The following is a 54,620-nucleotide window of genomic DNA, read 5'->3' as shown; positions in this document are numbered from 1 at the left end:
GGGGGTGCGGGTGGTGTCCTTGCTGTCACGGACGGGGATGAGGGGGAGGTTGTCGGCGACCTCGACGCAGTCGCCGCCGTCTTGATTGCTGTACGAACTCTTGCGCCAGTCGGCGGTGCGGAGGAGATCGTCGGACACCTCGACGCAGGCGCCGCCGTCCTGGTTGCTGTAGCTGCTCTTGCGCCACGTCACGTTGCTCAGGTCGATGGCTCGCATGGCGCTTCCTCCAGCATCCGCTTGATGAACTCCCGCGATTCGTCCGGAGTTAGGGCCAAATCGCGTACTCGATCGTATCGGAGCTGGAGCTGCTGCACGGCCGTACTTTCCTGGACCAGTTCGCCGGAGTAACCCGTCTCCACCCAGGCGACGACACCCCCGTGGGCACCCTGAAGAAACATGACGTCGGTGTTCGTCAGCCCGTGCAGCCCTTTGGTCCACGGCAGCACCTGGATCGTGACGTCCGGACGCTCGCCCATCTCCAGAAGATGGCGCACTTGGGCCCCCCACTCCCCGGGGTCGCGGAGCGGGCTACGCAGCACCGTCTCGGAAAGGATCGTGCGGAACTGAGGTCCTCCGTCCGCCAACAGCAGTTCGCCACGGCCCATTCGGGCAGACACCTGCTTCTCCAGCTCTGCTCCGGTCAATCCGCCCAGCGCGAGCAGTTCCCTGGCGTATCCCGGCGTCTGCAACAAGCCGTGGACGATGCCCGGCGAGTACATCCACATACTCACCGCCTCAGCCTCCAGCAACATGTACCGCTGGTACCGCTCCTTGAACGGCGTCAGATCCGCGACCGCCAACTCCCACAGCGTGATCAGCATCCGGCCCGTGCCGTAGTACTGGTCCAGCGCCTCGATCACCTCCGGGCCACCCAGCGTCTGGCCCTTCTCCAGCTTGCCGAACAGGGACGCGTCCCAGCCCACCGCGTCGGCCAGTGCCCGCAGGCTCACTCCTCCGGCCGTCCGCAGGAACCGCAGCTCCTCGGCGAACCGAGCCCTCGGCTCCTGGCTGCGACCCGTGATCGCCCTCCGCTGCGGCACCGGGCCCTCCCCGGCTGTGGATTTGTGGAATTTGGAGCGGCCGTTGTGGAACTAGCGGCCGTTCCGCTCGAATCCGCCCCCGTCGTGGGCCATGCTCTGCATCAGCCCATGTGCACGCAGAGTAGTGCAACTGTCGCATTCCGTATAGATGTTGAGGAAGGGAGCAAACCCTATGGGAACGGATCCGGCCACCCCGCTGTACGACCCGGCCCGCCTCCGCGCCGACGTCCGCGCCGCCAACGAGCGCGCGCGGGCACTGCCGCCCGACCCGGAGGACCTGAGCCGGCCGCCCCGGCCGGTGCCGGGCTCCGCGGTGTGCATGACGCTGGCGGAGGGGCGGGACGCGGCGCGGACGGCGTACGACCGGAGCGCGGAGACGGACGCCAACGTGCTGCTGCGCCAGCACCAGCGACAGGAGCACCGGGCATGAGCGGACTGCCGTACGAGGAGTGCGAGCGGTGGCGGCGGGAGGGGCGGACGCCCGGGGACTCCCACCCCGTCGCGCCCGCTTACGCGCTGCCGCCCTTCCACCCCGACCCCCCGCCCCGGCACCGGCGCGGGAGCCGGCACGGGCGGCGGCGGTCGGTCGACGGGGCGCTCGTCAGCAGCGCGCTCACCGCCCTCTGCGCGGCCACGCTGATCGTCACCGCCGTCATCGCGGCTACGCTTCCCGTATGACCAAGAAGCTCGTGATCAAGGTGACGGCGGGGGCGGACGCCCCGGAGCGCTGCTCGCAGGCCTTCACCGTGGCGGCGGTGGCCGTGGCCAGCGGCGTCGAGGTCTCGCTGTGGCTGACCGGTGAGTCGTCCTGGTTCGCGCTGCCGGGGCGGGCGGCGGAGTTCGAGCTGCCGCACGCCGCGCCGCTGCCGGATCTGATCGATTCCGTCCTGGCCGCCGGGCGCATCACGCTGTGCACGCAGTGCGCCGCCCGCCGGGAGATCACCGAGAAGGACGTCATCGAGGGCGTACGGATCGCGGGCGCCCAGGTCTTCGTCCAGGAGGCCCTGGCGGACGACACCCAGGCCCTCGTCTACTAGCCGCCCCTCCTGGTGACTCGTACCGGTAACTCTCCGTACCCCTCCCCCGGCCTCAGTTCATGAGGACCTTGGTGAGCCTGGCGCCGACGGGGGTGTTGGTCGCCCGGACGCAGGGAGCAGGTCCGACAGCACCCCCAGGGGCGCGGGGAACCGCACCACCAGCCAAGCGGACCGCGCGGCGGACCCCGCGACCGGCCGACGGCATGTCGCGGCACTTCCAGCGGAGCGCTGGGCGCTCAGCGGGGCGGGCGCCTCTTGCCGTCCAGTTCGTCCCACCACTCGTCGGACTCGGGATCGCCGGACGGGTCGTCCCACCAACGGTCCTCCGGGCCACGGCGGTTGGCGATCACCGCGGCGGCCGGCGGGATCACCATGGCCACCACGCACATGCCGACGGCCGCCGGCACGGACCAGATACGCACGACTCCCCACGCCAGGACGAAGAGCCCGATACAGGCGCCCATCATGGCGAAGTAGACGTGCCGCCGTCGCGCGTACATGCCTCCAGGGTAGGCCGGGGCGGATACCGGGGCGCCTGTCACAAGTGATCGACAAACGCCGCTCGGGCCGCGCCGCCGGGGTTACCGTGGCGTACGACGTCCGCCCGCTCACCGTCCCCCGGGGGAACACCACATGCGCGCCCTGCGAATACTCCTGATCCTCGTCGTGATCCTGGGCGGCCTGTTCGTGATCGCGGACCGGGTCGCGGTGCACTTCGCCGAGGGAGAGGCCGCCGGCAAGCTGAAGTCCACGGAGAACCTGGCCTCCACGCCGGACGTCAGCATCAAGGGCTTCCCGTTCCTCACCCAGCTCGCGGGCGGGTCGCTGGACGACGTCGAGGTCGGGATCAAGAGCTACCAGGCCGCCACCGGGACCGGCAGCCAGACCATCCGGATCGACGACCTGAAGGCCGACATGAAGGGCGTCTCCTTCTCCGGCAACTACAGCTCCGCCACCGCCGACAGCGCCACCGGCACCGCGACCGTCTCGTACGCCGAGCTGCTGAAGACCGCCAAGTCCGAGCCGACCGAGGTCGCCCCCGGACTCCAGGCCCGGGTCGTGGGGCTGTCCGACGGCGGCAACGGCAAGATCAAGGTCGCGGTCCACGTGACGGGCTCGTTCCTGTCCATCCCGGTCGACCAGACGATGTCCGTGCTCAGCTCCGTGGCCGTCGTGGGCAACAAGGTCGAGGTGCACGCCGACTCCCTGCCCACGCTGGCCGCCGTCTCCCTCGCCGAGAACCGCGTCCGCGACATCACCGACTTCCAGCAGGCCATCGACCACCTGCCCGGCGGCATCACGCTGGACAAGGTGGAGGCCGCGCCGAACGGTGTGGAGATCCACGTGAAGGGTTCCAACGTCAGGCTCGCGGGGTAGGGACACACGCGCAGCGCACCTCCGAGACGACACCCGCAGCGCACCTCTGGTACGCCCGCGGCGCATCCAGGGCCCGGCCGCCATGGACACGCGATGTCCGATGGGTGAGACGTTCGTGTCCGCATCCCCGCCGCCGCCCCTCCCGGGAGCGATCGGCGGCCGCGCGGGCGCGCCGTGAAAGGCCGCGCCATCCCGGTATGCGGACGATCGCGTCTCGGCATACGACACGCCGGTGACACGCCCGCCCGGACGTCCCTACGATCGGGGCCATGAGGCGACAGGCGGATCTCACCAAGCGGCGGGCAGTGGACCTGTGCCGCGTTGCCGCCATGCTCTGTCGCCCCTTCTGAGTGGAAGCAGCCCGCTTCCGCATCCCCCAGCCGCCCTGCTGGTAAGGGCACCCGTGCGCCGCCCGCATCGAGCGCGCGCCCTTTCACCGTTCTGCACGCCCCGCCGCGACTGCCCCGGAGGAGAAAGAGCATGAGCCGCAGCGACGTCCTCGTAGACGCCGACTGGGTCCAGGAGCACCTGGACGACCCCACCATCGCCCTGGTGGAGGTGGACGAGGACACGTCCGCCTACGAGAAGAACCACATCAAGAACGCGATCCGCATCGACTGGACCAAGGACCTCCAGGACCCGGTCCGCCGTGACTTCGTCGACCAGGAGGGCTTCGAGAAGCTCCTGTCGGACAAGGGCATCGCCAACGACCACACGGTGATCCTCTACGGCGGCAACAACAACTGGTTCGCGTCGTACGCCTACTGGTACTTCAAGCTGTACGGCCACGAGAACGTCAAGCTCCTCGACGGCGGCCGCAAGAAGTGGGAGCTGGACGCCCGCGAGCTGGTCCCCGGCGACGAGGTCCCCGAGCGCCCGAAGACCGAGTACAAGGCCAAGCCGCAGAACACCTCGATCCGCGCCTTCCGTGACGACGTCGTCGCCGCGATCGGCGCGCAGAACCTGGTCGACGTGCGCTCGCCCGACGAGTTCTCCGGCAAGCTGCTCGCCCCGGCCCACCTGCCGCAGGAGCAGTCGCAGCGCCCGGGCCACGTGCCGAGCGCCAAGAACATCCCGTGGTCGAAGAACGCCAACGACGACGGCACGTTCAAGTCGGACGAGGAGCTGAAGGCCCTCTACGCCGAGGAGAGCGTGGACCTCGCCAAGGACACGATCGCCTACTGCCGCATCGGTGAGCGCTCGGCCCTGACCTGGTTCGTGCTGCACGAGCTGCTCGGCGTCGAGAACGTCAAGAACTACGACGGCTCGTGGACCGAGTACGGCTCCCTCGTCGGCGTGCCGATCGAGCTCGGCTCCGGCAAGTAAGACACCCACTTCCCCAGGAGAGACAGCATGTGCGGAGCGAAGGCCGGCGGCCCCGACGCCTCGACGATCAAGCCCGGTGAGACCACGATCCAGGGCCAGGTGACCCGCGACGGCGAGCCGGTGACGGGCTACGTCCGTCTGCTGGACGCGTCCGGCGAGTTCACCGCCGAGGTGCCGACCTCGGCGACCGGTCAGTTCCGGTTCTACGCGGCCGAGGGCACCTGGACCGTGCGCGCGCTGGTGCCGGGCGGCACGGCCGACCGCACGGTTGTCGCCCAGCAGGGCGGGCTCGCCGAAGTGGCCATCGCGGTCTGAGCGGGCCGCACGGGCCGAGGGCTCAGTGACGGCTGAGTGACGGACTGAAGGGCCGTACCCCTGGGTTGGACGCCATGGGGGGTACGGCCCTTCGGTGTTGTGTTCGACTGTTCGCCTTGCTCGGTGACGCGCGGGGCCGGGACTCAGCCCAGCGCGCGCCCCAGGACCCACACCACCGGCGCCGCCGCCGACAGCGGCAGGGCCACGCCCGCGGTGAAGTGCACGAAGCGGGAGGGGTAGTCGTAGCTGGCGACCCGGTGGCCGATCAGGGCGCAGACGGCGGCCGCGGCGCCCACGGCGGCGCCCTTGGTGCCGAAGTGGGTCATGCCGCCCACCGCGATGCCCGCGCCGGCCGCGGCCAGCAGGGACACCACGACCGAGACCGGGGTCGGCAGCGGCAGGGCCCTGGCCACGATCGCCACCGCCACCGCAGCCGCGCCGACCGAGACCGCGTGCGTCTCGGCGCCCAGGTAGCCGGTGGCCAGCACGGACAGCGACGACGAGGCGACCGTCGCCATCAGGCCGTACATCCGCTCGTCCGGCGAGGCGTGCGAGCGCAGCTGGAGGACCAGGGACAGCACGACCCACACGCCGAGGGGGCCGAGGATCGCGGCGGGCGCGTGGCCGCGGCCCGCGGCCAGGACGGCGATGTCGGCCGTCAGACCGCCCGCGAAGGCCAGGGCGATGCCCTGCCGGGCGGGCCACATGCCGTTCAGCCGGAACCAGCCCGCCGCCGTCACCGCCTGGAGCAGCACCAGCGGCACGACCAGGGCGTACGAGGCGACCGGTGCCGTCGCGGCCAGCAGCAGGCCGAGCACGGCGGTCAGCAGCGCGGGCTGCATGCCGGGCTCGATGACCGGCGAACGGCCCTCCAGGCGCGCCCGCTGGGCGTCCGTGAGCCGGGCGTTGCCGCCGATGGTCGCGGGACCGTACTCCGGCTCGGCCTCGGGCTCGGCCGTCGGCTCCGGCGCAGTGGCCGGTGCCGGTGCCGATGGGGCGGGCTGCGGCTGTACGTACGGGCCGGCGTACGCGGGCTGCTGGTACTGCTGCGGGTACTGCTGCCCATAGTGCTGAGGCTGCTGGTACTGCTGAGGCTGCTGGTACTGCTGTTCCTCGTACGTCCCCACCGGCGGGTGCGTCTGCGTCTCCCAGGTCTGGCCCTGCCACTGCTGGGTCATCTGGGGGTCATGGCCGGGCTGCGGGCCGTACGGGTCGTACGCCTCGGGGTGGTCGTGCGTCGGCCACTGCTGGTGCTGCTGCTGGTACGGGTCGTACCCGCCCTGCTGATACGGCTGGTCGCTCATCGCGCCTCATCCTCCTGCGAACGGCGGGAGCACCTCGACCGTGCCGCCCTCGGCCAGCCGTACCGTCTCATGCGCGCGGGTCCCGACGGGGTCGCCGTCGACGAGGAAGGAGCATCGCTGGAGCACGCGCGTCAGCTCACCGGGGTGTCGCGCGCGCACGGCGGCCAGCGCGTCGGCCAGCGTGTCGGCGTCGTACGGCTCCTCGGCGACGCCGGACGCGGCCTTCGCGGCGGCCCAGTAGCGCACCGTGACCTTGGGCATCTCGTTCCTCAATCGACGGCAAGAGAAGGACTGGAAAGACTAAAGACAGGGATACAGATGGTGTCAGGCTAGCCCGCGGCACCGACAGCCCAGTCCGCGATCCGGCCGAGGAGCGCGTCGTCCGCCGCGTGCTCCGCGTGGCCCATCCCCGGCTCCACCCAGAGTTCTCCCTGGTCACCGGCCGCCTCGGCGAGCATCCGGGGATGGTCCAGGGGGAAGTAGCCGTCCCGGTCGCCGTGGACGACGAGCAGGGGCGTCGGGGCGATCCTCGCCGCCGCCTGCACCGGGGAGAGCGGGACCGGGTCCCAGTCGCGGTGGTGGATGCGGGTGCGCAGGCCGTAGCGGACGACGAGGCGGCCCTCGGGGCGGGTGACCAGCCAGTGCAGCCGGCGCATGGGGGCGGTGCCCCGGTAGTACCAGCGGGCGGGGGCGCTGACCGCGACCACCGCGTCGGCCGAGCCGGGGTGCAGGGCGGCGTGCCGCAGGACGACCGAGCCGCCCATGGAGAAGCCGATGGTCACCACGCGCGCGTGCCCGAAACCGCGCGCCCAGGCCACGGCGGCGGCGAGGTCGAGCACCTCCTTGTCGCCGACCGTCGAGCGGCCGCCGGAGCGGCCGTGGCCGCGGAAGGAGAAGGTGACGACCGCGCCGTACCGCGCGAGCACGCCCGCCACCCTTCGCACATGCGGCCGGTCCGCGTCGCCGGTGAAGCCGTGGGCGATCACGAACACCAGGTCACGGGCGGGCGAACGGCCGGTGGCCGGACCGGTTTCGTATACAAGGGTGCCCGGATCGTATACAGCGTCGACCGGAATTCCGTCGGCGGTGCGCAGGAACGTCCGGAAAGGTTCCCGTCTGCGTGTCTCGGGATTCGGACGAACGATGGAATGCGCCACTTGACCTGCCGAGCGGTTCCTCATGTGGGCTATTCTGCTGGGCAGAGGACTCGGGCAGCGTAGCCCCCGGGTCCTTTTGTGCTTTCGGAAGCGTTGTATACGAAACGGGAAACCCCAGGTGACCGTGGCTGTGTACGGGGCCTTCGGGAACGCAGAGCAGTGCCCGTCCGCACGACGTCCTCGCAGGGACCGAGGAGGAACCAGACGTATGAGTTCTCTGCTGCTCCTGACCAACGCCCTCCAGCCGTCGACCGAGGTGCTGCCCGCCCTCGGGCTGCTCCTGCACAACGTGCGGGTGGCCCCCGCGGAGGGACCCGCTCTCGTCGACACGCCGGGCGCCGACGTCATCCTCGTCGACGGCCGCCGCGACCTGCCCCAGGTGCGCAGCCTGTGCCAGCTGCTGCGCTCCACCGGCCCGGGCTGTCCGCTGCTCCTCGTCGTCACCGAGGGCGGTCTCGCCGCCGTCACCGCCGACTGGGGGATCGACGACGTGCTCCTCGACACCGCCGGCCCCGCGGAGGTGGAGGCGCGGCTGCGGCTCGCGATGGGCCGCCAGCAGATCGCGGGCGACGACTCCCCGATGGAGATCCGCAACGGCGACCTGTCGGTGGACGAGGCCACCTACTCCGCCAAGCTCAAGGGGCGGGTGCTCGACCTCACCTTCAAGGAGTTCGAGCTGCTGAAATACCTCGCCCAGCACCCGGGCCGCGTCTTCACCCGCGCCCAGCTGCTGCAGGAGGTGTGGGGCTACGACTACTTCGGCGGCACCCGCACGGTCGACGTGCACGTGCGGCGGCTGCGCGCCAAGCTCGGCCCGGAGCACGAGTCGCTGATCGGCACCGTGCGGAACGTCGGTTATCGATTCGTTACCCCGGAGAAGGCCGACCGCGCCGCCGAGAAGGCCGCAGAGGAGGCCAAGGCCCGGGCGGAGCGCGCAAAGGCGGAGGATGCGGACGAGGCGGCCGTCCGGGACGGCGCCGACATCCCCGCGGGCGCCTAGCCGGTTCCCGCACGCGCATGGTTTTCCGTCCACACGCATAACGGTGGCATAACGGAGGGGCCGCCGAGGCGTGCCGATCGCCCCGCGGGGGCATTGCTCCCGCACATCCGCGTATGGAACGCCCTGCCCAGAGCGGGTCCATCCGCGTAGACTCCGCGCGTGGCCAAGGTGACTCGTGATGATGTGGCGCGGCTGGCTGGGACTTCCACCGCCGTCGTCAGTTATGTCATCAACAACGGACCCCGGCCGGTCGCCCCGGCCACGCGCGAGCGTGTCCTCGCGGCGATCAAGGAACTGGGGTACCGGCCCGACCGGGTCGCCCAGGCCATGGCCTCCCGGCGCACCGACCTGATAGGCCTGATCATCCCGGACGCCCGCCAGCCGTTCTTCGGCGAGATGGCGCACGCGGTGGAGCAGGCCGCCTCCGAGCGCGGAAAGATGGTCCTGGTCGGCAACACCGATTACATCGGCGAACGCGAGGTCCACTACCTGCGCGCCTTCCTCGGCATGCGCGTCTCCGGCCTCATCCTCGTCTCGCACGCCCTGAACGACCTGGCCGCCGCCGAGATCGACGCCTGGGACGCGCGCGTGGTGCTGCTGCACGAGCGCCCGGAGGCCATCGACGACGTCGCCGTCGTCACCGACGACCTGGGCGGCGCCCAGCTCGCCGTGCGCCACCTGCTGGAGCACGGGTACCCGTACGTGGCCTGTATGGGCGGTACGGCCGAGACACCGGCCGTCGGCGACCCGGTCTCCGACCACGTCGAGGGCTGGAAGCGGGCCATGGCCGAGGCGGGTCTGAGCACCGAGGGCCGGCTGTTCGAGGCGCCGTACAACCGGTACGACGCCTACCGGGTCGGCCTGGAGGTGCTGTCCGGCCCGCACCGGCCGCCCGCGATCTTCTGCTCCACCGACGACCAGGCGATCGGCCTGCTGCGGGCCGCGCGCGAGCTGCGCATCGACGTGCCCGGCGAGCTGGCGGTGGCCGGGTTCGACGACATCAAGGAGGCCGCGCTGGCCGACCCGCCGCTGACCACGGTCGCCTCGGACCGCTCTGCGATGGCCCGGGCGGCGGTCGACCTGGTCCTGGACGACGGACTGCGGGTGCCGGGCTCGCGCCGGGAGCGGCTGAAGACGTTCCCCTCGCGGCTGGTGGTGCGCACGAGCTGCGGTTGTCAGTAGTTTCATGAGGCCTGTCTGAGAGGCCCCCGCGAGCTGCGAGAAGCTTCTTTATATCGGGCAAACGAGGTTCTGCTGGGCTTCTCAGCGAGCACTCAGGAAGCTCTCACGTTCGCGGGGGACTCTCTATGACATGACCGAGAGCCAGGGCAACGAGACGCAGTACCACCACTCCGCTCCTGTGAACCCCGAGTGGCCGCCCCCGCCGCCGTACCAGCCGACGACGGCCACCGCGGCCCCGGAGCCCGCGCCGCGCAAGAAGCGCAACCGCGGTCCCGTCGCCCTCCTCGCGGCGGTCGCGATCGTCGCGGCGGCCGTCGGCGGTGGCACCGCCTACGCCTTCCAGGAGCTGACCGGCAAGGACACGGTCGCCTCCAGCGGCACGGCCACCAACGTGGTGCCCGCCGGCAAGCGGGGCAACATCGCCGCGATCGCCGCCGCGGTCAGCCCGAGCGTGGTCGAGATCAACGCGACCCTGAGCAACGGCTCCTCCACCGGCTCCGGTGTGATCATCTCGTCGAACGGCGAGATAGTCACCAACAACCACGTCATCTCCGGCGCGCAGTCCATCAAGGTGCGCACCAGCGACGGCAGCAGCTACACCGCGCAGGTCGTCGGCACCGACAGCTCCAAGGACCTGGCGCTGATCAAGCTCCAGGGCGCCTCGGTCCTGAAGGCCGCCTCGCTCGGCAACTCCTCGGCTGTCCAGGTCGGCGACTCGGTCGTGGCGATCGGCTCCCCCGAGGGTCTGACCGGCACCGTCACCAGCGGCATCGTCTCGGCGCTCAACCGGGACGTCACCGTCTCCACGGACGAGAGCCAGGGCCAGAGCCAGGGCGGCGACGGAAACTGGCCGTTCCAGTTCGGCGGCCGCCAGTTCAACGGCGACACCGGCTCGTCCACGACGACGTACAAGGCCATCCAGACCGACGCGTCCCTCAACCCAGGCAACTCCGGCGGTGCGCTGATCGACGCGAGCGGGAACGTCATCGGCATCAACTCCGCGATGTACTCGTCGACTCAAGCGTCCTCGTCGTCCTCCGACGCGGGCAGCATCGGCCTCGGCTTCGCGATCCCCATCAACACCGTCAAGTCCGACCTGGCCAAGCTGCGCGCGGGGTCCAACGGCTAACGGCCCACCGGCTCGCCGGCCCACCCGCTCGCGGCTCCACAGGCAGCACGTCAGCACGTCAGCAGGGAGTACGTCATGATCACTCATGTCTCGCACCAGACGCACCCGATCACCGGCCGCGGTCCCGCAGACATCACCCTGGCGCTCTTCATCGCCCGCGATCTGCACCTGCCGATCCCGAAGCCCCGCGCCCCCGAGGTCCGCGCCCCCGAGGTCCGCGCCCCCGAGGTCGTCACACCGCCGGTGCCCCAGCCCCAGCTCATGGGCCTGCGTACCCCCGCCCTGCGCACCCACCGCCGCAAGGTTCCGCTGAACCGCCTGTCCGCGGTGCGGGCCTGAGCGTGGCAGGCTGAGAGGCAGCCGGGAACGGTCCCGCCCGCCTCCGGCACCAGCACCCACCGCCCCCTACCGCACCACGAGGAATCGCGAGCGATGAGCCCCGCCGAAGGCGACCGTGACCCCCAGCGCATCCTGATCGTCGACGACGAGCCGGCGGTACGTGAGGCGCTCCAGCGCAGCCTCGCGTTCGACGGGTACGACACGGCGGTGGCCGTCGACGGCGCGGACGCGCTGGAGAAGGCCACCGCCTACAAGCCCGACCTGGTCGTCCTCGACATCCAGATGCCGCGCATGGACGGCCTGACCGCGGCCCGCCGCATCCGCGGCGCCGGCGACACCACCCCGATCCTCATGCTCACCGCCCGCGACACCGTCGGCGACCGCGTGACCGGCCTCGACGCCGGCGCCGACGACTACCTGGTCAAGCCCTTCGAACTGGACGAACTCTTCGCCCGCATCCGCGCCCTCCTGCGCCGCAGCTCGTACGCGGCCGCCGTGTCGCGCGAGGCCCAGGAGGACGAGGCCCTCACCTTCGGCGACCTGCGCATGGACCTCGCCACCCGCGAGGTCACCCGGGGCGGCCGCCAGGTGGAGCTGACCCGCACCGAGTTCACCCTGCTGGAGATGTTCATGGCGCACCCGCGCCAGGTCCTCACCCGGGAACAGATCCTGAAGGCCGTGTGGGGATTCGACTTCGAGCCCTCGTCCAACTCCCTCGACGTCTACGTCATGTACCTGCGCCGCAAGACCGAGGCGGGCGGCGAGCCGCGCCTGGTGCACACGGTCCGGGGCGTGGGGTACGTGCTCCGCCAGGGCGGCGCCGAGTGAGGAAACTCCTCCGCCGGTACCGCGCCCTGCCCATCAGGGCCCGGCTGGCCATGCTGGTCGCGGCGGCGGTGGCGTTCGCGGTGGCGGCGGTGTCGGTGACGTGCTGGTTCATCGTGCAGGGGAAGCTGTACGACCAGCTCGACGCCGACCTCCAGAAGTCGTTGCGCGGCACCTCCCAGCTGGACCAGCTGCAGTTCACGCTGAACAACTGCAACGACACCCCGGCGACCAACTCGATCCTCCAGGACCGGTACTCCCAGGTGGTCACCGAGGACGGCAAGGTCTGTCTCATCGCGGGCGCCTCCGGCACGATCAAGGTCACCGAGGCCGACAAGCGCGAGATCAAGGACCTGGACATCCGGAAGATCTACTTCCGCAACGGGGTGGACCGGCAGGGCAACGAGCTGCGCGTGCTCACCCGCCCGCTGCTGCCGACCTCGACGTCCAGCGGGAGCCGCGGACCCAACGTCGGCGTGCTGGTGGCCGTTCCGCTGCGGAACACCCAGAAGACCCTTGAGGACCTCGCCCTGGTCCTCCTCCTCGTCTCCGGCATAGGAGTACTCGGCGCGGGCGCCGCCGGCCTGGCCGTCGCGCGGGCCGGTCTGCGCCCGGTCGACAAGCTGACGGAGGCCGTGGAGCACGTGGCGCGCACCGAGGACCTGACCATCCGGATCCCGGTGGAGGACGACAGCGAGGACGAGATCGCGCGCCTGTCCCGCTCGTTCAACTCCATGACGGCCTCCCTCGCCAGCTCCCGCGAACTCCAGCAGCAGCTGATCGCCGACGCCGGCCACGAACTCCGCACCCCCCTCACGTCGCTGCGCACGAACATCGAACTGCTCACCCGCAGCGAGGAGACCGGCCGCCCGCTGCCGCCCGAGGACCGCAAGGCCCTGCTCGCCTCGGTGAAGGCCCAGATGACCGAACTGGCGTCGCTCATCGGCGACCTGCAGGAGCTGTCCCGCTCGGAGGGCCAGCGCGGCGAGCGGGTGCAGGTGGTGTCGCTGCTGGACACCGTCGAGGCGGCCCTGCGCCGCGCCCGGCTGCGCGGTCCGGAACTGACGATCACGGCGGACCTCGACCCCTGGTACGTCCGCGCCGAGCCCTCCGCCCTGGAGCGGGCGGTGGTCAACATCCTCGACAACGCCGTGAAGTTCAGCCCCGAGGGCGGCACGGTCGAGGTGCGGCTGACCGACGGCGTGCTGACCGTCCGGGACCACGGCCCCGGCATCCCCGAGGACGAACTCCCGCACGTCTTCCACCGCTTCTGGCGCTCCCCCAGCGCCCGTGCCCTGCCCGGCTCGGGCCTCGGCCTGTCCATCGTGGCCCGCACGGTCCAGCAGGCGGGCGGCGACGTGGCCCTCGCCCGCGCGCAGGGCGGCGGCACGGTGGCGACGGTACGCCTGCCGGGCGCACCGACACCGCCGCCGGAGCGGCCGGACGCGGTCGGCTGACGATCGCCCTGGCCCCCCGATTCGTCGGCCACGCGCCGGTGACTGTTGATCCCTTCCACGAAGGCCGACCGGGAGGACATCCACCGCGTCCCCTGCGGCACCGAGGCCACCGTTCCGGAGGGCCCCGCCAAGGCGTTCGTCATCGGTGAGTCCCGCACCGGGCCGAAGCGGAGCCGAGCGCCGGCCGGGCGTACGGACCGCGGCGGGCGACGAGTTCCGTGTGGGTTCCCCTTTCCACCAGCCGTCCCGCCTCGACGACCAGGATGCGGTCGGCGTCGGGGGCGAGGGTGCAGGCCCTGTCTCAGCGCTTGTCGCCGATCGGGCGGCGGCGCGGCGCGGGCTTCTTCTGCGCCGCCTTCTTCCGTTCCGGAGCGGGCTTGCAGTGCTGCTTCTTCACAGGGGTGAGCTTGTGGAAAGACATGTAATTACCCTTTCTGCCGCCGCGCTCTCTGTGAATTACTTGTGACCGACCGGCCGCTTGGGCCGGTGCTTCGTCGGCTGGTGCTCGCGGTGCTCGGGCTTCGGCGCCGGGGCGGGCTTGCGGGTCTTGTGCACCGGGACGATCCTGTGGAAGCTCATCCGCGTGCCCCTTTCGCGCCGTTCGGTTTCGACATGGAAAAAAATTACGGGATTCGCAAGCCGGAAAAGCCGATTCCGATGAGACCTCAATGAAATGCCCCTGTGCGTAATTCACAGGGGTATTGCGGAACCGCGGACGTATTCACACAGGTTTTACGACGGCGATCCGGGACGCGAGATGCGGTGCCGGCGCCCCGCCCGCCCCTTACCCTCGTACGCATGAGCAGCGACGACACCGTACGGGCCTTCCCCAGCCGATCCATCGAGACCCACTCCGCGCTCACCGCCGAACAGGCCGCGGCCGTGCTCGACCTGCTGGCCGAGGCCGCCGGGACCGACGGGCAGCAGCCGGTGTCCGAGCAGGGGCGGCTGCAGCTGCGCGGGGGCGCCCGGGAGGGCGTCTCGCATCTGCTGCTGCGCGTCGACGGCGAACTCGTCGGCTACGCCCAGCTGGAGGACACCGACCCGGTGGAGGCGCCGGCCGCCGAGCTGGTCGTGCACCCGGAGCGGCGCGGACACGGGCACGGCCGGGCGCTCGGCTCCGCCCTGCTCGCCGCCTCCGGCAAGCGGCTGCGGGTGTGGGCGCACGGCGGACACCCCGCCGCCCGGCACCTGGCCCAGGTGCTCGGCCTGTCGCTGTTCCGCGAACTGCGCCAGATGCGGCGGCCGTTGGCGGACCTGGAGCTGCCCGACCCGAAGCTGCCGGAGGGCGTGAGCGTACGGGCCTTCGTGCCCGGCAAGGACGACGCCGCCTGGCTCGCCGTCAACGCGGCCGCCTTCGCGCACCACCCGGAGCAGGGCTCGCTGACCCAGCGGGACCTCGACGACCGCAAGGCCGAACCGTGGTTCGACCCGGCCGGCTTCTTCCTCGCCGAGCGGCGCGGGGAGCTGATCGGCTTCCACTGGACCAAGGTGCACGCCGAGGAGCAGCTCGGCGAGGTGTACGTCCTCGGAGTGCGCCCCGGCGAACAGGGCGGCGGCCTCGGCAAGGCCCTCACCACGATCGGCCTGCGCCATCTGGCCGCCCAGCGCCTGCCGACGGCGATGCTCTACGTCGACGCCGACAACCAGGCTGCGGTGGCGGTGTACGAGCGGCTCGGCTTCACCACGTACGAGACGGACCTGATGTACCGCACCGAGACCTGAACGCCGGCGACGCGAACAACACCCACCGGGGCGAGGGACCGCAGCACGGCGGGTACGAACGCCTGCCTCACCACCTACGAGACACACCCGATGCACCACACCGAGACCTGAACGGCCCCCCGCCCGCCCGGCGGCCGGACGGCTCGCCCAGGGCCAACGCCCCCACCACCACCGCACCCGCCAACCCCCACGCCCACCGCCCGTGCCCAGCGGCCCACCCCGGGTCGGCCGGCGTCGCGAACAGTGCCCAGCGGGCCGGCAGCAGCAGCGGGGCGAGGACGGCGGCGCCGAGCAGGCCGGCGGCGACGGACCGGCCGGGCTCCGGGTCGTCCGTGCGCCGTACGGCGACCGCGGCCCCGGCGAGGGCGAGGACGCACGCGGTGCCGGCCTCCAGGGTGATGTCCCCCGCCGGGGGCCGGACCGCCGCGGGCACGAGGTGCAGGACGGCCGCCCACCACAGCGCCGCGACCGGCGCCACGAGCCCGGCACGCAGCAGGGTGCGCACCGCCCGCCGGGCCGGGACCGGTGCGGTGGTGTGCCGGGCGGGGTCGTCCAGGAGGAAGGCCACACCGAGGGCGAGGACGAGGGCCGCGGCCCTCAGCAGGTACAGCGCCTCCAGCGGCCCGGGTCCGCCCCCGGGCAGCCGGCCGATCCCGGCCACCGACAGCCCCACCACCCCCACCGCCCCGAGCACCCGCCAGGGCAGGGTCCGCCACAGCGGCACGAGGAGGGCGAGGAGGAGGGGGACACGCCGTGCTCTCGCCGGCCCCTCCCCGGGCCCACCGCGGCCACCGGCGGCGCTCCGGGCCCCGCCGGGGCCACCCGCCCCCGCGCCGGCCACCCCGCCGTCCCGCCTCACTCGCACCGGTCCGCCCCCACCCGCGTCGGCGCGCCCAGCAGTTCGGCCGCGCGGGACGTCGTGACCCCCGGCGCCGTCAACTCGGCCCAGTGGGCCTTGACGCGGCCGGCGACGCCGTAGAACGGTCGGTCGAGGAGGGCGCGGACGACCTTGGTCTGACCGGCCGTCATGGTCAGGGGGTTGGTCCGGGACAGGACGATCGCGGAGCCGGTGAGGCTGTCGTCGAGGCGGACGTGGCGCAGGGCAGAGACGGGGTCGGACTGCCAGGCGAGGGACAGCCACATCACCGTGACCATCCGGCCGTCGCACAGCTCGCCGGCCGCCTTCTCGTTCCCGGCGACCAGCACGCCGGCCACGGCGGTGGAGAACTCCGGCACCCGGTTGCCGCCCCAGGACGTGCCGACGGTCACCTGGCCGGGGCGCGTGGCCGGGGCGATCGCGGAGTCGGCGTCGAGACCGTAGCGGGCCTCCAGCCGCTGCCGTACGAGCAGCGCCCGCCCGTGCGCCGTGCCGCCCGTGAGGGCCTGCACCCGGTCCGCGATCCGGGCCCAGTCGCCGACGAGGGGCGTCCACTCGGGGAAGGCGCAGTACCGCGACTGCCCGTGCCGGACACAGGTCTGGTCCTTCTCCGGGGTGAGCGAGGCCCGGGCGCGGGCGGCCTGCGTCGCCGCCGGGACCCCGCCGGTCTGCACGACCCCGCCCAGCACGGCCAGCGTCAGCGCACCGGCGAACGCCGCCTGCACGGACCGGGTCCGGCCGCCGGAGACCAGTATCGCGAGCAGGGCCGCGGTCAGGGCCAGTCCGGCGAGGTAGAGCGCGTGCCAGGCGGCGGGGCGGCCCAGCAGGGCGGAGGGGAAGGGATGGGAGCCGGACGCGGTGACCACCGGCGCCAGCCACGCGCCCCCGGTCTCCTGCCCGGCGAAGGGGAACGCGCCGCCGACGAACATCAGCAGGGACACCACGAGGAGCAGCGGCGCGGCGACCGGCGAGGCCACCAGCCGGGCGAGCAGTACACCGGCCGTCCCGAACAGCAGCACCGTCAGCGGTCCGGTCAGCAGCTCGGCCACCGAACCCCGCCCGACCGCCGCGGGCTTGGCGGCCTCCCAGGTGAACTGGGCGGTCACGGCGACGGCGGTGAGCAGCGCGAGCGGGACGACGGACAGCGCGTGCGCGGCCGTACGACGCCAGGGGCTGAGCGCCAGCACGGCGAAGTGGCGTTCGGTGTCCCGGCGCCGGGAGCGCAGCACGGCCTGGTTCGCGCACAGCAGCACCGCGAGCCCGACGAACAGGGGGCCGCTCTGCGTGGCCCGGTCGGCGTCCTGGAGGACGGGGTAGTCGTCCGAGGGCCGCAGCGTGCGCCATCCGATCCAGGCGACGTAGAGGACGAGGGCGACGAGGACCGGCAGGCGCAGCAGCAGCCGGCGCGCCTCGAATCCGGCCAGCGCGTACACGGCCGCCCAGGAGTCGCGGGTACCGGCGGCGGTGCCGGCGGCGACCGGGGCGGTGGGCTCGGTGAACGTCGCGGTCATGCCGTCACCTCCGCGCGGCCGTCGCGGCCGTCGCGGCCGTCCCGATCGGCGCGATCGGCGCGATCGGCGCGATCGGCGCGATCGGCGCGATCGGCGTCGAGAGTGAGCAGGTAGCCGTCCTCCAGGGTGGGTTCGAGCAGGTCGGCGCCCTCGGGTGGGTCGCCGACGTTGCGGTAGCCGCCGGTGCCGGTGCGCCAGCCGGCCTTCGCGCCGGGGTCGCGTTCGGTGCTGCTCCACACCCGGCCGGCGGCCCGAGCGGTCAGCTCGGCGGGGGTGCCGTCGAAGCGGATACGGCCGCCGGACATGACCAGCACCCGGTGACAGAGCATCGCCACGTCCTCGGTCTGGTGGGTGGACAGCAGCACCGTGCGGCCCTCCCCGGCCCGTGCGATCAGCTCCCGGAACCGCATGCGCTGTTCGGGATCGAGGCCGACCGTCGGTTCGTCCAGCACCAGGAAACCGGGGTCGCCGACGAGCGCGGCGGCCAGCGCGACCCGCTGCCGCATCCCGCCGGACAGCTTCTTCAGCCGCTTGCCGCGCACCTCGGCCAGGCCGACCTCGTCCAGCACGCGCCGCACCTCCCGGTGCCGGGCGGCGCGGTCGGTCAGCTCCTTGAGGATCGCGACGTAGTCCACGAACTCGAAGGACGTGAAGTCGGGATGGAAGCCGGGCGCCTGCGGCAGATAGCCGAGCACGCGGCGCACCTCCTGCCGTCCGTGCGCGGTGCCCGGGTCGTGTCCGAGCACCGTGAAAGCGCCCGAGTCGGCCGGCACCGAGGTGGCGAGCACCCGCAACAGGGTCGTCTTTCCAGCGCCGTTGGGCCCGAGCAGCCCGGTGACGCCCCGGCTCAGCCGCAGCGAGACGTCGTCGAGGGCGCGAGTGGCGCCGTAGCGCAGCGCGAGCCCGGAGGCGGACACGGTGACGGCGGCGGTGGCGGTGGCGGTGGCGGTCATACGGCACTCCTGTGAGAAGGCCCGTGAGAGGGCCCGTGGGACTGGTCGAAGCGGTCGCGGGCGGCGAAGAGCAGCGCGGCGGCGAGCGCGGCGACCCCGGCCGCGACCGCCTGCCCGGCCGCGGTGAAGGGGACGAGCTGCGCGCCGCCGCCCTGGTGGGCACGGGTCGCCAGCAGCAGGACGACCCAGCCGCCGCTGACCGCGCCCGGCGCCACGACCGGCCCGAGCCGTGGGGTGAGCGCGAGCCCGGTCGCGGTGAGCGCGAGGGAGGGCAGCAGCCAGCCGAGCGCGCCGAGCCCGTACCCCGGCAGCGCGAGCGTCGCGAGGCCGGACAGCCCGAGCGCGGCGGCGAGCACGGCGACCGTGCGGATCATCAGCAGCCGGAAGCCGTGCACCGGTGAGACGACCGCCATCTCGTAGGTCGGGTCGAGCGCGGGCCCGTACGACAGCGACACACCGGCGAGCGGCAGCAGCGGGGCGAGGGCCAGGAAGACCGTGTCCGAGTGGACGCCGTGGGCCGTGAGCACCGACAGCACCAGCAGCAGCGTCACCGCCGTCAGCCAGGACCGGCGCAGCACGGGTGTGGCGGCCAGCAGGCGCGCGGTGTGGTCGGCCACCCCGAAGCGGAGCAGCAGCCGTTCGAACGGGCCCGGCCGGGGCGCGTCCAGCTCGGCGTCCAGCCGCTCCCAGGCCGCGTCCAGCGCACCGGGGTCCCAGACCTCGGCGAGCCGGGCCCGGCAGTCGGCGCATCCGGTCAGATGGGTGTCGGCGGACCACAGCAGCGGGGGCGCCAACTCCCCGCGGGCGTAGGCCCGCAGGTCCTCCTCGGCGACATGCCACGTCATGCCGGCACCTCCCACCTGCCGCCGCGGCCCCCGCGGACGACCCACGATCCCTCAGCGACCACGGCGGCGCGGCACCCGCCGCGCCACGTCACCGGAAGCCACGACCCGGTCCGGCCCCCGGACCCGCGACCCCCGGACCCGCCGCGGCCCCGGGCCCCACGGACCCCGGACCCGCGAACCCCAGACCCGCGAACCCCAAACCAACGAACCGCAGATCCACGGCCCCCAGACCCGCAGCCCCCAGACCCACGGCCCCCGCATCCGCGCTCCCCCGGACCCTCCTGGGCCCGGAGCCCGGTCAGGAATCGGCTCATCGACCCGCTCACGCCAGCGCCTCCCGCAGTTGTTTCCGGGCCCGCATCGCCCGGGTCTTGACCGTGCCCGGCGGGATGCCGAGCAGGACGGCGGCCTCACGGGTGGTCAGGCCGTCGACGACCGTGGCCTGGAGCACCGCCCGCAGCTCGGGCGAGAGCCGGACCAGCGCGCCCGCGAGGTCCCCGTGCTCCACCCCCGCGAGCACGCGTTCCTCGGCGGACGCCTCGTCCCGGTGCCGCAGCCGGGTCAGCGCCTGCCGCAACCGGCCGCGCGCCCCGTCGCCGCGCAGCGCGTCGATGAGCCGGCGCGAGCCGATCCGCCACAGCCACCCGGCCGCGTCGGCGCCCTCCGCGTCCTCGCGGTAGCGGGCCTTGCCCCGCCAGATCGCGAGGAACGTCTCCTGTACGACGTCGTCGACGACCCCCGCGTCCGCGCACCGGCCGCGCAGGCGCGCGGTCAGCCACGGCGCGTGGCGCCGGTACAGCTCCTCGAAGGCGCGCCGGTCGCGGTCCGCCGCGATGGCCCGCAGCAGGTCCCCGTCGCTTCTCTTCTCGCTCACGTCTCCTCATCGGACCGAGGTCCCCGATCGGTTCACGGACACCGGGCTTGACTTCCGGACCCGGCTTACACCACCCTTTCACTACTCAAATAGTGAAAGGTGGTGGGGTCGTGGTCGAGTACCGCATCGACCGGCACAGCGGGGTCGCCACCTACGTCCAGATCGTCCAGCAGACCAAACAGGCCCTGCGCATGGGCCTGCTGCGCCCCGGCGACCGGCTGCCCACGGCCCGCGAGGTCGTGGAGGCCACCGCGATCAACCCCAACACCGTCCTGAAGGCGTACCGGGAGCTGGAGCGCGAGGGCCTGGTGGAGGCCCGCCGGGGGCTCGGCACCTTCGTACGGCGCTCGCTCGGCGCCGCCGCCGACACCGCGCTCCGCGCCGAGCTGGACGCCTGGGCCGGCAAGGCCCGCGAGGCCGGGCTGGACCGGGAGGACGTGGCCGCGCTCTTCACCGCCGTACTCGACCAGCACTTCACCGCCGCACACCACGAGCACCCGCAGGGAGACCCGTCATGACCGACACGGCGCTGAGGGCCGAGGCACTGGGGAAGCGCTTCGGCCGGCGATGGCGGTCCGGGGGCCGGGCGCTGCGCGGGTGCGGGTTCCGGCTGCCCGCCGGGCGGGTGTGCGCCGTCGTCGGACCCAACGGCGCCGGCAAGTCGACGCTGCTCGCGCTCGCCGCCGGGCTTCTCCCGCCGACCGAGGGCCGGCTGACGGTGCTCGGCACCACCCCGGCCGAGGCCCGCCCCCGGGTCGGCTTCGTCGCCCAGGACAAGCCGCTCCACCCGCAGCTGACGATCGCCGAGACGCTGCTCATGGGCGCCGACCTCAACCCCGGGCGCTGGGACGCGGCCACCGCCGAGCGGGTCGTCGCGGCCGGCGACCTCGATCCGCAGGCCCGGGTCCGCGCCCTGTCCGGCGGCCAGCGCACCCGGGTCGCGCTCGCCCTCGCCCTCGGCAAGCGGCCCGAACTGCTGCTCCTGGACGAGCCGATGGCCGACCTCGACCCGCTGGCCCGGCACGAACTGATGGGCACGCTGATGGCGGACGCCGCCCAGCACGGGACCACGATCGTGATGTCCTCGCACGTGGTCGCCGAGCTGGAGGACTCCTGCGACCACCTGCTCCTCGTCGGCGGCGGCCGGGTCCGCCTGGCCGGGGACATCGACGACCTGCGCTGCGCCCACCGCCGAATCACGGGAGCGGCCGACGCCGGGCTCGGCCCGCACACCGTGGTCGAGTCCCGCACCACCGGCCGCCAGCTCACCGCGCTGATCCGCCCGGCCGGACCGCTCCCCGGCGACTGGCGCACCTCGGTGCCCTCCTTGGAGGAGCTGGTCCTCGCCCACCTGCGCAACCCGCAGGCCCCCGCCCTCGCCACCGCCGAGTCCGCCGAAGCCCTTACCGAGGAGAGTGCCGCGTGAGCGCCGTGACCGGAACCGGACCCTTCGACGCCGGACCCTGGGACGCCGGACCGGTCGACTCCGCACCGGTCGCCGGGAAGCCGCGGCTGGCCCGCTGGGTGCTGCGCCTGCACCGGCCCGCGGTGTTCGCCTGGGCGGGCCTGGTCGTCGTGGTCGCCGGGCTGCTGATCGCCCTGGCGGGCCCGTGGGCCGACGCGGCCGCCCAGGGCTGGCGGCAGTACGACGTCTGCGACTTCAGCCGCCCGTGCAGCTACGACCAGGACGCGATCCTGCTCTACAAGAGCTGGTACGACTACACGACCTACGCCCTGGACGTGCTGCCCTTCCTGGTGGCCGCCTGGGCCGGGGCCGCGCTGACCGGCCGCGAGCTGGAGTCCGGCACCGCCAGGCTGGCCTGGACCCAGGCCACCTCACCGGCCCGCTGGCTCGCGGTCCGGCTGGCCGTCCCCGCCCTCGCCCTCACCGCGGGCGCCGGCCTGCTGTGCTGGCTGCACCACCGCGCCTGGGCCGCCGGCCGGGGCCGGATCGACACCGCGAAGACCTGGTACGACATCGGCACCTTCCACGCCAACGGGCCCACCACCGCCGCCCTGGCCCTCGCCGGACTCGCGGCCGGCGCCCTGGCGGGGCTGCTGTGCCGCCGCACACTGCCCGCACTGCTCCTCGGCGCGCTGCTCGCCTCGGCGATCTGGGGCACGACCCAGCAACTGCTGCCCCACCTGTGGCCTGCGATCACCCGGACCAGCACCCTCAAGCAGGGCTACACCGGCTCCGGCATGACCGTCGACCAGGGCCTGGTCACCGCCGGCGGCGCCCACATCCCGCTCGTGTCCTGCGGCTACTCCGGCTCGTGCGACGCCGCCTACGCCAGGGTCCACGCCGTCGGCTACTACAACACCTACCACCCCGCCTCCCACTACTGGCCGCTCCAGCTCACCGCCTGTGCCCTGCTCCTGGCCGTCACCGCGCTGCTCGTCCTCGCGAGCTTCCTGGTGCTGCGCCGGCTGACGGGACCGGCCACCCGGACCTCCCTGCCCACGGGCACCCCCGCATGACCGCCCTGGACCTCGGCGAGCTGCTGGAAGGCCGACCGGGACCACCCGGAACCGGCCTCCTACGCCCCCCTTCGCCGTGGCCGCCCGGGCGGGCGCCGCGCTGACCGGCCGCGAGCCGGCCTGGACCCAGGGCAGCTCGCCGACTCGCCACGGCCGCCCTGCCCCTGCTCGGCGGCGGCGCGCTGCTCGCCCCCGCGCACGGCCGGATCCGGTCCGCCGACCGCGACGACCCGGTCACCGGCTGAACCTGGGGCCACGTCCCCGTCCCGCGCGGCCCGCTGCCGCCGGCACCGGTACCGTCCGGGCCGACCGCCGGCGCCCTGGCCGGGCCGGCCCTGCGGCCCGCACTCCCCGCGCCGACCGCGGGAGCCGGTGCCACGCCGGCGGTACGGCTGCGCCCGCAGGAGCCGGGGAAGCCGTTGCGGACGTACTACCCGGCTTACGACCGGGGTGGTGCCGGCGCCGGCAGGTGCGATGCTCGCCGGGGCAGACGCGGTCGCTGCAGCGGCCGGTGGTGCAGCGCGCGGCGGGGTGCCGCGGCGGCAGCCGCGCCTCGGACACGGCCCCGCTCCTCAGGGCGCCGTCTCCCGGTCGCTGCCCCGGCGGGCCGTTCCCCGCTATCCCGTACGTCATGTCTCCGTAACCATTGATTCAGCCAGGCTTGCGACGCTCGGCCAATGAAGCCCGCCGTGCCAGAGCCTTCGCGGTCCCCCGAGGGGCCCGCGCCGAACGGGGCCGTGACGCTCCCTCCCGCACGTTCCGACGCGCCCGTGACGCCCCTGGCGCGGAAGAATGGGGTCATGAGTCAGCCAGACGCCCAGGCAACGGTCCAGCCCGCCCAGCCCCCCGTGGGCTCCATCGCCGCGCACCGCCCGCACACGGTCGCCGCCACGGTCTCCGACCTGGAGCCCGACATCGATGCGGACCTCGACGGCTACGAGGAGGCACCGGGCGACGGCACCCCCCTGCCCACGGGACGGTTCCTCGACCGGGAGCGCAGCTGGCTGGCCTTCAACGAGCGCGTCCTGGAGCTGGCCGAGGACCCGAACACGCCGTTGCTGGAGCGCGCGAACTTCCTCGCGATCTTCGCGAGCAACCTGGACGAGTTCTTCATGGTCCGGGTGGCCGGCCTGAAGCGCCGTATCGCCACCGGCGTGGCGACGCGCTCCGCCTCCGGGCTGCAGCCGCGCGAGGTGCTGGAGATGATCTGGGCCCGCTCGCGCGAGCTGATGGCCCGGCACGCCGCCTGCTACCACGAGGACGTCGCCCCCGCGCTCGCGGAGGAGGGCATCCACCTCGTGCGCTGGAGCGAGCTGACCGAGAAGGAACAGGCCAGCCTGTTCACCCTCTTCCGGCACCGGATCTTCCCCGTCCTGACCCCGCTCGCCGTCGACCCCGCGCACCCGTTCCCCTACATCTCGGGGCTCTCGCTCAACCTCGCGGTCGTCGTGCGCAACCCGGTCAGCGGCCACAAGCACTTCGCGCGCGTGAAGGTCCCGCCGCTGCTGTCCCGCTTCCTGGAGAGCAGCCCCGGCCGGTACGTCCCGGTCGAGGACGTCATCGCCGCCCACCTCGAGGAGCTGTTCCCGGGCATGGAGGTGCTGGAGCACCACGCCTTCCGGCTCACCCGCAACGAGGACCTGGAAGTGGAGGAGGACGACGCCGAGAACCTGCTCCAGGCCCTGGAGAAGGAGCTGATGCGGCGGCGCTTCGGGCCGCCCGTGCGCCTGGAGGTCGAGGAGTCCATCGACCGCGAGGTGCTGGACCTGCTGGTCCGCGAGCTGAAGGTCTCCGAGGCGGAGGTCTATCCGCTCCCCGGCCCCCTGGACCTCACCGGCCTCTTCCGCATCCACAGCCTCGACCGCCCGGAGCTGAAGTACCCGAAGTTCGTCGCCGGCACCCACCGCGACCTCGCCGAGGTCGAGTCGGCCTCCCCGCCCGACATCTTCGCGGCCCTGCGCACCCGCGACGTGCTCCTGCACCACCCCTACGACAGCTTCTCCACGTCCGTGCAGGCCTTCCTGGAGCAGGCCGCGGCCGACCCGGACGTCCTCGCGATCAAGCAGACCCTGTACCGCACCTCCGGCGACTCGCCCATCGTGGACGCGCTGATAGACGCCGCCGAGTCCGGCAAGCAGGTACTCGTCCTGGTCGAGATCAAGGCCCGCTTCGACGAGCACGCCAACATCAAGTGGGCGCGCAAGCTGGAGGAGTCCGGCTGCCACGTCGTCTACGGCCTGGTCGGCCTGAAGACGCACTGCAAGCTGTCCCTGGTGGTCCGCCAGGAGGGCGACACGCTGCGCCGCTACAGCCACGTCGGCACGGGCAACTACCACCCGAAGACGGCGCGCCTGTACGAGGACCTGGGCCTGCTCACGGCCGACCCGCAGGTCGGCGCGGACCTGTCCGACCTGTTCAACCGGCTGTCCGGCTACTCCCGCCGCGAGACCTACCGCCGGCTGCTGGTGGCCCCCAAGTCGCTGCGCGACGGCCTGATCTCGCGGATCGACAAGGAGGCCCAGCACCATCGCGCGGGCCGGCCCGCCTTCATCCGCATCAAGGTCAACTCGATGGTCGACGAGGCCGTCATCGACTCCCTCTACCGGGCCTCCCAGGCCGGCGTGCCGGTCGACATCTGGGTGCGCGGCATCTGCGCGATCCGCCCCGGCGTCCCCGGCCTGTCGGACAACATCAGGGTCCGCTCCATACTCGGCCGGTTCCTCGAACACTCACGGGTGTTCGCCTTCGGCAACGGCGGGGAGCCCGAGGTCTGGATCGGCAGCGCCGACATGATGCACCGCAACCTCGACCGCCGGATCGAGGCCCTGGTCCGCGTCGTCGACCCGGCCCACCGGGCGGCCCTGAACCGGATGCTCGACACCGGCATGTCCGACACCACGGCCTCCTGGCACCTCGGCCCCGACGGCGAGTGGACCCGGCACGCGACCGATGCGGACGGACAGCCCCTGCGCAACGTCCAGGAGATGCTCATAGACGCCCGGAGGCGCCGGCGTGGCACAGCGACACCTTGACCCGACGGACCCCGCGGCCGGGGGCACGGCGACAGGCGACGTCCTCGCGGCGTACCTGCGCGCCCAGGCCACGGAGTTCCTGCGCGCCCTGCGCCTGCACCGGGAGACCGGCGGCAACGGCGGGAGCACGACGGGCGGCGCGGAGGAGTCCGTCGACGCGGCACGCCTGCTGCGCCGCTCGGCCCGCCGCATCAGCGGCAGCCTGCACACCTTCCGCCCCCTCCTCGACGCCGACTGGTCCGAGGAGATGCGCCCCGAACTGGCCTGGCTGTCCGGCACGCTGGGCCTGGAGCACGCCTACGAGTCACGCCTGGAGCGGCTGTTGCTGGCCCTGCACCGGCTGTCGGGGACGGCGGCGCTGCCCGCGCAGGCGGTGGACGCCGCCCTGGCCGCCGCACCGGCCGGCACCGGCGGCCCGGCGGGCAGGGCGGCGACCGCGGAACGCGGCAACCTCACCGTGGGCGCGGCCAAGGCCGGCGCCCTGCTGGAACGCCAGCTGACCCTGGCCCGTACCCGCGCGCACTCCACGGCCCTCCAGGCCCTCGGCTCCTCCCGCTTCCACGCCGTCGCGGACAAGGTCGCCGTACTGGCCAGCGAGGTCCCCCTCACCCTCACCGCCCCCACGACCGATCTGCGCCCGCTGGCAGCCGCTGCGGAGGAACGGCTGGCGGCCGCGATCGGCGCGCTCCCCCTGGTCACCGCCGGCCACCCGTACAACGCGGAGGCCCTGATCCACGGCCTGTCCCCGGATCCGTCCCCGCACCCCCAGGACGGTCCCTGGCACCAGGTCCGGCTGCTGCTGCGCCTGCACCGCTACGCGCAGGAGGCGCTGCACGGGGGCAACTGCCCGGTCGACGTACGGATGTTGGCGGCGGGGCAGGCGCTCAACCGCCACCGGGACGCCTCCGAGGCCGCGGCCGCGGCGGCCCAGGCGGCCCGCACCCCGCGCATCGCGCCGGCGACGGCGTACGCGCTCGGGGTGCTCCACGCCGACCAGCGGCACGAGGTGGAGGCGGCCAGGTTCGCGTTCCAGCAGGCCTGGCAGAAGCAGACCGTCAGCGCACCCTGAACCCCCACGTGGAGGCGGTGTGAACGACACCCTGGTCCGGGCGGCCGGCTGCGTCCTGTGGCGCCGCTCGCCGGTCGCCGCAGACCTGGAGATCTGCCTGGTGCACCGGCCGAAGTACGACGACTGGTCCCACCCCAAGGGCAAGCTGAAGCGGGGTGAGGACCCGCTCGCCGGTGCGCTGCGCGAGGTCGCCGAGGAGACCGGGTACACGGCCGAGCCCGGGGCCGAGCTGCCGACGCAGCGCTATCTCGCCAACGGCCGCCCGAAGCAGGTGCGTTACTGGGCGGCCCAGGCGGTTTCCGGCCGCTTCACGCCCAGCGACGAGGTGGACCGCATCCTGTGGCTCTCCCCCGCCGCCGCCCGCGCGCGGCTCACCCAGCCCCGCGACCGGGACCTGGTGGACGCCCTCCACGGACTGGCCGTGTGAGCCTCACGGACCGACCGCGTGCGCCTCGGCGTCCGCACGGGCCTGGCTGCGGGCCCGGCGGGCCGGACCGCGCCAGCCGCAGTTGCAGCGGGCCACGCAGAAGCGGCCCTGTTCCGTCGTGGTGGTGAGATGCTCCTGCCCCTGCCGGACTGGCTCCGGCCCGTCCTGCTGCGCCACAGCGACAACGGTACTCGGCCTCCCTGTGCCCCCCGTGCGCCCTCCGACAGCGCGTGACGGCACCTCCTACCCGTCGTTAACCGGAACGACAGGGGGCCCGTGACGGACGTACCGGCTTGGGGGTAGCAGGCGATGGATCGGCGGCAGCAGCACAGGCACGCGGGCGGGACGGTCGTCGCGGTCGGCATCCTGCTCGGCCTCGCGGCGGGCGCCACGGGCTGTTCGGGCAGCCGGGCCGCCGCCGACGACGTCAAGGGCGCGGGCGATCCGGTCGCCCTGCTGCGGCGGGCCGCCGACACCCTGGGCGGCGCGGGCAGTTCGAAGGCCACCACCTCCATGGAGATGGCCACCGGCGGCACCCGCGTCACCATCCGCGGCAAGGGGGTCTACGACTACCGCCACCGCCTCGGCCGGCTCACCGTCGTGCTGCCCGAGGACCCCGCCGGCACCGCCGAGCACCAGCCCATCACCGAACTCCTCGCCCCCGGTGCCCTGTTCATGAAGAACCGCGGGGCGGGCGTGCCCGCCGACAAGTGGGTGCGCGTGGACACCGCGTCGGTCTCCGACGGCAACCTGGTCACCGGCGGCGCGACCGACCCGTACGCGGCGGCCGAGGTGCTGCGCGGGACCCGCACGGCGACCTACGTCGGCCGGACCGAGGTCGGCGGCACCCCCGTGCGGCACTACCGGGGCACCGCGTCCCTCACCGACGCCGCCCGCCGGGCCTCGGCCGCGAACCGGGCGGCCCTGGAGGTGGCGGCCAAAGGTTTCGCCACGGCCGAGGTCCCCTTCGACGCCTATCTCGACGACCAGGGCCGCATCCGCAAGCTCCGCCAGCGCTTCAGCTTCGTCAACGGTCGGCAGAAGACCCCGGTGGCGGTCGCCTCCACCACCCTGCTGTACGAGTTCGGCGCCCCGGCCGACGTGGCGCTGCCGCGGTCACGGGACATCTACGCGGGCCGGATCGCGCAGGACGCGCGGGACGGCGGGCAGGACGGCGGGCACTAGTCCGGGGACGCCCCCGGCGACCGGTCTAAGTAGCCCATCCGTGCCATGCGCGGTGTGTAGAGCGCTGCCTACTCTAGGAAGTCGGTGACGGCAGGGAAGAGGTGAGGCAGGTGGCTCCGGTCGGCGGGACGACGGTCCAGGACCACGTGGCCCTCGCCGAGATCGAACTGTGCGGAGAGCTGATCATCGCGGCCTCGGCCGCCGAGGACCGCCTCAGCCTGGAGAGCATCGACGAGGTGCTGCGGGTGTACGAGGAGCGCGCGGAACACGAACCCGCGGCCGGCTGAACCGGGTCCCGGGCGCCCCGCTCGATCAGGTGCGCAGCAGCCGGCCGATCGCCTTCGTCGCCTCCTCCACCTTCGCGTCGATCTCGTCACCGCCCTTGAGGGCGGCGTCGGCCACGCAGTGCCGCAGGTGCTCCTCCAGCAGCTGGAGCGCGAAGGACTGCAGGGCCTTGGTGGAGGCGGAGACCTGCGTGAGTATGTCGATGCAGTACGTGTCCTCGCCGACCATCCGCTGCAGTCCGCGGATCTGCCCCTCGATCCGGCGCAGCCGCTTGAGGTGCTCGTCCTTCTGCTTGTGGTAGCCGTGCGTCACGGGGGCGTCGTGGCACGTGCCCTCGGCGGTCGTCGCCCCGGCGGGGGCCGTGGCGCCGGCCTCGGTCGTCGTCATCGCTGGCCTCCGTCGTGGTCACGATCCGGGCACCATCTCGGTCACGATGGTGATCACATACCCCTGGTGGGTATATGGTAACGAATTTTGCTGGGTATGGGGCCCTTGGTACGCCCCCGTGCTGATCACTGTGCCCGATGGGCGACACTGGGATGCGGCCCGTTAGCCGTGGCCGGATGATGCGCCTAGCATCAGCCTGACCGAAACCGAAGCACCCCGAGGACCCCACGTGCGCTTTCGTCTGACCCCCAGGGAGACGAGCTTCTACGACATGTTCGCCGCGTCCGCGGACAACATCGTCACGGGCTCGAAACTCCTGATGGAACTGCTCGGGGCGGACGGACCTGCCCGAGCCGAGATCGCAGAGCGTATGCGGGCCGCGGAACACGCGGGTGACGACGCCACGCACGCGATCTTCCACCAGCTGAACTCCTCGTTCATCACGCCGTTCGACCGCGAGGACATCTACGCCCTCGCCGGCTCCCTCGACGACATCATGGACTTCATGGAGGAGGCCGTCGACCTGGTCGTCCTCTACAACGTCGAGGAACTGCCCAAGGGCGTCGAGCAGCAGATCGAGGTGCTGGCCCGGGCCGCCGAGCTGACGGCGGAGGCGATGCCCAACCTGCGTACGATGGACAACCTCACCGAGTACTGGATCGAGGTCAACCGCCTGGAGAACCAGGCCGACCAGATCCACCGCAAGCTGCTGGCCCACCTCTTCAACGGCAAGTACGACGCGATCGAGGTGCTCAAGCTCAAGCAGATCGTGGACGTCCTGGAAGAGGCGGCGGACGCGTTCGAGCACGTGGCGAACACGGTGGAGACCATCGCCGTCAAGGAGTCCTGAGGCGTCGATGGACACCTTCGCCCTCATCGTGACCATCGCGGTCGCGCTCTTCTTCACGTACACGAACGGCTTCCACGACTCGGCGAACGCGATCGCCACCTCGGTGTCGACCCGCGCGCTCACCCCTCGCGCGGCCCTGGCGATGGCCGCGGTGATGAACCTGGCGGGCGCCTTCCTGGGCTCGGGAGTGGCCAAGACGGTCTCCGAAGGCCTCATCGAGACCCCCGCCGGCTCCACCGGCATGGGCATCCTCTTCGCCGCCCTGATCGGCGCGATCGTCTGGAACCTCACCACCTGGTACTACGGCCTGCCGTCCTCCTCCTCCCACGCCCTGTTCGGCGGACTGGTGGGCGCGGCCCTGGCGGGCGGCACCGGCGTCCACTGGAACGGCGTGGTGGACAAGATCATCGTGCCGATGGTGCTGTCCCCGGTGGTCGGCCTGATCGTCGGCTACCTGGCCATGCTGGCCATCATGTGGATCTTCCGCCGGGCCAACCCGCACAAGGCCAAGCGCGGTTTCCGCATAGCACAGACGGTCTCGGCCGCGGGGATGGCCCTCGGCCACGGCCTCCAGGACGCCCAGAAGACCATGGGTGTGGTCGTGATGGCCCTGGTGATTTCCGGCCACGAGACGTTCGGCGACCCGATCCCGGTCTGGGTGAAGATCGTCTCGGCCGTCATGCTGTCGCTGGGCACCTACGCCGGCGGCTGGCGCATCATGCGCACCCTGGGCCGCAAGATCATCGAACTCGACCCCCCGCAGGGCTTCGCCGCCGAGGCCACCGGCGCGTCGATCATGTTCGGTACGGCGTTCCTCTTCAAGGCGCCGATCTCCACGACCCACGTCATCACCTCGGCGATCATGGGCGTGGGGGCGACCAAGCGCGTCAACGCCGTCCGCTGGGGAGTGGCCAAGAACATCGTCATGGGCTGGTTCATCACGATGCCGGCAGCCGCCCTGGTCGCCGCGCTGGCCTTCGGCATCGTGAAGCTGGCGGTGCTGTAGTTCCCTCGCGCCCACCTGCCCACCCGTCTCGGTCAGCTGAGAAGCCGGCCAAGGGGGTGGGCTTTCTGCTCAGCGCGGCCTGTGGTCGCCAGGCCAGTCCGGGTACCGCGGACAGCTCGTGCGCTTCGGAGCACGAGCACCCGTACTCGCGGCAGCTGGCCCGGCTCGCCGAGACCCTGCCCACCCCCGCCGAGCGGGCCGAGCGGGCCCGCGCCGCCCCGCGGGAGCGGACCGGCTCGGCTACGCACCCAGCCCCGCGGAGGAGCGCGACATCGACAGCGAGCTGGACCGCCGGCCGGCCCGCGCTGCGGCCCGGTGAGCGACGCGGTGCACATCGTCCTGGACGACACGGCCATGGCCGCGGCCGGCCGGGTCCGTCCCGGTACGGCAGGGCGGCTCGCCGCTCTGCCCGCCACCAGCCTCCTGGACCTGGATCTGCCCGCGGCCCTGGCGGTCGCCGAACACAACACGTGGGCCGCGGCACAGTGCCAGTACACCGCTCAGCCCGCCCCGGACCGTCCCGACGGTGCGATCACCGCCACCGCCGCCCCGGACCGGTGGCTCGGCGAGCCGGTCCGCGTGCTGGACCTCAATCCGTGAGCGCTTGATGACGAAGCACCGAAACGCGACGGGCCCGCCCCCGGGAGCCAGGGGCGGGCCCTTCTGCGTCCTCGCGGTGGCACCGCCATGCAGCACCGCGAGGGGTTCGGGGCCGGCCTAGCCGAAGCGGCCGGAGATGTAGTCCTCCGTCGCCTGGACGGACGGGTTGGAGAAGATGCGTTCCGTGTCGTCGATCTCGATCAGGCGGCCCGGCTGGCCGACCGCCGCCAGGTTGAAGAACGCCGTACGGTCCGAGACGCGCGCCGCCTGCTGCATGTTGTGCGTCACGATGACGATCGTGAAGCGCTCCTTCAGCTCGCCGATCAGGTCCTCGATGGCGAGGGTCGAGATCGGGTCCAGGGCGGAGCAGGGCTCGTCCATCAGCAGGACCTGCGGCTCGACCGCGATCGCGCGGGCGATGCACAGCCGCTGCTGCTGGCCGCCGGACAGGCCGGAGCCGGGGCGGTTCAGACGGTCCTTGACCTCGTTCCAGAGGTTCGCGCCCTTGAGCGACTTCTCGACGACGTCGTCCAGCTCGCTCTTCTTGTACCGGCCGTTCAGGCGCAGCCCCGCCACGACGTTGTCGTAGATCGACATGGTCGGGAACGGGTTGGGGCGCTGGAAGACCATGCCGACCGTGCGGCGCACGGCGACCGGGTCGACCGCGGAGCCGTACAGGTCCTGGTCGTCCAGGAGGACCTTGCCCTCGACCCGCCCGCCGGGGGTGACCTCGTGCATGCGGTTGAGGGTGCGCAGGAACGTCGACTTGCCGCAGCCCGAGGGGCCGATGAACGCCGTCACCGAACGCGGCTCGACGGTCATCGAGATGTCCTCGATCGCCTTGTGGGAGCCGTAGTAGGCGGTCAGCCCGCTCACGTCGATTCGCTTGGCCATTACTGCTTCACTTCCAGTCAGTCGCTATGGGGTCGCCGTCAGCGACCGGCCATGCGGCGGTAGCCGCACATTGTCAGCGCGGGGCCTTCCAGCGGGCGATGCCGCGGGCCACCAGGTTGAGGATCATCACGAAGGCGATGAGGACGAGCGCGGCCCCCCACGCACGGGCGTAGGCCTGGTCCGTGCCGAGGACGTACTGCTCGTAGATGTAGAACGGCAGCGACGACTGCGGCCCGTTGAACGGGTCGTTGTTGATCATCTGGTTGCCGAACACGAGCAGCAGCACCGGGGCGGTCTCACCGGCGATGCGGGCGACGGCCAGCATGATGCCGGTGGTGATGCCGCCGAGCGCGGTGGGCAGGACCACCTTCAGGATGGTGCGCCACTTCGGCACGCCGAGCGCGTAGGACGCCTCGCGCAGCTCGTTGGGGACGAGCTTCAGCATCTCCTCGGTGGACCGCACCACGACCGGGATCATCAGGATGACCAGGGCGAGCGAGCCGGCGAAACCGGAGTACGAGAAGCCGAGGGCCAGGATCCAGAAGGCCAGGATGAACAGGCCGGAGACGATGGACGGGATGCCCGTCATGACGTCCACGAAGAAGGTGACCGCCAGGGCCAGCTTGCCGCGGCCGTACTCGACGAGGTAGATCGCCGTCAGCACGCCGATCGGCACGGCGATCAGGGAGGCGAGGCCCACCTGCTCCAGGGTGCCGATGATGGCGTGGTAGACACCGCCGCCCTGGTCGCCGGCGAGGACGCCGGCCATCGAGTGGGTCAGGAAGGTGCCGTCGAGGTCCTTCACGCCCTTGGCGATCGTGGTCTGCACCAGCGAGTACAGCGGCACGACGGCGAGCACGAAGCACGCCCACACCAGGCTGGTGGCCACCCGGTCCTTCGCCTGGCGGCGGTCCTCCATGACCGCGGTGGTCACATAGGTGCCGAGGACGAAGAGCACCAGGGCGATCAGACCCCACTGGATCTTGCTGGACAGGCCGAAGGCCAGTCCGCTGGCGACGCCCAGGACGACGGCGGCCACGGCGATGGCGGCCGGGGCCCACCGGGGCATCCGGCGGTGGGTGACGATGCCGCGCGGAACCAGGGGTTCGGCGGTCGGGCGCTTGTCGGTCATGGTGTCACTCACGCGTTGGCCCCCGAGTACTCCTTGCGGCGGGCGATGATCAGGCGGGCCGCACCGTTGACCACCAGGGTGATCACGAAGAGCACGAGACCGGAGGCGATGAGGGCGTCACGGCCGAGGTTCGTGGCCTCTCCGAAGTGCGAGGCGATGTTCGCGGCGAAGGTGCCGCCGCCCGGGTCGAGCAGGTGGGCGCTCAGCGTGTCCGAGGACGACAGCACGGTGGCGACGGCCATGGTCTCGCCGAGCGCGCGGCCGAGGCCCAGCATCGAGGCGCTGATGATGCCGGAGCGGGCGAAGGGCAGGACCGCCATGCGGATGGTCTCCCAACGGGTGGCGCCGAGGGCCAGTGCGGCCTCCTCGTGCGCCTGCGGGACCTGGCGGATGACCTCGCGGCTGACGTTGGTGATGATCGGCAGGATCATGATCGCCAGCAGGATGCCCACGGTGAACAGGTTGCGGGGCGCGGTGCCGGGGTTGGACTGGTCGAAGATGACCGTCCAGCCGAGGTACTTGTCCAGCCAGGTCGTGAACCCGGTCAGGTGCGGCACCAGGAAGAGGGCGCCCCACAGGCCGTAGACGATCGACGGCACGGCGGCGAGCAGGTCGACGATCCAGGCGAGGGCGCCGCCCAGCTTGCGCGGGGCGTAGTGGGTCATGAACAGCGCGATGCCGACCGCGACGGGCACGGCGATGACCATCGCGATGACCGAGCTGACGACCGTGCCGTACAGCAGGACCGCGATGCCGAACACCGGCGGGGTGGCGTTGGCGTTCCACACGGACGTGGTGAGGAAGTCGCCGTGGTCCTGGGAGATCGCGTTGATGGCGCGGTACGTGAGGAAGGCCGCGATGGCGGCCATGATCACGAGGAGCAGGATGCCGGACCCCCGGGACAGCCCCGAGAAGACGCGGTCGCCGATGCGGGTGACGGATCGGCGGCCTGCCGGGCCGGAATCAGGTACGGCTGGTGGATTCTCTACGGATATTCCCATGTCGTTCTCCGGTCTGGTTGGGGGATCGCTCCCCCGGCGGCGGTGCACCGGATGGGTGGTGACGCCGGTCCGGTCCCGCGGCCGTGACGGCCGCGGGACCGGACCTGAGCCGGGGGTCCGGCCGCTCCCTCAAGGGGGTGCGGGCGGACTCCCGGGACGTCAGGACAGGCTGCTGATCGCGGACCGCACCTTGGTGGCGATCTCGGCGGGCAGCGGGGCGTAGCTCTGGGCGGCGAGCTTGGACTGGGCGTCGTCGCCGGCGATGTAGGTCAGGAACGCCTTGGTGGCGGCCAGCGTGTCGGCCTTGTTGCCCTTGTCGCAGACGATCTCGTTGGTCACCAGGACGATCGGCCAGGCGCCCTCCGCCTTGGTGGCGTAGTTGAGCTTCAGCGCCAGGTCGTTGCCGGTGCCGACGATCTTGGCGTCGGCGATCGCCTTGGACGCGGAGTCCGTGGTCAGCGCGACCGGCTTGGAGGCGCCGGTGTTCAGCTGGGCCAGCTGCAGACCACCGGAGGTGGCGTAGGACAGCTCGACGTAGCCGATGGCGCCGTTGGTCTGCTTGACGCCGGCGGCGACACCGGAGGAGCCCTTGGCGGACTGGCCGCCCTGGGCCTGCCAGGACTTGCCGCCGCTGTACTTCCAGTCGGCCGGGGCGGCGGCCTTCAGGTACTTGGTGAAGTTGTCGGTGGTGCCCGAGTCCTCGGTGCGGTGGTACGCCTGGATCGCCAGGTCGGGCAGCTTGACACCCGGGTTCAGCTTGGCGATCGCCGGGTCGTTCCAGTTCTTGATCTTCGAGTCGAAGATCTTGGCGAGGGTCGTGGCGTCCAGCGTCAGGTTCTTGACGCCGTCGATGTTGTAGGCGATCGCGATCGGGCCGCCGACCATCGGCAGGTCGATGGCCTGGCCGCCGCTGGTGCAGACCTTCTTGGACTGCGCGATCTCCTCGGGCTTCAGCGGCGAGTCCGAGCCCGCGAAGGCGGTGCTGCCCTGCAGGAACTCCTGGATGCCGGCACCGGAGCCGACACCCTTGTAGTTGATCTGGGCGCCCGAACAGGCGGCCATGAAGTCCTTCGACCACTGGCCGATGGCGTTCTGCTGCGCGGTCGAACCGGACGCCAGGAGGTTGCCCTTGGCGTTGTCGCACTTGATCGAGCTGGCCTGGCCCGACGCCGCCGACGTGCTCTTGGAGCCGCTGTTGCTGTTGTTGTCGGAGCCGCACGCCGTCAGGGCCAGGGCGCCGGAGACGGCGAGCGCACCGAGGGAGATGGCGCGGAGCCGGTTCTTGCGCTGAAGCTTCACTTTCGGGAGTTCCTTCCAGGAGCCGCCGCTGTCGGCGGCGTGCGAAGTCAGTCGACAGGTGCGGGAGCGCGTTCATGGCCGCACTCCGCACCGGGTACGGCCGAAACTAGGCAGAACAGGTGAAGCCGCCGATGGCCGGAAGTGAACGAGGGGTGAACCCCTGCCGTCGGCCCGGTTAGGTCACGGAATGCTTACGGGGAGGGCACGCACGGGTCCCGGGGCCCGCGCGTCGGCGGGGTTACGCGCACACGTCTTCGACGTTCGGTTCCCTGTGTGCGAACTGTTACGAACCGATGCGGCCGGGGGGCCGTCTCACCCCAGGGCAGGCCGGTGGGGCCTGGAGAGCCCGCAGGGCCTGGGGAAGGGCGAGAGACGACCATGGACATGGAACGGCGTACGTTCGTCGCGGGCGGCGCGGCCGCGCTGGCCGCGACCGCACTGAGCGGCTGCGGCCTCGGCTCGGGGGCATCCGCCACGAAGACGAGCACGGGCACATCGTCCCTTATGTCCCTGGACGCCGCCAGCGCCGGCAGCACGAGCGCACGGGCGGGCGCCGCCGCGAACTGGACGGCCCTCGCCCGTGACCTGGACGGCACCCTGGTCCGCCCCGGCGACGCGGTCTGGAAGACGGCGCACCAGCTCTACAACACGCGCTTCGACGCCCTGAAGCCCGCCGCGGTCGCCTACGTGGCGCACGCCGGCGACATACGCACCACCCTCGCCTACGCCCGCGCGCACGGCGTCCGGGTCTCCATACGCAACGGCGGCCACTCCTACGCCGGCTACTCCTCCGGCGACAGCCGGCTCATCCTCGACGTCTCCCGGCTCAGCGGAATCCGGGTCGGCGGCGGCCAGGCGGTGGTGGGCGCCGGCGCCAAGCTGATCGACGTCTACCGCGGGCTGGCCGCGAAGGGCGTGACCATACCCGCGGGCTCCTGCCCGTCCGTCGGCATCTCGGGCCTGGTCCTGGGCGGCGGCCACGGCGTCGCCTCCCGCGCCTACGGCCTGACCTGCGACAACCTCACCCAGGCCACCGTGATCACGGCGGACGGCACGCAGCTCACCGCGAACGCCGACACGCACTCCGACCTCTTCTGGGCCCTGCGCGGCGCGGGCAACGGCAACTTCGGCGTCGTCACCGAGCTGCACTTCCGCACCCACCCGGCACCGCAGGCGGTCACGGCGTACCTGACCTGGCCGTGGTCGAAGGCGGCGGCGGTGCTGACGGCCTGGCAGGAGTGGGGCCCGGCCCAGCCCGACGAGATCTGGTCCTCCCTCCACCTGGAGTGCTCCCCGGGCCGCACCCCCACCGTCTCGGTGTCCTGCTTCTGCCTCGGCACCTACGGCGAACTCCAGAACGCGGTGGACCGGCTCGCCCACCAGGCGGGCGCGAACGCGTCCTCGGTCACCCTGCGCCGCAGGGGCTACGAGGAGGCGATGGAGGTCTACGCCGGCTGCTCCTCCTTCGCCTCCGACGCCCAGTGCCACCTGCCCGGCTCCGCCCCGGGCCACTCCCCGCAGGGCAGGCTCGCCCGGGAGACCTACGCGGCCCGCTCCGACTTCTTCGACCGCTCCCTGTCCGCGGCGGGCATCCAGACGGTCCTGCGGCAGATCGCCTCCGTCCGGGGCGGTGCGGGCAGCATCGCCTTCACGGCCCTCGGCGGGGCGGTCAACCGCGTCAGCCCCACGGCCACGGCCTTCGTCCACCGCCGTTCCCGCATGCTCACGCAGTACATCGCCTCCTGGTCCGCGGGCGCCTCCGGGACCACGGCCCAGTCCTGGCTGACCTCGGCCCACACGGCGATGCGACCGTACGCCTCCGGCGCCGCCTACCAGAACTACACCGACCCCACCCTGAAGAACTGGCGCACGGCGTACTACGGAGACGCGGCGGCGCGCCTGGGCAAGGTCAAGAAGAGTTACGACCCCGAGCGGTTCTTCTCCTACGCGCAGGGGGTGTAGCGAGGCAGGGGGAGCCCGGCCTAGGCCGCCAGGTCCCTCTCCTGCGCCTCCACCCGCTTGCGGGCGCCGGGCAGCAGGGCGTCGTCCCGTCCGCCGTCGTCCCCCGCCCGGCGCCGTACGATCCACCCCGCCCGCCTCGAACGCTCCACCGCGCGCATCAGCGGGGTGAGCAGGGCCATGGCCGCGGGGGACAGCAGCAGCGTGACCGCGGTGCCGAGGGCGAAGCCGCCGATGACGTCCGTCGGGTAGTGCACGCCCATGAAGACCCGGCAGAACCCCTCCAGCAGCGCGAGCCCGATGCCCGCGATGCCGAAGCGGCGGTTGGCGACGAAGAGACCGACTCCCAGCGCCATCGTGAGGGTGGCGTGGTCGCTGACGAAGGAGAAGTCGCTCTTGCCGGAGACGAGGACGTCGAGCCCCTGGTGGTCGACGAAGGGGCGGGGCCGGGCGACGAAGCCCCGGATGGGGACGTTGACGAGCACCGCGACGGCGGCCGCGAGCGGGGCCCACACCAGCGCGGCGACGCAGGACGCGGCCTCCTCGGCACCCCGGCGCCGCACGGACCACCAGCACCCCAGCACGAGCAGCACCATGGCGAGCAGCAGCCCGTACTCGCCGACGAACCCCATGATCCGGTCGAACCAGTGCGGAGCGTCCTTGGCCAGGCCGTTGATGTCGTAGAGCAGGCCGACGTCGGGGTTCGATCCGGATTCGGCGAGTACAGCCATGGTGCTGCGGCCCCTTCGTCGTCTTCCCGGACGCACCTCGTGTGCGCCGCTCCTGCCCCCCGTGGTGCGTAGATCCGCTTCCGCTTGGCTGCCGTACTGCCCGCATCGACGTCCGCTCGGCTACGTCAACAGGAACGCACGGTCCTCATCAATACGTTCCACTCTCCACTGAAAGATCACGCAGACGTTATCGAAGAGAGACTCATCACCGCAGCTCAGGGGGTGGGTTCACGCTCCGTTTCAGACCGAGGTGGGGAGCGCTTTCGCGCCATCTTCGGTGACGCGGGTGGCACCGAAGTAGTCGGGCGTGTCGATGGGATCGAACCGGATCACGGCACCCGTCCTCGGCGCGTCGATCATGTACCCGCCGCCGACGTAGATCCCCACGTGGTGGATGGCCCGCGAGTCGCTGAGGTCGGTGGAGAAGAACACCAGGTCACCCGGGAGCAACTGACCCCGCGACGGATGCGGACCGGCGTTGTACTGGTCGTTGGCCACCCGCGGCAAGGTGATCCCGACCTTGGCGTACGCGGCCTGCGTCAGCCCCGAGCAGTCGAACCGCCCGCCCTGCTGGGCGGTCCCCTCCCCACCCCACAGATACGGCGTCCCCAGCTTGCTCTGCGCGAACGCGATGGCGCCGGCGGCCTGTTGGGTGGGGTCGATCCGGCTGACGGGCGCGGCGAAGCTCTGCGAGAGGCTGCGGATGCGCTTGACGTAGTCCTGCGTCTCGGTGATGCCCGGCACCCCGCCGGCCTTGATCACCCGGTACGCCCCGGCGTTGTAGGCGGCGAGCATGTTGTCGGAGACGTTGCCCGGCACGCCCTTCACGTCCTTGGCCAGCTGGCAGTCGTACGAAGCGGCCGACGGGATCGCGTCGTTCGGGTCCCAGACGTCCCGCTTGCCGTCCCCGTCGCCGTCGATGCCGTAGACGGCCCACGTGCCGGGCATGAACTGCGCGACGCCCTGGGCGCCGGCCGGGCTGACGATGGTCGGGTTCCAGCCGCTCTCCTGGTACAACTGGGCGGCGAGCAGCGCCGGGGAGAGCTGCGGGCACAGGTTGCCCCACTTCTGCACGAGCCCCTGGTACGCGGCCGGCACGGCCCCCTTGGCCAGCGCCCGGCCCCCCGCGGCCACCCCGCCGGCGAGGTTCCCGGCGACCACGTAGACCCCGACGACGAGCAGCATGACGAACCCCATGCCGAGCCCGACGGCCGCCCCACCGATCACCCATACCTTCCGCACGGTTCAACTTTCCCCCATGCCCGAGCGGTTCAAGGCGTCTTTCGCGTGATGTGGCGTCATTTCACAGTGAACCCCTGACCCATGACGCTGCTGTAGTCGTTCGGCGTGCGGATGTGGAACCACTGCACCGTCCAGTCCCCGGGGTCGTTACGGAGCGGGATGGCGGGCCACGACTTCTTCCCGTCCGGCGACCAGGTACGGAAGTCGTCCGGGTAGGTGAGGTACTTCCCGGCGGACTGGTCGCCACTGTGGAGGTCGATGGGGTCGCTGGTGCAGCCCAGCGTCACGTCCTGCGAGAGCGCCCCGGCCACGGGCTCACCAATGGGTCGATGCCGTGCGGCGGCTTCACGCTGACGGTCACGTGGTACGGGGCCTGGTTCCCGGGGCCTTTGGGGGTGACGGTGTAGCCCTTGTTCCAGAAGCCGAGCTGCAGCTTGTCGTCGAACACCGGGTGCTCCCCGCCCTTGCCCGGGTCGTCCGGGTCGGCCTCGGAGCCCTCGAAGCCGTCGGGAGCCCGCTCGGCGTCCGGCAGCTGGCACTCGCCCGTCGACGGCTTCCAGAACTGCCGGTCGATGTTGTCACCCGTGCAGGCGGGCGCGCCGGACGTACCGGTGGCAGGCCCGGACGCCGATGCCTTGGGGCGGGCCGCCCTGCCCGACGCGCCCGCGCAAGCCCGGCCTTTCGCCTTGTCCGTGCCGCCGTCCCCGCGCTGGATGAGCACCACCGCCGTGGCCGCCCCGACGCCGACCGCCGGCCCCACCGCGACCGCCACCAGTCACCGCCCGCCCTGACGACGAGCCGGACGGACCAGCTGGGTGGGCGTGTACGTGGGGGCCGCAGCGCCGTACGCGGGCCCCACCGTGGGCAGGTCGTGCGTCCCGGCCGGCGGGGCCGGCGGGGTCTGCGGCCCGGCCGGCTGCCGCACTGGCGTCGGCGGCGTCCGCGCCACCGGCTCCGCCGGACCGCTGAGTCCCGCGTAGAAGGGGTCCTCCACGAGCGCGGAGCGCACTCCGCACCGGTCGATGACGTCCGCGAGCCCCGCCGGGCAGCGGGGTCCTTGGCCGCGCACGCCTCGATCAGGGCGGCCAGTTCCGGTTCCACGCCCGCCACGTCGATCGGCTCGTGGACGGCGCGGTACCACACACCTCGCCACGGAGACCGGTTCGCCGTTGACGGTGTCTCAGAGACGGACAGACGGGCGGACGGGCCGACAGGCCGATCAGGAATCGGTCGTCGCGTCCTTGTACAGCTCCGCCGCCTCACTCCCCAGCACCACGCTGTACGACACGTCGTCCGTCGAACCGCCCTGCTCGTGGCCGCCGAGGATGCCGACGACCTGGCCGTCGCCGTTCATCCAGGGGCTGCCGCTGGTACCGGCGGTGAAGGCCGGGCAGTCGATGCGCTGCTGGGTGCGGCTGTGCGAGGTCGGCTTGTTGGTACAGCTGATCGGCCGCTCGCGGGAGTCCGGGTAGCCGATGACGGTCACCGCGGTGGCCCCGGTGGCCGTACCGGTCGTGAAGCGATTGGCGCCGACCACCTCCTCCAGCCGGCGGCCGGCCAGATCCTCGACGGTGGCGAAGGCCAGGTCGCTGTCCTCGTCCTGGTCCTTGGCCCAGCCGTCGGGCAGGTAGCGCTTGGTCACCTTCCACACCCCGTACGGCGCCTGACCGTCCCGGTAGCCCGGTACGAAGAGCAGGTCGTTGTCGTCGGCGCCGGCCACGCAGTGCGCCGCCGTGGCGATGAGGTCGCCCTGGGGGCTGTGCACGACCGAGGCCGTGCAATAGTGGCCGCCCTTGAGGGAGTCGGCCCGGTCCGCGCCGAAGAGCGCGCCGATCCGCGCCGTGTGCCGGTTCGCGGCGGCCTCGGCCGTGACCCCGAGCGGCCCCGACGCCTCATCCGCGGTCGCCACGGACGCCGAGGTCAGGGCGAGCACCACCACCGCGCCGAGCAACGCGGGACGCGAGGTGAGCGAGGTGCGTGAGATGCGCTTCATCACCCACCACTCTGTCCCACGACCGTGAGAATCGCGCTCCGACTTCACTGAGAATTTCCTGTGAAACCTCCAGTTGGGCGCGGTCCTTCCCCCGAACCCCGCCGAACCGCGAGCCTCCTCCTCCCCCCGGGACACGGCTCGGACGACGACACCGCCTCTTCGAACATTCCCGCGCTACGTCCCGGCAGGCGCCGTTTTCCAGCCGACCGCCCAGCACCCCGCCCGCGGCACGGGGTCACCCGGTCCGTTCACCCGCGCGCCGCAACGAAAAGTCACCCGGCGGAGAATGGTACGGCGGAACGCGCCGTCGTACTCACCCCACCGGCTTCATCCCCCACTCCACGCCCGTCATCTCCTCCGACAGCGTCCACAGCCGCCGGGCCGCCGCCGGGTCGCTCGCCGCCCTGCTGCGGCTGACCAGGGTGGGGGCGCCGCGCATCTCGCCGGGGCCGTCCGGGCCGACGTACGACGCTCCGGGGAGGTCCTGGCAGGCGGCGAACAGCGTGGGCAGGGCGCCGGCCTTGTCGCTCTGGGCGAAGACCGTGTTCCCGACCGTCATGGCGGCCCTCATCAGGGGGTTCTTGTGGTGGCTCTGGAGGTTCGTGGCGGCCCAGCCGGGGTGGGCGGCCAAGGCCCGGACCGGGGAGCCGGCCTCGGTGAGACGGCGCTGCAGTTCCAGGGTGAACAGGAGGTTCGCCAGTTTGGACTGGGCGTAGGCGCGGGTCGGGGTGTAGCGGCCGCGCAGGTTCACGTCCTCGAAGCGGATCGCCCGCTCACCGAAGCGGTGCGCGCCGGAGGCCACCGTCACCACCCGGTCCGTGACGTGCGGCAGCAACAGGTTCGTCAGCGCGAAGTGCCCGAGGTGGTTGGTGGCGAACTGCAGCTCGAAGCCCTGCTTCGTGCGCTGCTCCGGCACCATCATCACGCCCGCGTTGTTGATCAGCAGGTCCAGCGGGCGGTCCCACCCGGCCGCGAACTCGCGCACCGAGTCAAGGTCGGCCAGGTCCAGCCGGCGCACCTCCGTGCTGCCCGCGACCCGCGCCGCCGCGGCACCGCCGCGCGCGAGGTCCCGTACGGCGAACACCACGTGCGCCCCGGCCCGGGCGAGCGCCGTGGCCGTGGCGAGGCCGAGACCGCTGTTGGCGCCGGTGATCACGGCCGTACGACCGGTGAAGTCGGGGAGGTGGGTCACGTTCCACTTGTCAGTACCCATGGCCCGAATGTAGGCACCGCCAACAAAGCTGTCAATGACAACATACCGTTACGATGGCGCACATGCCGCGTCCGTCCTCGTCGTCCCCGAACCTCCCGGACCCCACGGAACCTCCGGAGCCCCAGCAGCCCCCGCGCTCCTCCGCCTCCGCGCACTCCTCGACGTATCCCCCGAGGCCCCCGCGGACCGCGGCATCCGCGAAGCCCCCGCAGCGGCCGTACCACCACGGCGACCTGCGCGCCGCCCTCCTCAGGAGCGCCGAGCGCACGCTGCGCGAGAAGGGCGTCGGCGCGCTCTCGCTGCGCGAACTGGCCCGTGCCGCGGGTGTGAGCCACTCGGCGCCCGGCCGGCACTTCAAGGACAAGCAGGCCCTGCTCGACGCCCTCGCGCTCGACGGGTACGAGCGGCTGAACCGGGTCCTGGACGCCGCCGCCGAAGCACCCGGCCTCGACATCGAGGGCCGGATCGCGACACTGGCCCGCGCCTACGTCGGCTTCGCCGTGGCGAACCCCGAGCTGCTGGAGCTGATGTTCGCCCGCAAGCACGACCCCGACAGCTCCGACCGGCTCGCCGCCGCCGTCGACCACTCACTCGGCTCCTTCGCCCGGATGATCTCCGCCGCCCAGGAGCGCGGCGAGCTGGTCCAGGGCGACCCGGAGCACATCACCATGGTCGCCGCCGCGAGCCTGCACGGACTCGCCACCCTCATCACCGGCGGCGCGCTCGACGCCGGTGAGGCGATCGGCTGCCTGGACGAACACGTCCGCCTCCTGCTGAACGGCCTGCGCCCCCGCTGACCCGCCCCGCCGGGCCGCACGCGCGTCACGGGTCCCCCGCCGGCTCACGGGCACCGACCCGCACGCGTCACGCCCACCGGCCTCCGCCCCCGAAGGCCCAACCCCACCCCCGCGCCCGCACACTTCCGGGTTACGCGCGTAGCCATCCCCTCCCCGCGTCCCGCACCCCCCAAGTCAAGCCACAACCAGCACAGGGCCAGCACACGGCCATTGATCAGTAAGCCCCCCACCGCCTTCAGTAACGCAGAGGTCAGGATTCCGGGCACCTGCTTGTTGTCGCGTACTCAACAAGCGAAGGTCGGGCGTGGGCCGCCGCCCTCACCGGTCACCCACCGGTGGACCCCCACACCCGCAGGCCTCTGTCACCCACTTCCAGGAGGCTGTACCTTGCGTACGTCCACCCCCACCCACCCCCACATACGCGGTAGATGGCGCCGTTTCGGCACCGCCGCCGCGGCCACGGCCGCGCTCGCCGTCGCCGGACTCGGCACCGCGGCCCACGCGAACGCGTCCACCGCGGCCCCGAGCCACGCCACGACCGCCAAGGTGACCTCCCAGGCGATCGCCGCCCAGGTCGCCAAGGCCCACGTGCGCTACACGAAGTCGTGCGCCGCGACCCCGAAGAAGGGCTACGCCGCCTGCAACGCGCTGCGCGTCACCAGCGGCACCACCGCCTTCATGGAGAAGCAGGCGGCCCTGAAGGGCGTCACGCCCAAGACCGTGCGGCCGGACGCCGCGTCCGCCTCCCCCACCGGCTACGGCCCCTCGGACATCCAGTCGGCCTACGGCCTGACCTCCGCCGCCGCCTCCAACGGCTCGGGCGAGACCGTCGCGATCGTGGACGCCTACGACGACCCGAACGCCGAGTCCGACCTCGCGGCCTACCGCTCGTACTACGGCCTGTCGGACTGCACCACGTCCAACGGCTGCTTCAAGAAGGTCAGCCAGACCGGCTCCACCACCTCGCTCCCCACCGCCGACAGCGGCTGGGCCGGTGAGGAGTCCCTCGACCTCGACATGGTCAGCGCGACCTGCCCGAACTGCAACATCCTGCTCGTCGAGGCCAAGTCGGCGTCCGACGCCGACCTCGGCACCGCGGTGAACGAGGCCGTCAAGCTGGGCGCCAAGTTCGTCTCCAACAGCTACGGCGGCTCGGAGTCCTCCTCCGACACGACGTACGACGCCCGGTACTACAACCACCCGGGCGTCGCCATCACCGCGAGCGCGGGCGACAGCGGCTACGGCGCCGAGTACCCGGCCGCCTCCCAGTACGTCACCGCCGTCGGCGGCACCTCCCTGTCGCAGGACTCCAGCAGCCGCGGCTGGAGCGAGTCCGTCTGGAACACCTCCAGCACCGAGGGCACCGGCTCCGGCTGCTCCGCCTACGACCCGAAGCCCAGCTGGCAGACCGACAGCGGCTGCTCCACCCGCATGATCGCCGACGTCTCCGCGGTCGCCGACCCCGCCACCGGCGTCTCGGTCTACGACACCTACCAGGCGAGCGGCTGGAACACCTACGGCGGCACCAGCGCCTCCTCGCCGATCATCGCCTCCGTCTACGCCCTCGCCGGCACCCCGGGCAGCAGCGACTACCCGGCGAAGTACCCCTACGCCGCGGCGGGCACCTCCGCCCTCAACGACGTGACGAGCGGCAGCAACGGCACCTGCGACACGGACTACTTCTGCACCGCCGAGTCGGGCTACGACGGCCCGACCGGCTGGGGCACCCCGGAGGGCACCAGCGCCTTCAGCGCGAGCTGAGCGCCCCCTGAACCACCCCCGTCGGGTCACGGGGGGCCGCCAGTGAGGGGGACGTGGGGTCTCCTCGGCGGCGCGGGAAGGAAGACGGGCCACGGCAGCCGGCCGCGGCCCGTTTTCCCTTTCCGGCGTTCCCCTGCCCGTCCGGCTCCCGGACGGCTGCACCGCCTCGGCACGGCGGCCCCCACCCGCTGACCCGGCGTCAACCCCGCACGTCACACGCCCCGACGGCATCCGGCCGTCGGGGCCTTGTCCATTTCCCGCCGGTCCACCATGAGAACATCGTCCCGACCCCTCACCCGACCGGCCGTCAGAAAACGTGCCAGGTCGTAAAGGAGGACAACGACAGAACCACACCCCGGGTTCCGGTCTGACCTCGTTGCCCGGGGTGACCTGCCGTGATACACAGAGTGACCGGACGCGCTATTCGTACGAAACCCGCCAGTCAATGACGTCAAGTCGACATACGTTGGCGCCGTCGTCGGCGACAATGAGGCCTGACCTCTGCACCCGCAGAGGCGCTCACGGAACTACCCACCAGGGGCGGTGACTTACATGCTTCTCGCGGCCAGCAAGGGTGACATCAACACCATCATCGGCGGGATCGCCCCGAACTGGGGCCCCTTCGGCAGCCTGGGCAACGAGGCGAAGGTGATGATCGAGGTGGTGATGGCCGTGGCCATCCTGCTCTGCCTCGGCATCGCGGTCTGGGGCGCGGCCAAACAGCGCATCGGCGCCACGGCCCTGCGCGACACCTTCAGCGCGGAACAGGGCAAGGGCCTCATCATCGCCGGCCTCACCGGAGTCTTCATCATCGGCTCCCTCGGCACCCTGTTCACGATCGTGTACGGCATGGCGGTCTGACCCCTCCCCGCCCGTCCCGTCCGGCTCCCCGTCACCACCGTCTCCACCCACCCGTCGTGCCCACCGGCTGAGGTTGCGTCTCCCTGATGTCGAGTCACCACACCGCGCCCGCGCGGGAACCAGCACGGCTACCGTCGTATGCCTACGAGGGTGAGGGGGCGCACACGGCATGAATCCCGGAGACGAGGGGACCTACCCCGACTACGGCGACAACCCGGGCCACACCCGCACCCGCCTCCCCGACAACGACCCCTACGGCGGTGCCCCCCGCCGCCCCACCCGCTCCTCCTCCCGCAGCCTGGTGACGGTGGTGGGCGTGGTCGTCCTCCTGATCGCAGCGATCGCGTTCGCCAACCGGGGAGACCACTCGTCCGCCGACGGCGCGTCCGGAAAGGGCGGCAAACCGGTGACCTCCCCGACCGCGGCCAGCGGGACGGCCCCGGTGCAGACCATGTCAAGCGGCGTACCGACGGGATTCGCCCACACCGAGCAGGGCGCCCAGTCGGCGGCCTCGAACTACGCCGTGGCACTCGGCTCGACGGGCATGTTCAACACCGCCAGCCGGCACAGAATGCTGCAACTGCTGTACACCCCGGACGCCGCGAGCCGCCTCCAGGGGCAGATGGACCAGGCCTATTCGGCGGACTTCCTCGCCAAGATGGGCCTGGACGCGGCGGGCAACCCGCCCAAGGGCAGCACCTTCGTCTCCCGGGTCGTCCCGATCGGGACGACGGTCAGCAACTACACGGACAGCGAAGCCCAGGTCGCGGTCTGGTACGTGGGGCTCATCGGCATGGCCGGCAGCTCTTCGACCGACCCCGTCACCTCCGCATGGAAGACCTGGACCTTCGACCTGCGGTGGACCGACGGCGACTGGAAGATCGCCTCCGACACCCAGAAGGACGGCCCGGCCCCGGTACCCGGTGACGACAAGGCCGCCACCTCCGACGAGATCAGCAAGGCCATCGAACAGTACGGAGGGTTCACGTATGCCCGGTAGCCCGCAACGTGCGCTGACGCTCGCCGGAATCGTGGCAGCCGTGCAGGCCACGGCCGTACTGCTGGCCACGCACGCCGTCGCCGCGCCCTCGCCCACGCCCGCCTCCTCGGGCGGCCCGTCACCCTCGCCGTCACCGTCGGCCAAGTACAACTGCGGCGTCATCTCCGGCGAGGCCAAGAAGTACTGCGAACGCGGCAACACCTCCAGCGGATCCGGTACCCCCAGCGTCCCCGACACCTCCACCCTCGACCCGCTCTCCTCCCTCGCCAAAGGCTGTGCCGAAGCCGCCTCCTGGACCATCGACAAGCTCAGCAAGGCCGTGAAGAACACCGCCAACGTCGACTTCACGAACGAGAAGTTCCTTCAGCAGTACGCCATCGTCTTCGCCGCCTCCACGATCCTCACGCTCCTGCTCTGGCTCCTGGCCGTCGCCAAGCGCGCCGTCCGCGGCGTGCCGCTGACCACCGCCATCTCCGAGGCCATCGGCTTCCTCTGGCTCACCGTCCTCGCCTCCGCCTTCACCCCCCTGATCCTCTACACCGTCGTCTCCGCGACGGACGGCGTCACCGAGGTACTCGCCAAAGCCACCGGCGACCAGGCCGACACCTTCTTCGGCACCTTCTCCGGCGCTCTCGGCAAGGGCACCGACATCGGCGGCGGACCCATCATGCTGATCGTCGTCTCCCTGGTCAGCATCCTCGCCGCCGGCGTCCTCTGGCTGGAGCTGGTCATCCGCGCCGCCCTCCTCTACGTCGGCGCCCTCCTCGGCACCGTCGTCTACGCCGGCCTCGTCGACAAGAACCTGTGGGGACACGTCCGGCGCTGGGCGGGCATCATGATCGCCGTCATCCTCGTCAAACCCGTCATCGTGATCGTCCTCGGCCTCGCCGGCGCCCTGTCCAGCGGCAACGGTCCCGACTCCTTCTCCGCCGTCGTCTCCGGCCTCGCCATCATCCTGCTCGCCATCTTCGCCAGCGCGATGATCTACCGCTTCGTCCCCGGCTTCGGCGACGAGATCGCGAACGGCCGCAACAACCGCATCATGCAGGGCGCCGAGAGCAAGGCCGCCGCCGTCATCAGCTCCCCCGCCACCCTCGTCGCCCAGGGCATCAAGACCCACAGCTCCCGCGCCGACAACAACGGCCAAGGCGGCACGAGCAGCAGCACCCCCCGCCCGGCCAACCCCGCCAGCGGCGGCGTCGCCGCCCACAGCGGCCGTACGCCCGGCGCGGGCGGCGGAGCAGTCCCCTCCGCCACGCCCGCGCCCCGCGCGCCCAGCCCGGCCAACACCCCGCACGCCAGCAACACCCGCAACAACCGCTCAGGAGGTGAAGGGCGTTGACGACCGAGTCCCACCTGTCCCATCCGGTCACGCCCCGCCGTACGTATCTCATCGGCCGCGCCCGGCCGAACGCGATCATCGGCCGCAACCGCGAGTCCGGCGAGATCGCGCTGATCGTCGCCGGCGCGTTCCTCGGCATGATGTGCGGCCTCCTCGTCCCGGTCCTCTCCCTGCGGATCGTGCTGCTCACCGGCTTCCCGCTGCTCGCGCTCGCAGCGGTCTACGTGCCGTACAAGCGCCGCACCTTCTACAAGTGGTTCGAGATCAACCGCAGCTTCAAGCGCACCGTCAAACACGGCGCCGTCTACCGCTCCGCCGCCATGGAGGCCGGCACCCGCCTCGACGGCCGGGAGGTCGAGGTCGGGCCCCCGCCGGGCATCGGCCGGATCACCTGGCTCGCCGCGCCCTTCGGTCCCGACGAGATCGCCGTACTGCTGCACGCCGACCGCAAGACCGTCACCGCCGCCATCGAGATCGAGGGCCCCGGCGTCGGCCTGCGCGACTCCGAGGACCAGGAGGCCCTGGTCGACCGCTTCGGCACCCTGCTCAAGCACGTCGCCAACGGCGACGGGTTCGTCACCCGCCTGCAGATGCTCGCCCGCACCCTGCCCGCCGACCCCGACGCCCACGCCAAGGACGTCGCCCTGCGCGGCGACGGCCGCGCCCCCGACTGGCTGGCCCGCTCCTACGACCAGCTGCAGTCGATGGTGTCCACCAGCAGCGAGCAGCACCGCGCCTACCTCGTCGCCTGCATGCACTACACCCGCGAGCTGTCCGCCGAGGCCCAGGCCATGGCCCGCGCCGCCCGCTCGCAGACCGGCCGCAAGCTGGACCGCGACGCCGGCCTCGCCGTCGTCATGGCCCGCGAGCTGACCGACATCTGCTCGCGCCTGCAGGAGGCCGACATCCGCGTCCGCCAGCCCCTCGGCCAGGGCCGGCTGGCCTCCCTCATCCACTCCATGTACGACCCGGACCACCCCATCGACCACATCCAGGCGATGACCCAGCGCAACGCCTGGCCGGCCGAGCTGGACGCCATGGAGCCCACCTACCTCCAGGCCAAGACCCGCGAGTCCAACACCCGCGCCCCCTGGTGCCACGCCACCGCCTGGGTGAAGGAGTGGCCCATGACCCCGGTGGGCGTCAACTTCCTGGCGCCCCTCCTCGTCCACACCCCGGACGTCATCCGAACGGTCGCCGTGACGATGGATCTCGAACCCACCGAGGTAGCCATCGAACGCATGCTGACCGAGAAGACCAACGACGAGGCCGAGGCCTCCCGCGCCGCCAAGATGAACCGGACCGTCGACCCCCGGGACATCGCCGCGCACAACCGCCTCGACCAGCGCGGCGAGGACCTCGCCAGCGGCGCCGCCGGCGTCAACCTCGTCGGCTACATCACCGTCTCCGCCCGAACCCCCGACGCCCTCGCCCGCGACAAGCGCACGATAAGGGCCTCCGCCGGCAAGTCGTACCTCAAGCTGGAGTGGTGCGACCGCGAGCACCACCGCGCCTTCGTGAACACACTTCCCTTCGCCACCGGCATCCGACGGTAGGGGCTGATTCACCGATGCGGGATCCGCTGTCCGTCCTCACCGACGCCTTCACCTCCTTCCTCTTCGGGAAGGTCGAGACCACCCGCCTGCCGGTCCGCACCTCCACCGGCCAGGCCCAGGCGGTCTACCTGCCCACGGCCGCCCCCGGCCTCGGCGACTCCGGCGTCATCATCGGCCGCGAGGTCTACTCCGGGAAGGGCTACATCTACGACCCCTTCCAGCTGTACGGCCAACAGCTCCCGGCCCCCCACTGGCTCGTCCTCGGCGAGTCCGGCAACGGCAAGTCGGCCCTGGAGAAGACCTACGTCCTACGGCAGCTGCGCTTCAAGGACCGCCAGGTCGTCGTCCTCGACGCCCAGGGCGAGGACGGCGTCGGCGAGTGGAACCTGATCGCGGAGGAGCTGGGGATAACCCCCATCAGGCTCGACCCGACGGCGGCCCTGAACCACGGCATCCGCCTCAACCCGCTCGACCCGTCGATCACCACCACCGGCCAGCTGGCGCTCCTGCGCACGATCATCGAGGTGGCGATGGGCCACGGCCTCGACGAACGCTCCGGCTTCGCCCTGAAGGTCGCCCACTCCTACGTCAACGAGACGATTCTGGACCGCCAGCCGGTCCTGACCGACATCGTCGAGCAACTACGGCACCCTGAGCCGGAGTCCGCCGAGGCCATGAACGTCGCCATAGACGACGTGCGCGCCTGGGGCCTGGACGTCGCCCTGGTGCTCGACCGCCTGGTCGACGGTGACCTCCGGGGCATGTTCGACGGCCCCACCACCGTCGGCATCGACCTCGACGCCCCCCTCATCGTCTTCGACCTCTCCCACATCGACCGCAACTCCATCGCCATGCCCATCCTCATGGCGATCGTCGGCGTGTGGCTGGAGCACACCTGGATCCGCCCCGACCGGAAGAAGCGCATCTTCCTGGTCGAGGAGGCCTGGCACATCATCAACAGCCCCTTCGTGGCCCAGCTCTTCCAACGCCTGCTGAAGTTCGGCCGACGCCTCGGCCTGTCCTTCGTCGCCGTCGTCCACCACCTGTCCGACGTGGTCGACGGCGCGGCGGCGAAGGAGGCGGCCGCGATCCTGAAGATGGCGTCCACCCGGACGATCTACGCCCAGAAGGCGGACGAGGCCAGGGCGACGGGCCGTGTCCTCGGCCTGCCCCGCTGGGCGGTGGAGATCATCCCCACCCTCACGCCCGGCATCGCCGTATGGGACGTCAACGGCAACGTCCAGGTGGTCAAACACCTGGTCACCGAGACGGAACGCCCCCTGGTCTTCACCGACCGCGCGATGACGGAGTCCTCCAGCGACCTCATCGCCGACGAGGCCCTCCGCGCCGCCGAACTGGAGGCCGAGCAGCGGGCGGCGGCCTTCGTGGAACAGCACCTGGGCGACTCCGAGTCGACGGTGGCGTAGCGCAGCAGAGGAAGGGCACAGGCGTTGAGACCGGACGACCGCCGCGGGGACCGGCGGGAGGGCCAGGGCGGCATCCCCGACGGCCTCCTGATCGGCATACTCGCGTTCCTCATCGGCATGACCCTGCTGGTCTGGACGGCCACGGGCCTCGCGGCACTCTTCGCCAAGGGCGCCTGGCCCCCCGGGGTCACCTTCACCCGCACCCCCCTGGCCATGCGCCACCTCATCAGCTGGCCACACGACATCACCGGCGCCTGGCCGGACGCCCCCGCGAGCCGGCTCTCCGGCTGGGGCCTGTTCTGGGGGCTGCTCCTCGGCCAGTTGATGATCCTGTTCGTCCTCACGATGTTCGTCCTGGGCGCGGTGGCACGGTGGCGGGCGGGAAGGGCGAGGAGGAAGGCGGCCGAGCGCGAGGAACCGCGCCGGGAGCCGATGCACGAGCCGCGCCAGGAGCCGCGCCACGAGGTACCGCTGCCGCGCAGCGAACCGGTTCCCGACCCGGCCCGCGAACCGGCGCCCGTACGGGAGCCGGAACCGACGGCGACTGTCCAGGAGACGGCTCCGGAAGCACCACCGACCCTCCTCCCGGCCACCGGCGACCTCGTGGGCCGCCGGGACCGGTGGGACAGGATCCTCATCGCCCCCAGGGAAAGCCGCCGGGCGACCGCGGCCCAGGCCGTGCGGGAAGCGGAAGGCCCCGCCCTCCTCGTCACCTCGAACCCCGCCCTCTGGGCGGAGACGAAGGACGCACGCGCCAAACTGGGCCCCGTCCTCCTGTACGACCCCACCCACCTCTGCGACACCCCGGCCCGCCTCCACTGGTCCCCCACGGCCGGCTGCGAGGACAAGCAGACGGCCCTGGCCAGAGCCACGGCGCTCCTGGCCCCGGTCCGCCCCACAGCCAAGATCGACCAGACGGTGGCGGACACGGCGACCACCCTCCTGCGCAGCTATCTCCACGCCGCCGCCGTCGACTCCCGCACCATCCGCCACGTGCACCGCTGGGCCCAGGGCACCCAGGTCCAGGACGCCGTCCGCACCCTGCGCACCCGTCCCAAGGCCGCCGCCGGCTCCGCCGGAGAACTGGAGGCCGCCCTCACCGCACACCCCGAACGCCGGGACGTCGCCCAGGAACTGATCACCCGCGCCCTCGCCGCGCTCACCATGGTCAACATCCGCGAAGCTTGCACTCCCAACCGAACTGATGCGCTCGCCTTGGATTCCTTCGTCCACGAAGGGGGCACGCTTTATGTGGTCGGTGAATCCATCGAGGACCCCCGGAGCACCCCGGGCGCGATGCCGCTCCTGACGGCCCTCGTCGCAAGCGTGGTCGAGCGTGGCCGGCGCATGGCCGAACGGTCATCCTCCGGTCGGCTCGACCCACCACTCACCCTGGTCCTGGACGACATCGCGGCCGTGGCCCCCCTGCCCCAACTCCCGGACCTCTTCACCGCCGGCCCCGCCCAGGGCCTCCCCGCCCTCGCCCTCCTCCGCTCCCGAGAACAGGCCCGGTCCCGCTGGCCCGACCAGCGACTCCCGCTCTAGCGCGCCCCGGACGGCCACTCCAGCACGAACTCCAGCTCGTTCTGCGCCTCGTCCCTGACGAACGGCACGGTCACCCCGCTCGGCACGAAGCCCGCCTTGCGGTACGCGCCCTGCGCCCGCGTGTTCTCCTCGTGCACGAGCAGCCGTACGCGCTCGGCGCCCCGCTCCCGCGCCCACACCATGCCGGTGTCGAACAGCGCCTTGACCAGCCCGTTCCCCCGGTGCTCGGGCCGGACGTAGACCCCGACGACGTGCCCCTGCCGCCGCTCGACGGGCTCCCCCGCCCAGTCCTTCGTCCCGGCCTCCTCGATGAGCACGGTCACCGAGCCGGCCCACTCCCCGTCGGGCCCTTCGGCGATGAACTGCCGGGCCGCCGCGGACCCTTCGCCGGACCCGACGGCCCGGTCCTGCCAGTAGGCGTCCGCCCTGGTCACGCCCTCCTCGTACGTCTCCAGGAAGGCGAGGTGCGCCAGCGGATCCCGCAACGCGTCCAGCCGCAACCGCTTCACCAGGGGCCAGTCGTCGGGTCGTATGGCGCGTATGACGTAGTCATGCCTGCTCATGCGGTCACCGTAGTGCGGGCCGGTGTCAGCGGCACGTCATATTGTGGTCGCCATGACAACAATCCCTGACCGGCCGCACACCGCCCTGCTGGTCATCGACGTACAGAACGGCGTCGTGATACCGGGCTCACCGAACCGCGAGACCGTGATCGCCCATATCGGCACGCTCATCGACAGGGCCCGCGCCGCCGGCGTACCGGTCGTCTGGATCCAGCACCAGGACGAGGAACTGGTACCGGGCACCGAGGCCTGGGAGTACGTCCCGGAACTGAAGCGCCTCGATGCCGAGCCCCTCGTCGCCAAGACGTACCGGGACTCGTTCGAGGACACCGACCTGGAATCCGTCCTCGCGGACCGCGGAGTCGGCCACCTCTACGTCACCGGCGCCCAGACGGACTTCTGCATCCGCTCCACGCTGCACGGCGCCCTGGCACGGGGCTACGACGCGTCGCTGGTCGCCGACGCCCACACGACGCAGGACCTGACCGCGTACGGCGCACCGGCCCCGGAGCAGGTCATCGCCCACACCAACCTCTACTGGAGTGGCCAGAACGCACCCGGTCGCCGGGGCACGACGGTGACCACGGCCGAATTGACCTTCTAAAAAGCAAAGGGCGCCATAAATGCGGAAAGGCCCACACCAGACGGTGTGGGCCTTTCCCAAAAATTGTTCGGCGGTGTCCTACTCTCCCACAGGGTCCCCCCTGCA

61 protein-coding genes (1 of these 61 running past the window's edge) are annotated in these 54,620 nt (G+C 72.0%); 35 read left to right on the top strand and 26 right to left on the bottom strand.

Annotated elements, in window-relative coordinates; translation table 11 throughout:
• Both ACZ60X_RS41030 and ACZ60X_RS41025 read right to left on the bottom strand, forming a co-directional pair.
• A protein-coding gene (locus ACZ60X_RS41030; protein WP_469610417.1) for a DUF397 domain-containing protein crosses the window boundary here: on the bottom strand, positions 1-216 show its 5' portion. Its footprint begins 57 nt before the window's first position; the window shows 216 of its 273 coding nt (coding positions 1-216); its start codon is at positions 214-216; the stop codon falls past the left edge of the window.
• Positions 198-1,040 carry a helix-turn-helix domain-containing protein gene (locus ACZ60X_RS41025; protein ID WP_469610415.1) on the bottom strand — a complete coding sequence of 281 codons (843 nt, stop codon included), beginning with the start codon at positions 1,038-1,040 and terminating at the stop codon, positions 198-200. The genes ACZ60X_RS41030 and ACZ60X_RS41025 overlap by 19 nt, the downstream gene beginning before the upstream one ends.
• 172 nt (positions 1,041-1,212) lie before the next feature.
• On the opposite strand from ACZ60X_RS41025, the gene ACZ60X_RS41020 reads away from it, so the two are divergent.
• The 3 genes from ACZ60X_RS41020 to ACZ60X_RS41010 are packed head-to-tail and all read left to right on the top strand — an operon-like array spanning position 1,213 to position 2,077.
• Positions 1,213-1,470 carry a hypothetical protein gene (locus ACZ60X_RS41020; protein WP_469610413.1) on the top strand — a complete coding sequence of 86 codons (258 nt, stop codon included), beginning with the start codon at positions 1,213-1,215 and terminating at the stop codon, positions 1,468-1,470.
• Positions 1,467-1,718, top strand: a complete 252-nt coding sequence (locus tag ACZ60X_RS41015; RefSeq protein WP_469610411.1) for a hypothetical protein — start codon at positions 1,467-1,469, stop codon at positions 1,716-1,718. The genes ACZ60X_RS41020 and ACZ60X_RS41015 overlap by 4 nt, the downstream gene beginning before the upstream one ends.
• Positions 1,715-2,077 (top strand): DsrE family protein, encoded by a 363-nt coding sequence (locus tag ACZ60X_RS41010; RefSeq protein ID WP_469610408.1) that lies wholly within the window; start codon positions 1,715-1,717, stop codon positions 2,075-2,077. The genes ACZ60X_RS41015 and ACZ60X_RS41010 overlap by 4 nt, the downstream gene beginning before the upstream one ends.
• A 236-nt stretch (positions 2,078-2,313) precedes the next feature.
• On the opposite strand, the gene ACZ60X_RS41005 is transcribed toward ACZ60X_RS41010, so the two are convergent.
• Entirely contained in the window at positions 2,314-2,577 is a 264-nt protein-coding gene (locus ACZ60X_RS41005; protein ID WP_469610405.1) for a DUF3099 domain-containing protein, read from the bottom strand.
• Between the two features lie 133 nt (positions 2,578-2,710).
• Here ACZ60X_RS41005 and ACZ60X_RS41000 point away from each other — a divergent pair, with 133 nt between their 5' ends.
• The 4 genes from ACZ60X_RS41000 to ACZ60X_RS40985 all read left to right on the top strand — a co-directional run bounded on the left by ACZ60X_RS41000 (position 2,711) and on the right by ACZ60X_RS40985 (position 5,095).
• Positions 2,711-3,454 (top strand): LmeA family phospholipid-binding protein, encoded by a 744-nt coding sequence (locus tag ACZ60X_RS41000; RefSeq protein WP_469610402.1) that lies wholly within the window; start codon positions 2,711-2,713, stop codon positions 3,452-3,454.
• Positions 3,455-3,723: 269 nt separating this feature from the next.
• Positions 3,724-3,804: an Ms5788A family Cys-rich leader peptide gene (locus ACZ60X_RS40995; RefSeq protein ID WP_351055874.1), complete on the top strand. Its 81-nt coding sequence runs from the start codon at positions 3,724-3,726 to the stop codon at positions 3,802-3,804.
• Positions 3,805-3,934: 130 nt separating this feature from the next.
• On the top strand, positions 3,935-4,780 hold the full coding sequence (locus ACZ60X_RS40990; protein WP_469610399.1) for a sulfurtransferase: 846 nt from the start codon (positions 3,935-3,937) through the stop codon (positions 4,778-4,780).
• A gap of 27 nt (positions 4,781-4,807) precedes the next feature.
• A complete protein-coding gene (locus ACZ60X_RS40985; RefSeq protein WP_469610396.1) occupies positions 4,808-5,095 on the top strand; it encodes a DUF1416 domain-containing protein in 288 nt (95 codons plus the stop codon).
• Between the two features lie 143 nt (positions 5,096-5,238).
• Here the strand turns inward: ACZ60X_RS40985 and ACZ60X_RS40980 are convergent, their stop codons facing one another.
• The 3 genes from ACZ60X_RS40980 to ACZ60X_RS40970 all read right to left on the bottom strand — a co-directional run bounded on the left by ACZ60X_RS40980 (position 5,239) and on the right by ACZ60X_RS40970 (position 7,580).
• On the bottom strand, positions 5,239-6,399 hold the full coding sequence (locus ACZ60X_RS40980) for a hypothetical protein (RefSeq protein ID WP_469610393.1): 1,161 nt from the start codon (positions 6,397-6,399) through the stop codon (positions 5,239-5,241).
• Between the two features lie 6 nt (positions 6,400-6,405).
• On the bottom strand, positions 6,406-6,660 hold the full coding sequence (locus ACZ60X_RS40975) for a MoaD/ThiS family protein (protein WP_469610391.1): 255 nt from the start codon (positions 6,658-6,660) through the stop codon (positions 6,406-6,408).
• 68 nt (positions 6,661-6,728) lie between these two features.
• Positions 6,729-7,580 carry an alpha/beta hydrolase gene (locus tag ACZ60X_RS40970; RefSeq protein WP_469610388.1) on the bottom strand — a complete coding sequence of 284 codons (852 nt, stop codon included), beginning with the start codon at positions 7,578-7,580 and terminating at the stop codon, positions 6,729-6,731.
• A 184-nt stretch (positions 7,581-7,764) separates the two neighbouring features.
• Between ACZ60X_RS40970 and ACZ60X_RS40965 the strand changes: the two genes are divergently transcribed.
• The 6 genes from ACZ60X_RS40965 (at position 7,765) to ACZ60X_RS40940 (ending at position 13,488) form a co-directional block, all read left to right on the top strand.
• Positions 7,765-8,556 (top strand): winged helix-turn-helix transcriptional regulator, encoded by a 792-nt coding sequence (locus tag ACZ60X_RS40965; protein WP_469610385.1) that lies wholly within the window; start codon positions 7,765-7,767, stop codon positions 8,554-8,556.
• Between the two features lie 159 nt (positions 8,557-8,715).
• Positions 8,716-9,738, top strand: coding sequence for a LacI family DNA-binding transcriptional regulator (locus ACZ60X_RS40960; RefSeq protein WP_469610383.1), 1,023 nt, complete (start codon positions 8,716-8,718; stop codon positions 9,736-9,738).
• A gap of 130 nt (positions 9,739-9,868) precedes the next feature.
• Complete coding sequence (locus tag ACZ60X_RS40955; RefSeq protein ID WP_469610380.1) at positions 9,869-10,867, top strand: S1C family serine protease; 999 nt, start codon at positions 9,869-9,871, stop codon at positions 10,865-10,867.
• A 75-nt stretch (positions 10,868-10,942) separates the two neighbouring features.
• Positions 10,943-11,206, top strand: a complete 264-nt coding sequence (locus ACZ60X_RS40950; protein ID WP_469610377.1) for a hypothetical protein — start codon at positions 10,943-10,945, stop codon at positions 11,204-11,206.
• A gap of 93 nt (positions 11,207-11,299) precedes the next feature.
• Complete coding sequence (locus ACZ60X_RS40945) at positions 11,300-12,034, top strand: response regulator transcription factor (RefSeq protein WP_469610374.1); 735 nt, start codon at positions 11,300-11,302, stop codon at positions 12,032-12,034.
• Complete coding sequence (locus ACZ60X_RS40940) at positions 12,031-13,488, top strand: HAMP domain-containing sensor histidine kinase (RefSeq protein ID WP_469610371.1); 1,458 nt, start codon at positions 12,031-12,033, stop codon at positions 13,486-13,488. The genes ACZ60X_RS40945 and ACZ60X_RS40940 overlap by 4 nt, the downstream gene beginning before the upstream one ends.
• A 456-nt stretch (positions 13,489-13,944) precedes the next feature.
• Here ACZ60X_RS40940 and ACZ60X_RS40935 read toward each other — a convergent pair whose 3' ends face one another.
• Positions 13,945-14,067, bottom strand: a complete 123-nt coding sequence (locus tag ACZ60X_RS40935) for a hypothetical protein (RefSeq protein ID WP_469610367.1) — start codon at positions 14,065-14,067, stop codon at positions 13,945-13,947.
• 219 nt (positions 14,068-14,286) lie between these two features.
• Between ACZ60X_RS40935 and mshD the strand changes: the two genes are divergently transcribed.
• Positions 14,287-15,213, top strand: a complete 927-nt coding sequence (gene mshD, locus ACZ60X_RS40930; RefSeq protein WP_469610365.1) for a mycothiol synthase — start codon at positions 14,287-14,289, stop codon at positions 15,211-15,213.
• A 67-nt stretch (positions 15,214-15,280) separates the two neighbouring features.
• On the opposite strand, the gene ACZ60X_RS40925 is transcribed toward mshD, so the two are convergent.
• From ACZ60X_RS40925 to ACZ60X_RS40905, 5 genes are all read right to left on the bottom strand, one after another.
• Positions 15,281-15,931, bottom strand: coding sequence for an ABC transporter (locus ACZ60X_RS40925; protein WP_469610476.1), 651 nt, complete (start codon positions 15,929-15,931; stop codon positions 15,281-15,283).
• Positions 15,932-16,068: 137 nt separating this feature from the next.
• On the bottom strand, positions 16,069-17,601 hold the full coding sequence (locus ACZ60X_RS40920; protein ID WP_469610363.1) for an ABC transporter permease: 1,533 nt from the start codon (positions 17,599-17,601) through the stop codon (positions 16,069-16,071).
• On the bottom strand, positions 17,598-18,554 hold the full coding sequence (locus tag ACZ60X_RS40915) for an ABC transporter ATP-binding protein (protein ID WP_469610361.1): 957 nt from the start codon (positions 18,552-18,554) through the stop codon (positions 17,598-17,600). The genes ACZ60X_RS40920 and ACZ60X_RS40915 overlap by 4 nt, the downstream gene beginning before the upstream one ends.
• Positions 18,551-19,399 (bottom strand): zf-HC2 domain-containing protein, encoded by an 849-nt coding sequence (locus ACZ60X_RS40910; RefSeq protein ID WP_469610358.1) that lies wholly within the window; start codon positions 19,397-19,399, stop codon positions 18,551-18,553. Before ACZ60X_RS40910 ends, ACZ60X_RS40915 begins: the two co-directional genes overlap by 4 nt.
• Before the next feature lie 322 nt (positions 19,400-19,721).
• Positions 19,722-20,273, bottom strand: coding sequence for an RNA polymerase sigma factor (locus ACZ60X_RS40905; RefSeq protein ID WP_469610356.1), 552 nt, complete (start codon positions 20,271-20,273; stop codon positions 19,722-19,724).
• A 110-nt stretch (positions 20,274-20,383) separates the two neighbouring features.
• Between ACZ60X_RS40905 and ACZ60X_RS40900 the strand changes: the two genes are divergently transcribed.
• The 6 genes from ACZ60X_RS40900 (at position 20,384) to ACZ60X_RS40875 (ending at position 27,282) form a co-directional block, all read left to right on the top strand.
• The gene (locus tag ACZ60X_RS40900) at positions 20,384-20,791 is read left to right on the top strand and encodes a GntR family transcriptional regulator (protein WP_469610354.1); all 408 of its coding nucleotides are present in this window, start codon (positions 20,384-20,386) and stop codon (positions 20,789-20,791) included.
• Positions 20,788-21,699: an ABC transporter ATP-binding protein gene (locus ACZ60X_RS40895; RefSeq protein ID WP_469610351.1), complete on the top strand. Its 912-nt coding sequence runs from the start codon at positions 20,788-20,790 to the stop codon at positions 21,697-21,699. The genes ACZ60X_RS40900 and ACZ60X_RS40895 overlap by 4 nt, the downstream gene beginning before the upstream one ends.
• On the top strand, positions 21,696-22,754 hold the full coding sequence (locus ACZ60X_RS40890) for an ABC transporter permease (protein WP_469610348.1): 1,059 nt from the start codon (positions 21,696-21,698) through the stop codon (positions 22,752-22,754). The genes ACZ60X_RS40895 and ACZ60X_RS40890 overlap by 4 nt, the downstream gene beginning before the upstream one ends.
• 677 nt (positions 22,755-23,431) lie before the next feature.
• Positions 23,432-25,786, top strand: a complete 2,355-nt coding sequence (locus ACZ60X_RS40885; protein ID WP_469610345.1) for an RNA degradosome polyphosphate kinase — start codon at positions 23,432-23,434, stop codon at positions 25,784-25,786.
• Positions 25,767-26,855 carry a CHAD domain-containing protein gene (locus tag ACZ60X_RS40880; protein ID WP_469610344.1) on the top strand — a complete coding sequence of 363 codons (1,089 nt, stop codon included), beginning with the start codon at positions 25,767-25,769 and terminating at the stop codon, positions 26,853-26,855. The genes ACZ60X_RS40885 and ACZ60X_RS40880 overlap by 20 nt, the downstream gene beginning before the upstream one ends.
• Before the next feature lie 19 nt (positions 26,856-26,874).
• On the top strand, positions 26,875-27,282 hold the full coding sequence (locus ACZ60X_RS40875) for an NUDIX hydrolase (RefSeq protein ID WP_469610341.1): 408 nt from the start codon (positions 26,875-26,877) through the stop codon (positions 27,280-27,282).
• Between the two features lie 3 nt (positions 27,283-27,285).
• Here ACZ60X_RS40875 and ACZ60X_RS40870 read toward each other — a convergent pair whose 3' ends face one another.
• Positions 27,286-27,459 carry a hypothetical protein gene (locus ACZ60X_RS40870; protein WP_469610338.1) on the bottom strand — a complete coding sequence of 58 codons (174 nt, stop codon included), beginning with the start codon at positions 27,457-27,459 and terminating at the stop codon, positions 27,286-27,288.
• Between the two features lie 132 nt (positions 27,460-27,591).
• Between ACZ60X_RS40870 and ACZ60X_RS40865 the strand changes: the two genes are divergently transcribed.
• Positions 27,592-28,467, top strand: coding sequence for an SCO4651 family lipoprotein (locus ACZ60X_RS40865; protein ID WP_469610335.1), 876 nt, complete (start codon positions 27,592-27,594; stop codon positions 28,465-28,467).
• Positions 28,468-28,568: 101 nt separating this feature from the next.
• Entirely contained in the window at positions 28,569-28,754 is a 186-nt protein-coding gene (locus ACZ60X_RS40860) for a hypothetical protein (protein ID WP_469610332.1), read from the top strand.
• Positions 28,755-28,779: 25 nt separating this feature from the next.
• Here ACZ60X_RS40860 and ACZ60X_RS40855 read toward each other — a convergent pair whose 3' ends face one another.
• Complete coding sequence (locus ACZ60X_RS40855) at positions 28,780-29,139, bottom strand: metal-sensitive transcriptional regulator (RefSeq protein WP_469610328.1); 360 nt, start codon at positions 29,137-29,139, stop codon at positions 28,780-28,782.
• A gap of 229 nt (positions 29,140-29,368) precedes the next feature.
• Between ACZ60X_RS40855 and ACZ60X_RS40850 the strand changes: the two genes are divergently transcribed.
• From ACZ60X_RS40850 to ACZ60X_RS40840, 3 genes are all read left to right on the top strand, one after another.
• Positions 29,369-29,989, top strand: a complete 621-nt coding sequence (locus ACZ60X_RS40850; RefSeq protein ID WP_365591525.1) for a DUF47 domain-containing protein — start codon at positions 29,369-29,371, stop codon at positions 29,987-29,989.
• A 7-nt stretch (positions 29,990-29,996) separates the two neighbouring features.
• A complete protein-coding gene (locus ACZ60X_RS40845) occupies positions 29,997-30,995 on the top strand; it encodes an inorganic phosphate transporter (protein WP_469610325.1) in 999 nt (332 codons plus the stop codon).
• A 315-nt stretch (positions 30,996-31,310) separates the two neighbouring features.
• A complete protein-coding gene (locus tag ACZ60X_RS40840; RefSeq protein ID WP_469610323.1) occupies positions 31,311-31,595 on the top strand; it encodes a hypothetical protein in 285 nt (94 codons plus the stop codon).
• 117 nt (positions 31,596-31,712) lie between these two features.
• Here the strand turns inward: ACZ60X_RS40840 and pstB are convergent, their stop codons facing one another.
• The 4 genes from pstB to pstS all read right to left on the bottom strand — a co-directional run bounded on the left by pstB (position 31,713) and on the right by pstS (position 35,921).
• Positions 31,713-32,489 (bottom strand): phosphate ABC transporter ATP-binding protein PstB, encoded by a 777-nt coding sequence (gene pstB, locus ACZ60X_RS40835; protein ID WP_469610320.1) that lies wholly within the window; start codon positions 32,487-32,489, stop codon positions 31,713-31,715.
• 73 nt (positions 32,490-32,562) lie between these two features.
• On the bottom strand, positions 32,563-33,621 hold the full coding sequence (gene pstA, locus ACZ60X_RS40830) for a phosphate ABC transporter permease PstA (protein ID WP_469610473.1): 1,059 nt from the start codon (positions 33,619-33,621) through the stop codon (positions 32,563-32,565).
• An 8-nt stretch (positions 33,622-33,629) separates the two neighbouring features.
• The gene (gene pstC / locus ACZ60X_RS40825; RefSeq protein ID WP_469610317.1) at positions 33,630-34,622 is read right to left on the bottom strand and encodes a phosphate ABC transporter permease subunit PstC; all 993 of its coding nucleotides are present in this window, start codon (positions 34,620-34,622) and stop codon (positions 33,630-33,632) included.
• A 159-nt stretch (positions 34,623-34,781) separates the two neighbouring features.
• Positions 34,782-35,921, bottom strand: coding sequence for a phosphate ABC transporter substrate-binding protein PstS (gene pstS / locus ACZ60X_RS40820; protein ID WP_469610314.1), 1,140 nt, complete (start codon positions 35,919-35,921; stop codon positions 34,782-34,784).
• 384 nt (positions 35,922-36,305) lie between these two features.
• Here pstS and ACZ60X_RS40815 point away from each other — a divergent pair, with 384 nt between their 5' ends.
• Positions 36,306-37,883: an FAD-binding oxidoreductase gene (locus ACZ60X_RS40815; protein WP_469610312.1), complete on the top strand. Its 1,578-nt coding sequence runs from the start codon at positions 36,306-36,308 to the stop codon at positions 37,881-37,883.
• 20 nt (positions 37,884-37,903) lie between these two features.
• Here ACZ60X_RS40815 and ACZ60X_RS40810 read toward each other — a convergent pair whose 3' ends face one another.
• From ACZ60X_RS40810 to ACZ60X_RS40780, 7 genes are all read right to left on the bottom strand, one after another.
• The gene (locus ACZ60X_RS40810) at positions 37,904-38,611 is read right to left on the bottom strand and encodes a phosphatase PAP2 family protein (RefSeq protein ID WP_469610309.1); all 708 of its coding nucleotides are present in this window, start codon (positions 38,609-38,611) and stop codon (positions 37,904-37,906) included.
• 240 nt (positions 38,612-38,851) lie between these two features.
• Positions 38,852-39,808, bottom strand: coding sequence for a C40 family peptidase (locus ACZ60X_RS40805; RefSeq protein WP_469610470.1), 957 nt, complete (start codon positions 39,806-39,808; stop codon positions 38,852-38,854).
• Between the two features lie 101 nt (positions 39,809-39,909).
• The gene (locus ACZ60X_RS40800; RefSeq protein WP_469610306.1) at positions 39,910-40,164 is read right to left on the bottom strand and encodes a hypothetical protein; all 255 of its coding nucleotides are present in this window, start codon (positions 40,162-40,164) and stop codon (positions 39,910-39,912) included.
• Positions 40,137-40,625 (bottom strand): hypothetical protein, encoded by a 489-nt coding sequence (locus ACZ60X_RS40795; RefSeq protein ID WP_469610303.1) that lies wholly within the window; start codon positions 40,623-40,625, stop codon positions 40,137-40,139. The genes ACZ60X_RS40800 and ACZ60X_RS40795 overlap by 28 nt, the downstream gene beginning before the upstream one ends.
• A gap of 3 nt (positions 40,626-40,628) precedes the next feature.
• The gene (locus ACZ60X_RS40790; protein WP_469610300.1) at positions 40,629-40,922 is read right to left on the bottom strand and encodes a hypothetical protein; all 294 of its coding nucleotides are present in this window, start codon (positions 40,920-40,922) and stop codon (positions 40,629-40,631) included.
• A gap of 150 nt (positions 40,923-41,072) precedes the next feature.
• Complete coding sequence (locus ACZ60X_RS40785; RefSeq protein ID WP_469610296.1) at positions 41,073-41,846, bottom strand: trypsin-like serine peptidase; 774 nt, start codon at positions 41,844-41,846, stop codon at positions 41,073-41,075.
• Between the two features lie 313 nt (positions 41,847-42,159).
• On the bottom strand, positions 42,160-43,059 hold the full coding sequence (locus ACZ60X_RS40780; RefSeq protein WP_469610293.1) for an oxidoreductase: 900 nt from the start codon (positions 43,057-43,059) through the stop codon (positions 42,160-42,162).
• A 62-nt stretch (positions 43,060-43,121) separates the two neighbouring features.
• Between ACZ60X_RS40780 and ACZ60X_RS40775 the strand changes: the two genes are divergently transcribed.
• The 8 genes from ACZ60X_RS40775 to ACZ60X_RS40740 all read left to right on the top strand — a co-directional run bounded on the left by ACZ60X_RS40775 (position 43,122) and on the right by ACZ60X_RS40740 (position 53,348).
• Positions 43,122-43,856: a TetR/AcrR family transcriptional regulator gene (locus tag ACZ60X_RS40775; RefSeq protein ID WP_469610290.1), complete on the top strand. Its 735-nt coding sequence runs from the start codon at positions 43,122-43,124 to the stop codon at positions 43,854-43,856.
• 387 nt (positions 43,857-44,243) lie between these two features.
• Entirely contained in the window at positions 44,244-45,617 is a 1,374-nt protein-coding gene (locus ACZ60X_RS40770) for a S53 family peptidase (RefSeq protein ID WP_469610287.1), read from the top strand.
• Between the two features lie 552 nt (positions 45,618-46,169).
• Complete coding sequence (locus ACZ60X_RS40765) at positions 46,170-46,478, top strand: hypothetical protein (protein WP_356020567.1); 309 nt, start codon at positions 46,170-46,172, stop codon at positions 46,476-46,478.
• A 169-nt stretch (positions 46,479-46,647) separates the two neighbouring features.
• Complete coding sequence (locus ACZ60X_RS40760; protein ID WP_469610285.1) at positions 46,648-47,478, top strand: DUF8175 domain-containg protein; 831 nt, start codon at positions 46,648-46,650, stop codon at positions 47,476-47,478.
• Positions 47,468-48,820 (top strand): hypothetical protein, encoded by a 1,353-nt coding sequence (locus tag ACZ60X_RS40755; protein WP_469610282.1) that lies wholly within the window; start codon positions 47,468-47,470, stop codon positions 48,818-48,820. The genes ACZ60X_RS40760 and ACZ60X_RS40755 overlap by 11 nt, the downstream gene beginning before the upstream one ends.
• Positions 48,817-50,376, top strand: coding sequence for an SCO6880 family protein (locus ACZ60X_RS40750; RefSeq protein WP_469610278.1), 1,560 nt, complete (start codon positions 48,817-48,819; stop codon positions 50,374-50,376). Before ACZ60X_RS40755 ends, ACZ60X_RS40750 begins: the two co-directional genes overlap by 4 nt.
• 14 nt (positions 50,377-50,390) lie before the next feature.
• Complete coding sequence (locus tag ACZ60X_RS40745; RefSeq protein WP_469610275.1) at positions 50,391-51,803, top strand: ATP-binding protein; 1,413 nt, start codon at positions 50,391-50,393, stop codon at positions 51,801-51,803.
• Positions 51,804-51,827: 24 nt separating this feature from the next.
• The gene (locus ACZ60X_RS40740) at positions 51,828-53,348 is read left to right on the top strand and encodes a type VI secretion protein (RefSeq protein ID WP_469610272.1); all 1,521 of its coding nucleotides are present in this window, start codon (positions 51,828-51,830) and stop codon (positions 53,346-53,348) included.
• On the opposite strand, the gene ACZ60X_RS40735 is transcribed toward ACZ60X_RS40740, so the two are convergent.
• Positions 53,345-53,911 carry a GNAT family N-acetyltransferase gene (locus ACZ60X_RS40735; protein WP_469610269.1) on the bottom strand — a complete coding sequence of 189 codons (567 nt, stop codon included), beginning with the start codon at positions 53,909-53,911 and terminating at the stop codon, positions 53,345-53,347. The two genes, ACZ60X_RS40740 and ACZ60X_RS40735, sit on opposite strands and share 4 nt — an antisense overlap.
• A gap of 52 nt (positions 53,912-53,963) precedes the next feature.
• Here ACZ60X_RS40735 and ACZ60X_RS40730 point away from each other — a divergent pair, with 52 nt between their 5' ends.
• Positions 53,964-54,515 (top strand): cysteine hydrolase family protein, encoded by a 552-nt coding sequence (locus tag ACZ60X_RS40730; protein WP_469610266.1) that lies wholly within the window; start codon positions 53,964-53,966, stop codon positions 54,513-54,515.
• Positions 54,516-54,620 lie beyond the last annotated feature (105 nt).

Source organism: Streptomyces sp. NPDC104106 (assembly GCF_055584345.1).
Note: the sequence above shows the minus strand (reverse complement) of the source record. Positions and strands in the feature narration are given on the sequence as shown.

Excerpts from the sequence above, each read along its gene's own strand:
- ACZ60X_RS40775 (WP_469610290.1), top strand. The coding sequence starts at position 43,122 with ATGCCGCGTCCGTCCTCGTCGTCCCCGAACCTCCCGGACCCCACGGAA.
- ACZ60X_RS40885 (WP_469610345.1), top strand. The coding sequence starts at position 23,432 with ATGAAGCCCGCCGTGCCAGAGCCTTCGCGGTCCCCCGAGGGGCCCGCG.
- ACZ60X_RS41020 (WP_469610413.1), top strand. The coding sequence starts at position 1,213 with ATGGGAACGGATCCGGCCACCCCGCTGTACGACCCGGCCCGCCTCCGC.
- ACZ60X_RS40920 (WP_469610363.1), bottom strand. The coding sequence starts at position 17,601 with ATGACCGCGACGTTCACCGAGCCCACCGCCCCGGTCGCCGCCGGCACC.
- ACZ60X_RS40990 (WP_469610399.1), top strand. The coding sequence starts at position 3,935 with ATGAGCCGCAGCGACGTCCTCGTAGACGCCGACTGGGTCCAGGAGCAC.
- pstA (WP_469610473.1), bottom strand. The coding sequence starts at position 33,621 with ATGACCGACAAGCGCCCGACCGCCGAACCCCTGGTTCCGCGCGGCATC.
- ACZ60X_RS40735 (WP_469610269.1), bottom strand. The coding sequence starts at position 53,911 with ATGAGCAGGCATGACTACGTCATACGCGCCATACGACCCGACGACTGG.
- ACZ60X_RS40895 (WP_469610351.1), top strand. The coding sequence starts at position 20,788 with ATGACCGACACGGCGCTGAGGGCCGAGGCACTGGGGAAGCGCTTCGGC.
- ACZ60X_RS40955 (WP_469610380.1), top strand. The coding sequence starts at position 9,869 with ATGACCGAGAGCCAGGGCAACGAGACGCAGTACCACCACTCCGCTCCT.
- mshD (WP_469610365.1), top strand. The coding sequence starts at position 14,287 with ATGAGCAGCGACGACACCGTACGGGCCTTCCCCAGCCGATCCATCGAG.
- ACZ60X_RS40945 (WP_469610374.1), top strand. The coding sequence starts at position 11,300 with ATGAGCCCCGCCGAAGGCGACCGTGACCCCCAGCGCATCCTGATCGTC.
- ACZ60X_RS40765 (WP_356020567.1), top strand. The coding sequence starts at position 46,170 with ATGCTTCTCGCGGCCAGCAAGGGTGACATCAACACCATCATCGGCGGG.
- ACZ60X_RS40995 (WP_351055874.1), top strand. The coding sequence starts at position 3,724 with ATGAGGCGACAGGCGGATCTCACCAAGCGGCGGGCAGTGGACCTGTGC.
- pstB (WP_469610320.1), bottom strand. The coding sequence starts at position 32,489 with ATGGCCAAGCGAATCGACGTGAGCGGGCTGACCGCCTACTACGGCTCC.
- pstC (WP_469610317.1), bottom strand. The coding sequence starts at position 34,622 with ATGGGAATATCCGTAGAGAATCCACCAGCCGTACCTGATTCCGGCCCG.
- ACZ60X_RS40845 (WP_469610325.1), top strand. The coding sequence starts at position 29,997 with ATGGACACCTTCGCCCTCATCGTGACCATCGCGGTCGCGCTCTTCTTC.
- ACZ60X_RS40760 (WP_469610285.1), top strand. The coding sequence starts at position 46,648 with ATGAATCCCGGAGACGAGGGGACCTACCCCGACTACGGCGACAACCCG.
- ACZ60X_RS40815 (WP_469610312.1), top strand. The coding sequence starts at position 36,306 with ATGGAACGGCGTACGTTCGTCGCGGGCGGCGCGGCCGCGCTGGCCGCG.
- ACZ60X_RS40910 (WP_469610358.1), bottom strand. The coding sequence starts at position 19,399 with ATGACGTGGCATGTCGCCGAGGAGGACCTGCGGGCCTACGCCCGCGGG.
- ACZ60X_RS41015 (WP_469610411.1), top strand. The coding sequence starts at position 1,467 with ATGAGCGGACTGCCGTACGAGGAGTGCGAGCGGTGGCGGCGGGAGGGG.
- ACZ60X_RS40915 (WP_469610361.1), bottom strand. The coding sequence starts at position 18,554 with ATGACCGCCACCGCCACCGCCACCGCCGCCGTCACCGTGTCCGCCTCC.
- ACZ60X_RS40970 (WP_469610388.1), bottom strand. The coding sequence starts at position 7,580 with ATGAGGAACCGCTCGGCAGGTCAAGTGGCGCATTCCATCGTTCGTCCG.
- ACZ60X_RS40865 (WP_469610335.1), top strand. The coding sequence starts at position 27,592 with ATGGATCGGCGGCAGCAGCACAGGCACGCGGGCGGGACGGTCGTCGCG.
- ACZ60X_RS40785 (WP_469610296.1), bottom strand. The coding sequence starts at position 41,846 with ATGAAGCGCATCTCACGCACCTCGCTCACCTCGCGTCCCGCGTTGCTC.
- ACZ60X_RS40805 (WP_469610470.1), bottom strand. The coding sequence starts at position 39,808 with ATGGGGTTCGTCATGCTGCTCGTCGTCGGGGTCTACGTGGTCGCCGGG.
- ACZ60X_RS40950 (WP_469610377.1), top strand. The coding sequence starts at position 10,943 with ATGATCACTCATGTCTCGCACCAGACGCACCCGATCACCGGCCGCGGT.
- ACZ60X_RS40745 (WP_469610275.1), top strand. The coding sequence starts at position 50,391 with ATGCGGGATCCGCTGTCCGTCCTCACCGACGCCTTCACCTCCTTCCTC.
- ACZ60X_RS41010 (WP_469610408.1), top strand. The coding sequence starts at position 1,715 with ATGACCAAGAAGCTCGTGATCAAGGTGACGGCGGGGGCGGACGCCCCG.
- ACZ60X_RS40780 (WP_469610293.1), bottom strand. The coding sequence starts at position 43,059 with ATGGGTACTGACAAGTGGAACGTGACCCACCTCCCCGACTTCACCGGT.
- ACZ60X_RS40975 (WP_469610391.1), bottom strand. The coding sequence starts at position 6,660 with ATGCCCAAGGTCACGGTGCGCTACTGGGCCGCCGCGAAGGCCGCGTCC.
- ACZ60X_RS40755 (WP_469610282.1), top strand. The coding sequence starts at position 47,468 with ATGCCCGGTAGCCCGCAACGTGCGCTGACGCTCGCCGGAATCGTGGCA.
- ACZ60X_RS40855 (WP_469610328.1), bottom strand. The coding sequence starts at position 29,139 with ATGACGACGACCGAGGCCGGCGCCACGGCCCCCGCCGGGGCGACGACC.
- ACZ60X_RS40935 (WP_469610367.1), bottom strand. The coding sequence starts at position 14,067 with ATGAGCTTCCACAGGATCGTCCCGGTGCACAAGACCCGCAAGCCCGCC.
- ACZ60X_RS40730 (WP_469610266.1), top strand. The coding sequence starts at position 53,964 with ATGACAACAATCCCTGACCGGCCGCACACCGCCCTGCTGGTCATCGAC.
- ACZ60X_RS40985 (WP_469610396.1), top strand. The coding sequence starts at position 4,808 with ATGTGCGGAGCGAAGGCCGGCGGCCCCGACGCCTCGACGATCAAGCCC.
- ACZ60X_RS40810 (WP_469610309.1), bottom strand. The coding sequence starts at position 38,611 with ATGGCTGTACTCGCCGAATCCGGATCGAACCCCGACGTCGGCCTGCTC.
- ACZ60X_RS41005 (WP_469610405.1), bottom strand. The coding sequence starts at position 2,577 with ATGTACGCGCGACGGCGGCACGTCTACTTCGCCATGATGGGCGCCTGT.
- ACZ60X_RS41000 (WP_469610402.1), top strand. The coding sequence starts at position 2,711 with ATGCGCGCCCTGCGAATACTCCTGATCCTCGTCGTGATCCTGGGCGGC.
- ACZ60X_RS40980 (WP_469610393.1), bottom strand. The coding sequence starts at position 6,399 with ATGAGCGACCAGCCGTATCAGCAGGGCGGGTACGACCCGTACCAGCAG.
- ACZ60X_RS40965 (WP_469610385.1), top strand. The coding sequence starts at position 7,765 with ATGAGTTCTCTGCTGCTCCTGACCAACGCCCTCCAGCCGTCGACCGAG.